Here is a 56,289-nt window from a genome sequence, read left to right on the forward strand (position 1 = left end):
GGTGAAGGTCAGGCGGCGCTGAGGTGCCCGGCGGGGGGGGGGGGCCCCCCCCCCCCCCCGCCCCGGCGCCCCCCCCCCCCCCCCCCCCCCCCCCCCCCCCCCCCCGACGTGCGGTTCTCGAAAGTGCCGGACCGCGCCGCCGCTCAGTGGCTGGGACCGCGCCCGCCACCGCGTCGCCGGTCGTCCTGTCCGGGGGCGTCGTACTCGACCTGCTCCTTGCGGACGTCGGCCGACACCTCCTTCTGCTCGGTGACCTTCTCGGTCTCCAGGTGCACGCGCTCCACCGGCACGGCCTCCTTACGGACGACCGCCTCCTCGGCGTGCAGGATCACCTCGGTCTCGGCGTTGCCCATGGGGGACCGGCCGATCGTCCGGTCGCCCGGCTTGATGGGCTCGCGCACGACGCGGACCTCTTCGTGGGTGATCGGCACGGTGGTCGTGACGTTCTCGGTCACCACGACCTTCCGGAGCCGCGCCCGGCCGGACTCGTGCTCCTCGGTGCCGACCCGGAGCCGCTCCTCCGAACGCACCATTTCCTCGTCGCCGCGACCGGTGGCGGGAGGGGTCGCGGCCTTGGCGGTGTCGGTACGGCCCTGCGCGCCGTTACCGCTCGCGGTGTCCTGGTCCATCGTGGTGTCCTTGTCCTTCGCGGCGTTGCCGGGGGCGGGGCTCATACCCGGTGTCCCGCCGCTGCGCCCGGCGGGGCGGGTGAGGCCGTAGTGGTCGTACAGCTCCTGCTCCTGGGCGACGTCGAGGTGCTCGTCGGCGTCCATCCGGGGGGCTTCCTTGACCAGTTCCTTGGCGTGCGGGAACCGGAGACCGTTCGCGTCGCGGGTCGCGCCCGACAGGGGCACGAAGGACTCCTTCATCCCGAACATGCCGGTCTTGACCGTCACCCACTCGGCGCGGCCTGTCTCGTTGTCCAGGTACGCCTGCTCGACACTGCCTATCTTCTCCCCGGCGGCGTCGTAGGCGGTCAGGCCGGTGAGTTCACCCACGTGGTGGAAGACATCGTCGGCTGCCATCAGTGATCACTCCTTGGCGGCGAGCCGGCGGGGTCCGGTATCCCCGCACGTCGGCTGACTCGCGTATCTCCATGCGGCACCTGCTGACGGCGGGCGGCAACCAGGGGAAACGCCCCTTTGACCCGTCCGGGGGACAAAGGGGCGCCCCACACGCCCCGCTGGGCTCCAGGCAAATCGGTCGGCGGATTCAGCCATTCGGGTGACCCCTCGTACGGAGCGCTGGCCGACGCTCACACGTTGTGCATGTACGAGGACGGAAAGGAGTCACCGATCATGCCCGTCGCGCCCGTCATGCCGATCACATCGTTCAGGCCGTTGACACCGATCGCGACGTTCACGCCGATCGCGCCGATCACGTCGATCGCGCCGACGGATCGATCAGCCGCCGGACACCGCTGTCCACACGGCGGTGTCAGGGGCGAGCATGTCCCCCTCCAGGCTGTCGCTGGCGAGCAGCACGGTGCCGTCCGGCAGCGGCAGGGGTGTCCCGGAGAGATTGATCCGGCATTCGAACCGGCCCTTGCGGAAGGCGAGTTCGCCGTCGCGGGCGGGCAGCCAGCCGAACGACTCGTCGCCCCGGAAGCGGGTGCGTACGGACAGGGCCGTGCGGTACAGCTCCAGGAAGGAGTCCGGCCGGCCGGTCTGGACGTCGACCGCGTACTCGCCCCAGCCGGCCGGCTGCGGGAGCCAGCTGCCGCCCGGTCCGAAGCCGTGGCTGCCGCCGGAGCGGGTCCACGGAAGCGGGATACGGCAGCCGTCGCGGCCCCGGGTGGTGCGTCCGGTCCGCTCCCACATGGGGTCGCGCAGCGCGTCGTCGGGCAGGTCGAAGACCTCGGGGAGGCCGAGCTCCTCGCCCTGGTAGAGGTAGGCGCTGCCGGGCAGGGCGAGGGTCAGGAGCGCGGCGGCCCTGGACCGCCGGTCACCGAGGGCGTCGTCGGGTGCGGGGTCGGTGCCGCCGCCGGACAGCCAGGCGCGGTAGTCGATGCCCTGGGGAAGGGCGTAGCGGGTGCGGTGGCGTACGACGTCGTGGTTGGAGAGCACCCAGGTGGGCAGGGTGCCGACCGCTCGGGCGCCGCTGAGGGAGGTGTCGATGACCTTCCTGAACTCCTCGGCGTCCCAGGGACAGCGCAGATGGAAGAAGTTGAATGCCTGGTGGAGCTCGTCGGGGCGGGTGTAGAGGGGCAGCCGGGCCGCGCTGACGCCCGCTTCGGCGACGGTGATCCGGGGAGGCGCGTAGGAGTCGATGATCTTGCGCCAGGCCCGGTATATCTCGTGGACCTCGTCGCGGTCCCAGAAGGGGTGGTCCTCTCCCTCGGTCGGGGAGTTGAGGGAGGCGGAGTCGCGTCCCCCGGTGTCCCGCAGGGGCTCCACGAGGTCCTTGCGCAGGCCGTGGGCGACGTCGACGCGGAAGCCGTCGGCCCCGAGGTCGAGCCAGAAGCGCAGGATGCCCTCGAAGTCGGCGAGGACGTCCGAGTTCTCCCAGTTCAGGTCGGGCTGCTCGGCGGAGAAGATGTGCATGTACCACTGGCCGTCCGGCACGCGCGTCCAGGCGCCGCCGCCGAATTTCGACTTCCAGTCGGCCGGCGGCAGGCTCCCGTCCGGGCCCCGCCCCTCGCGGAAGATGAAGCGGTCCCTGGCCGGTGAGCCGGGCGGTGAGGCGAGGGCTTCCACGAACCAGGGGTGCTGGTCGGAGCAGTGGTTGGGCACGACGTCGACGATGACCTTGAGGCCGAGGCCGTGGGCGCGCCGTACGAGGTGGCGGAAGTCGTCGAGGGTGCCGTGCCGGGGGTCGACGCCCCGGTAGTCCGAGACGTCGTAGCCGGCGTCGGTCCAGGGCGAGGGGTAGAAGGGGGTGAGCCACAGGGCGTCGACGCCGAGTCCGGCGAGATGGTCGAGCCGGTCCGTGATCCCGCGGAGATCGCCGATCCCGTCGCCGTCCGCGTCGGCGAAGCTCGGGACGTAAACCTGGTAGACGACGGCCTCGCGCCACCAGTCGGGGGCCGGCCCTGACAGATGGCCGCCGGGGGTGTCGAGGGTGTTCGGGATCACGGGTGCCTCTCGTACTGAACTTCGGTCCGGTCATGCGTGTGACGTGGGTGTCTCGCGTGACGCGTGGTGCGTCCTACGGGGACACCCTTTCACCGCCTGGTCCCAGGCTGAAGGTCACCCGTTCGATGTTATGGAAGGGATGTCCGAGACGGCGCCTGTTCCCGGGGTGGCGCTGCTCACCACCCCCGACCGCCCGGTCAGGGGTGGTTCCGGCGCGGACACGGGCACCGGGGCGCCGTACGGCTACTCCATGAGGAAGACCTGCTCCATGGGGGTCCACCAGTCGTCGGGCCCGGCCTCGGGGACCTTCTCCTGGCAGGGGTCGGTCAGCTTCCACCACTCCTGGGTCGCCTCGTCGCCGGCGATCGCCGCGAGATCGGCGGTCAGGTCGTCGCCGTGGTATTCGAAGTAGCCGAAGAGCCGGTCGCCGAGCAGATGGATCGAGTAGTTGGCGATATGGGCGGCCCGCAGCCGGGCCAGTACGGGCTCCGGTACGGCCCGGTGCAGCTCCCGGTACTCGGCCAGCTTCTCCGGCCGCACCCTGATCACCTGCGCGATGCGCCGCATGAGCCCGCCGCCCCTGTCCGTCGCTGATCCATGTGCCGCCCGATCACTCCGATGCCGGGGCCGGAGCCTGGGTGGCGTCGGCGCGCGGCGCGGGCACGGCGGCGCCTCGTCCCGCGTGGGTGTAGAAGACGGACTTGTTCTGCTTGCTGCGATGGGCCTCGGACTTGGCGACGAGCAGTTCCAGCGCGTTGCGCACCACGTTGATGTTGGAGTTGCGCGCCGGATGGTCCGCGGCGAGTTCGGCCGAGATCTCCGCGGCCGAGCGGGGCTCGCCGTGCGCGGCCAGCAGCGTGCCGAGCAACTGGGCGAGGCTGGGCTGCTTCTCGGTGGTTCTGGCCTTCGGCGAGGCCTTCGCGGACGCCTTCTTGGCAGCGGCCTTCCCGCCGGCCCTGTCCGGTGTCTTCGGGGCGCGCTTCGCCGTCCGTGCCCCGGCCGCCTTCGCCGCGCGCGCGGCGCCGGACCCGGCGCCTTCGGCGAACACCCGCTGCACGCCCAGCAGCAGAGCGTGGTCCCGCTCCAGCGTGTCCAACTGGCCCTGAAGGGTGTCGATCTCGGCACGGAGACGTTTCTGCTCCGCTTCGTTGCGCTCCAGATCGCCGGCGATCTGGACCTCGTACTGGGACTGGACGCTTGTGAACTCGGTGACGGCACTGCCGGACATGAATGGCTCGCTTCCTGTGGATGGCCTCAGCATGGCCTCCCCCGTTGCCCGCGATGGTACTTCTGCCGGAGTGGCCGCACGGCGGCGGTCCATCGGGTAACAGCTTGCTGAACCATGCGTGGTTGCTCGGCGGGCCCGGGGGGCAAGTGCACCTTGAGCGGCGATGTCGCCGCGACCGTCGAACAAGAGTGAGGGCCGGGATGGGTGACATGTGGGTATTCGCGGTCGAGTCGGGCCATGTGCCGGGTATGGACCTCACCGGTTACAGCGTCCATGCGACCGACGGGACGGTGGGCAGTGTGGACAGACAGTCCGAGGACTCCCCGTTCGAGCACCTGGTGGTGGACACCGGGATGTGGGTCTTCGGAAAGAGCCTCGTCATTCCCGCCGGGCTGGTGACCTCGATCGATCCGGCCGCGCGGGTGATCCAGGTCGGCTGTACGAAGTCGACCGTCAAGGGCGCTCCGGTGTTCGAGCGCGACCACGACACCAGGGATCCGGGCTACCTGGGCAGCCTGAGCACTTACTACACCTCTTTGGTTACTACTTCCTGATACGTCGTCATACGCACCAGCGCCCCGGCAGGACGCTGCCGGGGCGCTGGTGGACACACGTGGTGGTGTCCCTGGGCGAGGTGCCCTAGGCGGGGACGATGTTCTCCGCCTGGGGGCCCTTCTGACCCTGCGTGACCTCGAAGGTCACCTTCTGGCCCTCCTGGAGCTCACGGAAGCCCTGGGTGGCGATGTTGGAGTAGTGGGCGAAGACGTCGGGGCCTCCACCGTCCTGCTCAATGAAACCGAAGCCTTTTTCCGAGTTGAACCACTTGACGGTACCGCTGGCCATGTGTCCTCCAAAGGACTCATTACGGTCCCCGCACCGTGCGGGAACCGGAGGTGATCGCCCTGGTCCTCAGAGACGTTGAACAGCCGAATCGCCCGCGACTGTGATCACGGGCGACAAAGTACTTCGGAACCACGACAGCTGAAGCTGACGCTACACGTCTCCTCGCTTTCAGACCACAGAAACGATCAAGCGTGACGTCCGACAACACCCGCACAGTGCAGTGACCGCGTGCCGGGCGCCGCGTTATGTCCCCCAGGAGAGGGAAGCGTCCGAGAATGTCCCCTGCCCCCGTCGCGTGTCGGAACTGTCGGTAGGCTGAGGGTGATGTTCACCCCACAGGGCCCGACCCTTCGCGAACTGACCGTGCAGGCGCTCTCGTCGACCGAGCGCGGTTACGACCTGCTCGCCCCGAAGTTCGACCTGACCCCGTTCCGCACTCCGGACAGCGTGCTGGACGGCGTGGCCGACGCACTCGGGGCGCTCGGCCCCTTCCGGGCCGGACTGGACATCTGCTGCGGGACAGGAGCGGGTCTGGACGTCCTGCGGGAGGTGTGTGTCGAGCGGGTCACCGGGGTCGACTTCAGCGCCGGCATGCTCGCCACGGCCAGATCCACCCTGCTGCCCAAAGAGGGGCCGGACAGGGCCGGTTCGAACGGGGACCGTACGGGCGGGCCCGCCGTCGATCTCGTACGGGCCGACGCCCGCGCCCTTCCTTTCGGCGCCGCCTTCGACGTGGCCGTGAGTTTCGGCGCGTTCGGCCACTTCCTGCCGGCGGAGCGGCCCGCGCTCTTCACCCGGGTGCGTGAAGTCCTGCGGCCCGGCGGGGTTTTCGTCTTCCCGGTGCTCGCGCCGCCGCGTGTCGGCTCGGGGCTGTACTGGACGCTCTGGGGGTTCGACGCGGTGATGCGGGCGCGCAACGCCGTGTGGCGCCCGCCGTTCGTCATGTATTACCGCACCTTCCGCCTCGCCGACGTGGTCGACGAGTTGACCCGTACGGGCTTCGAGGTGGATCTCGTCGCGCTCGACGCGCTCGGGCGGCTGCCGGACGGAAGCCCGCGCGGTCGTGTGGTGGTCGCGCGTCGGCCGTGAGGTCTCAGACCGCCGGCCGGGGGCCTTCGCCACGGCGCCAGGCCCAGCCGAGCATGACGACGGAGGCGAGCGCGGCGAAGGCGCACCAGGTCGAGACGAACTCCAGCCGCCAGACCACCGCGCAGATCACCGCCCCCACGGCGACCAGGACACCGAGGAACCGCACCGTCCGGTCGGCGGAGAGCAGCAGTGCCCCGATGGTGGCGAGGAGATAGCCGGCCACGACGATCTCCGGTTGCGGCAGATGGACGGCGTAACCGATGGTGTGGCCCCGGATGTCGGCCGTCACCGCCCGGGTGGCGAGGTAGTAGGAGAGCACGGCGGCGGTGGCGACGCCTGCGGCGAGGGGCACGGCGAGCCGGCGGCGGGAGCCCGGTGGTGAGGCGAGCAGTACGGCCAGCGGGACCCAGAGCGCCAGCAGGGGCATCGCGATGACGGCCCACGCGGTGGTGGCGGGTCCCTCGCCGCCGCCCGAGTCCCATACGACGGCTTCGACGATCTGGTGGGCGCCGAGCAGCAGGGGCAGTGCGGCGAGCGGCAGATCGCGGATCCGGCGTACCCGCGCGACGCAGGCCACTCCGATCGCGCTGATACAGACACCCGCGGTGAGGTCGGCGGTCGCGCTCCAGCACATCGCGTCATCCAGGGACCGAAAGGGACGGTGATGATGTGATCACCGTATAGCGGTCCTGATCGTACGGTTCCGGAGAGCGTCCGGGTGGGTGACACGACTGTGGCGCGGGGCCGGGGTGAGGGGCGGGGTGAGGACGGAATGGAGGGCCGACGGCAGTGCCGTCGGCCCTCCGTGGTGCGGTTTCGCCGTTGTCAGATCCTGCCGCCGGTCAGCCGGGAGAGGGGACCCCGCGGCTTGGCCGTCTGCCGCCCGAGGGCGAAGGCACCGCCGGCCAGGCCGACGACACCCGCGGCGGCTCCCGCCGCCACGATCTTGCGGTGTTTGACGACGGTCCACGCGACGGTGGCCTTGGTGGCCGCCTTGCCCGCCGTCGACGCGACGGCCTGCCGGCCGCTCGCCCAGCCGGCGGTGGCGGCACGTTTGGTCGCCTCGCCGGCCGATCGCACACCCGCTTCGGCGGATTTCTCCGCCGCTCGCGCGGAGGATTTGGCCTTGGAGGCCGCGAGCGCCGAGTTCGTCCTGGCACGGTCCACGGCGTCGCCGGTGCTCTGGCGCCCCTTGGCGGCAGCCGACTCGATGTGCGCGCCGACCTTCGCCGCCGTACCGTTCACGTTCCTGTTCGCTTCGCTGTCCTCATTCATGAGGTTCGTGTTGCCGCTCGATGTGCCCTGAAACACCGGGCCTTGGCCGGGCCCCTGTGTTCACGTCACATCTGCTGCCAGAGCGCGGGGACGTTCGGGGGCTGCCAGCCGGGCTGTGCCTGGTGGGCCTGGAGGCACCGGTAGGTGGCGCCGCCGTAGGTGACCTGCGCGCCCGCCGCGTAGACGGTGCCCGCGGCCCATGTCCCGCCCGGCTCACCGGGGTCGCCGGGGCCGGGTCCCGTGGTGGTCTTGAGCGTCAGGGCGTACGCCTGGAGTAGCGGGTTGATGGGCTGGTAGAAGGTCGTGCCGCCGGACGAGCAGTTGCCGGAGCCGCCGGAGGTGACGCCCTGGGCCTGGCTGCCGGAGATGTAGGAGCCGCCGGAGTCGCCGGGTTCGGCGCAGACGGTGGTGCGGGTCACCCCGGAAATGGTGCCTTCGGGGTAGGTGACGCTGGTGTTGTGCTGCTGGATGACGCCGCAGTGCCAGCCGGTGGTGGAGCCCGACCGGCAGACCGAGGCGCCCACGGGTGACTGGGTGGAGCCGGTGACCTGGACGTCGCCGCCCTGGCCCTTGACGTACGGGGTGGAGGTCCAGTTGCTGTTGGTGGCGACCCAGGCGGTGTCGCGGCCGGGGAAGGTGGAGGCCTGGAAGGAGCCCTGCGCGACCTGGTTGAAGCCGCTGGTGGTGGTGCCGGGGCGACCGCAGTGGCCGGCGGTGGCGAAGCCCTGCTGGGTGCCCTTGGTGATGGCGAAGCCGACGGAGCACCGGCCGCTGCCGTTCATGTAGTACGCGTCGCCGCCCCGGATGTCGTGGAGCGGCCGGGGCCGGTCGGCGGATCTCTCGACGCGGACGAGGGCGCGGTCGATTCCGGCGGCGGCGATGAGGTCGTGTGCGGCGGCGGGCCGGACGGCCTGGACGACCAGGGTGTTGGTGCGGACGTCGACGTACCGGACGGGAGCGTCGACCGCCGTGGGTAGGGCGGCGGTTCGGGAGGCGGCCCGGTCCGCGGCGGTCGACGCGGCTTCGAGTGCGGCGAGTGAGTGCGGTACGACGGTTGCCCGCGCGCCCTGGGCCTCGATGGCGGGGATGTCGGCGGGGTCGGTGGTGGCGACGGTGAGCCCGGCGGATTCGGCGCCCCGTACCCAGGCGCCGGCGTAGGCGTCGCCGAGTGCGAGGCGGAGCCGGCCGGCGGTCGCGCCCGCGCGCGCCTCGTTGGCGAGCCGGTCACGGGCCTGGGCGTGGGTGAGCCCGAGGTCGCGCGCCATCGCGCTCAGCAGCGCGGGCGTGGCGTCGGCGACGGCCACCGTGTCGACGGGGCTCGCGTTGCCGGCGGTGTCGGCGGTGCGGGCCGACGCGGTGCCCGGCAGTCCGGCCAGTACGAGTGCGCCGATGGCGGCGAGCGCGGCGCAGGCGCTCGCGGCGGGTCTGTGTCGGTGGAGCGCGGGCATGGGTGTGCGCATGGGGAGTCTCCTCGGTTTCGGTGCGGGGAGCGGGTGGGGAGGTACCGAAACCGTAGGAGTGGTCAACTGCCGTTCATAAGATGCCAGTTCTCCCTCTGCACGGCGTTATGGAAGGCGGCCCCCACCGGGCGGAGGGTGCCGGGCGGCAGTGAGGCGAGAGGGCCGTGCCCGCCGTCGAGCCAGTCCGCGTAGCTCTCGCTGCGCTCCGCCGCCTGGGCGTGGGCGGCGCGTGCCTCCTCGTAGACGGCGGGCGCGCTGTCGGCGGCCCGCGCCGCCGGGTGCCAGCCGAGCAGATGACGCCAGCTCAGCGGGGTGCCGGCCAGCGGCCGGGTGACCAGTCCGGAGGTGGTGGGGAAAGTGGCGCGGCAGAGTCCGACGGCGCGGCCGACCTGGACGAGATGGACGCAGGAGGCGGTGTCGGTCTCGTACACGCTCGTGGGGGTGAAGCCCGCGCGGGCGCAGGCGGCGGTGAAGCAGTCGCTGAAACAGCCGTCGCCGGGTACGTCGGTCCATGCCTCGTCGGCGAGTTCGGCGAGTCCGATCTCCTGGCGGCCGGCCAGCGGGTGACCGGCGGCGAGCATCACGAAGACGGGGTCGCTGGCGATTTCGCGCCACTCCAGCCGTTCGCCGTCGGGCGGCGCGCTCGCTCCGCAGCAGCCGATCAGCGCGTAGTCGATCCGGCCCTCGGCGACCGAGGTGGCGATCTCCCGTTCGGACCATGTGGTGTACGTGGTGACGGGAACGCCGGGGTGGGCGGAGACGAGCCGGTCGACAAGTCCGCCGAGGAGCGGGCCGTGGGTGCCGCCGAGGCGGAAGCGGCGGCTCTCCTGCGAGGTACGGGCGAACCGGACGGCGTCCTGCTGGAGTTCGGACACGGCGGGCAGCACGATCTTGGCGCGTGCCAGGACGAGTTCGCCGAGCGGTGTCGTACGCACGCCGTGCCGTCCACGGTCGAACAGCCGCCCGCCCAGCGTGCTTTCGATCCGCTTCAGCTGCGCGCTGAGGGCCGGCTGGGCGAGGCCGAGCGCGGATGCGGCCTTGGTGAGGCTGCCCGCGTCGGCTATCGCCCGTATCGTCTTGAGATGCCGCAACTCCAGCTCCATGAGGCGAGCTTGGACTTCGACCGGTTCGAGGGCAATAGCACGGTCCAGACCAATAGCGGCGCCGCTGCATACGCCGGGAGCATGTACGCCGGAGCACGCGCCCGGGTACGCGCCCCGTGTACGCGTCCGATGAGCGGGCCCGTCAGTCCGATACCCGCCTCAGATGGATCGCCGTACTGGCCCAGTCCCCCGCCGGCAGCTCCAGTGGCAGTCCGTGCGCCGTCAGAACGGTCGCGTGGTGCGACACCCCGGTCGCCACGTCCCGGTAGACGGCGGCCGGTTCGAGTCCGGCGAGCGGGACGGGCAGCTCCGGGCGCCCCCGGCGCGGCGCCCGCTGCCAGGCGAGCACCAGGGCCTCCGCCCGGTCGGGCGACGTGTACTGGACGACGGTGGGGCCGTCGTCCACCGGCGCCCGCAGCCGGTGCTGGATCCCGTGCTGCACCAGATGGCGGACCTGCTTGTACGCGGCCACGAACCCGGCCGCCTCGGCGGTCTCCTCCCGCGACCAGCGGGCGAGGTCGCCGCCGACGGCCAGCACCCCGGCCATCGCGACATGGAAGCGGAAGGCCAACGGCACGGTGCGCGCGGTGAGTTCGTTGGGCACATCGGTCACCCACGCGGCCATGGTCGAGGCCGGGTAGAGCTGGCTGTAGCCGTGCTGGATGCCGATCCGGTCGGCCGCGTCGGTGTTGTCGGAGGGCCACGCCTGGTCCGTACGGGACAGGATGCCGAGGTCCACGCGACCGCCGCCGCCGCTGCACGCCTCGATACGCAGCCGGGGGTGGTCGGCGCGCAGCCGGTCGACGACGCGGTAGAGGTTGTGCACGTAACGGCTCCACAGCCGGTCGTCACCGTCGGGGCCACTGTTCGCGGGGCCGACCTCGCTGAAGGACCGGTTCATGTCCCACTTGAGGAAGTCGATGCCGTTGTCGGCGACGAGTGCGGTGAGCCACCCGTAGGCCCAGTCGGCCACGTCGTCCCGGGCGAAGTTGAGCACGAGCTGGTTGCGCAGCTCGGTACGCGTACGGTGCGGGAAGTGCAGGACCCAGTCGGGGTGCGCGCGGTAGAGGTCGCTGTCGGCGTTGACCATCTCCGGTTCGACCCAGAGACCGAAGAGCATGCCGAGCCGGTGCACCTCGTCGGCCAGCGGGGTGAGGCCCTTGGGGAAGCGGTCGGGTGACGGCGTCCAGTCGCCGAGTCCGGCCCGGTCGCTACGCCGGGCGCCGAACCAGCCGTCGTCCATGACATACAGCTCGGCGCCCAGCTCGGCGGCCCGTGCGGCGAGGGCGAGTTGGCGCTTCTCGTCGAAGTCGAAGCCGGTGGCTTCCCAGGAGTTGTAGAGGACGGGACGGATCTCGTCGGGGTGCGGCAGGACATGGGCGCGGATGTACGCGTGCCAGGCGCGGCTCGCCGCGCCGAAGCCGCCGTCGGTGTACAGCCCGGCGAAGCGCGGCGTGGTGTGGGTCCGGCCGGGGCCCAGGCGCAGGGTCGTGGAGTCGTGTCCGGCGCCGCCGGTGAAGCCGGCGCGGCCGTCGGAGGCGGTGCGCTGGGCGGTGATGCGCCAACTGCCGCTCCAGGCCAGGGCGGCGCTCCACACCTGGCCGTGATCCTCGCTCGCGTCGCCGTCGTCCAGCATGACCCAGGGGTTGGCGTGGTGGCTGGATATGCCGCGCCTGCTGGTCAGTACGGTCTCGCCGAACGGCAGTGTCTCGCGCCCGAGTTGGGTCTCGGCGGCCCACTGCCCGGTGACATGGCTGAGCCGGTGGCCGGCGCGCGGCGGCAGGGTCCAGGCCGCCGAGTCGGCGCGCAGCACGACGATGTCGTCGGTGCCGGTGTTGCGCAGGGTGGTCCAGCGTTCGATCACGTCGCTGTCGTCGTACACGCGGTAGTGCAGGCCGATACCGAGCGGATAGTGGCGGTCGCGGAAGTTCAGGTCCAACTCGGCCGCGCCGTCGGGGGTTTCGCGGATCTCGTGGCCCGCGGGCCGCCATTCGACGGCGCGGGTGCCGTCGGCGAACCGGACCTGGAGCGAGGGCACGCCGTAGCGGGCCCCGCCGTCGACCGGCAACTCCTCACCGACGGGCGGGCGGCCCTCGAAGCTGCTGATCTCGCGGTCGGCCGGGGGCTGCCGCGCGGCGATCTCCGCCGCCTCGGCCAGGGTCAGCGAGCCGCCCCAGGCCACATGGCAGGGCGCTCCGCCGCTGTCGATCCGCACCGCGTACGAGGTGTGCGGGGTGTTGATCAACCACAGGGCGGCGTCCGGCGCGCAGGAGATCTGGGGCATGGAGATCCTTACGTTCAGGGGCAGCACTGTGACGGCAGGTAGCCAATCCCGGCCTTTGATCCGCTGTCAAGTGCCCTGCTCCGACAAACTTTTACCTGGGAGGAGGATGATCAACTTCTACTTCGCAGGGTTCCTGCTTTTTTTATTGACAGAGGAAATTAACTCACCTACGTTTCCGGCCATGTCAACGACCGACCAGGTGGAGGCGTTTCCGGCGGCCACCCCCGCCGCCTCCTTGGTCTTCACCACCGTGCTCTCCCAGGGTCCGCTCTCCCGGGTGGAGCTCTCCCGGCGCACCGGCCTCTCGTCGGCCGCCGTGACCAAGGCCGTACGCCCGCTCATGGCGGCGGGCTACTTCGTCGAGGCCGCCGACGACAGCGCGCCGCCGGCTGTCGGACGGCCCGCCAACCCGGTGCGGGTGGACGGCGGCAGGGCCCTGTTCATCGGCGTGAAGGTGACGGCCGACGAGGTGATCGCGGTCCTCGCGGACCTGTGCTGCCGGATCCGGCTGGCCCGCCACGTACCGCTCACCGATCGTGAGCCCGCTGCCGTGATCGCCGTGATCGCCGAGCTGACGGCCGAACTGAGGACGGAGGCCGAGGGGTTCGGCGTCCAGGTGCAGGGTCTCGCGGTCGCGGTGTCCGGCGATGTGGACCGGGCGGCCGGAGCCGTCCGCTACTCGCCCTTCCTCGACTGGCGCGACATCGCGCTGGCCGAACTCACGGCGGCGGCGACCGGTCTGCCGACCACGGTGGACAACGACGTACGGGCGCTGACGGTCGCCGAGCAGTGGTTCGGCGCCGGAGTGGGACTGTCCAACTTCGCCCTGGTCACCGTCGGCGCCGGGATCGGCTGCGGCCTCGTCGTCAACGGGACCGTGGTCTCCGGGGCGCACGGGGTGGCCGGGGAGATCGGCCATCTCTCCATCGACCCGCGAGGGCCGCTGTGTCACTGCGGCAACCGGGGCTGCGTCGAGGCCATCGCCTCCGACTCGGCCATCGTGCGCCGGATCCGGCGTGACACGGGCGAGCCGCTGGCCGGCCCCGCGCAGGCGCTCGAACTGGCGCACGGCGGCAGCCCGGTGGCCCGCGAGGCGTACGCGGACGCGGGCGCGGCGATCGGCCGGGCGATCGGCTCGGTGGTGAATCTGCTCGGACCCGAGCGCGTGATCATCTCGGGCGAAGGACTCGCGGCGTACGACCTGTTCGCCGCCCAGATCAAGGAAGCGTTCTCCGCGACCGCTTTCAGTACCGCCGATCAGTGCGACGTGATCACACGTCCGCTGCCGTTCGAGGAGTGGGCGCGCGGGGCCGCGGCCACCGCGATCCAGACCTTCATCGGGTCCGACACCATCCAGGAGAAGCGATGACGCAGCAGAGCCGCATACCCGCAGCCGGTGGTCCCAGGCGACGCAGCGTCGTCAACGGGCTGATGGGAGCGGGAGCTGTCGCCCTCGCCGGGCCCGCCCTCGCGGCGTGCGGCGGCGGTCCTCCCGCCGCCGACCCGAAGACCGTGACGTTCGGTTCCAACGGCGCCGACGCCACACCCAAGAAGGCCTACGCGGCGCTGACCGCGGCCTTCACCAAGGAATCCGAGCTGAAGGTCAAGACCAACACGGTCGACCACGACACCTTCCAGAAGAGCATCTCCAGCTATCTCCAGGGCACCCCGGACGACACGTTCACCTGGTTCGCCGGCTACCGCATGCAGTACTTCGCACAGAAGAAGCTGGCCAGCCCCATTGACGAGGTGTGGGAGACCATCGGCTCCGGGTTCAGCGAGGCCGCGAAGCAGCTCTCCAAGGGCGCCGACGGCAAGTACTACTTCGTCCCGCTGTACAACTACCCGTGGGCCGTCTTCTACCGCAAGAGCGTCTTCGAGGAGCGCGGCTACACACCGCCGGCCACCTGGGCGCAGTTCGTCGCGCTGGCCAAGAAGATGAAGAGGGACGGGCTCTCGCCCATCGCGTCCGGTTACGGCGGCGGCGACAGCTGGTCCATCCTCGGCGCCTTCGACTATCTGAATCTGCGCGCCAACGGCTACGACTTCCACATGGAGTTGATGCGCGGCGACGTCGCGTGGAGCGACCGGCGGATGAGCACCGTGCTCGACCTGTGGCGCGAACTCGCCCCGTACTACCAGCCCGGCGCCGGCGGGCGCTCGTGGCAGGACGCGGCCCAGTCGCTGCTCGACAAGAAGTCCGGCATGGCCGTCATCGGCCTCTTCCTCGGCCAGCAGATCACCGACACGGCGCTGCGCGAGGACATCGACTTCTTCCCGTTCCCCACGATCGACCCCGCGCACGGCATGGAGACCGTCGAGGCGCCGACCGACGGCTTCATGCTCAGCCGTGAGCCCAAGAACGCGGAAGGCGCCCGGAAGTTCCTCGAATTCCTGGGCAGCCCCGAGGCGGAGGGCATCTACATGGGCGTCGACCCGAGCAATGTCGCCGTCCACAGCAAGGCCGACACCAGCACGTACAACGCCCTCCAGAAGAAGTCGGCCGAGCTGATCGGCGCGGCGAAGCACATCACCCAGTTCGGCGACCGGGACAGCGACCCGGGGTTCATCTCCACCGTCGTCCTGCCCGGACTGACGCAGTGGCTCGGCCATCCGGACGACGGGGCCGCCACGCTGAAGAAGATCGAGTCGCAGCGCTCGCGTTTCTTCTCCGGCTGAGCCGGTCCCGACGCCCGACGTCCAACGTCCCACGCACGCCGCCCGCCGTACGCGCGAGCCCCGCGACACCCCCGAGACACCCGAGCCGCCACCCCGTCGACCCGCCCGAGGGACGCCCACCCCTATGACTTCCACACTCGAAGCACCGGAGGAACCGGTCACGCCGGCCGCGCCCCCCGCAGAGGCCCGCCGGCGCAGGCCGCGCCGGCTCGGTCTGCGCGACCGGCTGTTCCTCGGCGTCATCGTCGGTATACCGCTGCTGGCCCTGCTGATCTTCGTCTGGCTGCCCGCGCTCGCCTCCTTCGCGCTCTCCTTCACCAGCTGGGACGGCCTGTCGCTGTCCGACATCGACTGGATCGGCCTGGCCAACTACCGGGAGATCTTCACCAATTACCCGCCGTTCTGGCCGGCGGTCCAGCACAACGTCATCTGGCTGCTGTTCACCGCGCTGCTGCCGACGCCGTTCGGGATCTTCCTCGCGTACCAGCTCGACCGGAAGATCCGCTTCACCCGGATCTACCAGACCGCGATCTTCCTGCCCATGGTGCTGTCCCTCGCGGTGGTCGGACTGATCTGGGAGATCATCTACAACCCGGACAACGGTCTGCTCAACGGCATCATCGGTGCCGCGTCACCCGGCACCCATATCGACTGGCTCGGCGATCCCGACCTCAATCTGTGGGCCGTACTCGTCGCGTCCGCGTGGCGGCACACCGGCTACATCATGATCCTCTATCTGGCCGGGCTCAAAGGCTTCGACCCCGCGCTCAAGGAGGCCGCCGCACTCGACGGCGCCAACGGCCGGCAGACGTTCCTGCGCGTGGTCTTCCCCGCGCTGAAGCCGGTCAACATCGTCATCCTCGTCGTCACGGCGATGGAGTCGCTGCGCGCCTTCGACATCGTGTACGTCCTCGGCGGCGGCATCGGCAGCAAGCCGGGTATGGAACTGCTCTCGCTCCTGATCACCGACAACATCGTCGGCGAGACCAGCCATATCGGCTACGGCTCGGCCATCGCGGTGATCATGCTGCTGGTCTCGCTGACCGCCATCTGCACCTTCCTCGTACAGAACTTCCGCAAGGACAAGGAGGAGGCGTGACCGCGACAGCCACACCTCCGGCCGCCCGGTCACGGGCCCCGCAGGACACCCCTCCCGGCAAGCGCTCACGTCCGCGCCGCCAGACCGGCCGCCATCTCTTCCTCGCCGGGATCTCCCTGCTGTGGCTGGTCCCGCTGCTCTGGGCGATGTACACCTCGCTGCGGCCGTACGAGGACACCGCGCGGAACGGGTATCTGTCCTGGCCGCGCGGTCTGAGCCTGGACAACTTCACCGACGCCTGGGCGCAGTCGGGTCTCGCGCACTTCTTCTGGAACTCGGTGCTCGTCACCGTGCCCGCCGTGCTCGGCACCCTGTTCTTCTCCGCCGCGGTCGCCTTCTACGTGTCGCGCTTCGACTTCCGCTGGAACATCGCGCTGCTGATGCTCTTCACCGCGGGCAATCTGCTCCCCGCCCAGGTGCTCATCACTCCGCTGTACCGGCTGTATCTCCAGTGGAACCTGCCCGGTTGGATGAGCGACTCGTTCCTGCTCTACAACTCCTACTGGGGCATCATCGTCATCCATATCGCCTACCAGTGCGGCTTCTGCACCTTCGTGCTGAGCAACTACATGAAGACGATCCCCAAGGAGATCACCGAGGCCGCGCTCGTGGACGGGGCGCCCGTGTGGCGGCAGTTCTTCCAGATCGTGCTGCCGCTGTGCCGGCCGGCGTTCGCCGCGCTCGCGACGCTGGAGTCGATCTGGATCTACAACGACTTCTTCTGGCCGCTCGTGCTGATCGAAACCGGTGACAAGCGCCCCGTCACCTCCGCGCTCGCCAGCCTGGAGGGGCAGTACTTCACCAATCCCAATCTCATCGCGGCCGGTGCGCTGATGACCGCGATTCCCACGCTGATCGTGTACTTCGCGCTCCAGCGCCAGTTCATCAGCGGTCTGACGATCGGCGCGGGCAAGTAGCTCCCCCCGTACGCCCCGTACCCCCTTCCCCGCACCTCCCCTTCACAGACAAGCAGGAGGCTCCCTCCCATGCGCCCACCCACTCGCACCGTCGCGAGAACTCTGCGCGCCGCGCTCGTCCTCGCCGTCACCGCCGGACTCGCCGCCGCCGTACCGACGACGGCGCAGGCCCAACTCCCCGACCGGGCACCGATCCAGCCGTCCTCGGCGCGGGGCGGGGCACCTGTCGCCGTCGCCGAGAAGCCGTACATGGGCTGGAGCAGCTGGAGCCTCCAGACCACGTCGTACCCGGGGGTGAACCCGGACGGCGACTACAGCTATCTGACCGAGGCGAACGTCAACAAGCAGACGGACGCGCTGGCCTCCAAGCTCAAGAAGTACGGGTACGAGTACATCAACATCGACGCCGGCTGGTGGCGGGGCTGGGACTGGACGCCCGAATTCGACGAGTACGGACGCCAGAAGACCAACACGGAGCGCTTCCCCAGCGGGATGAAGGCGGTCGCGGACCGTATTCACAGCAAGGGCCTCAAGGCCGGGATCTATCTCCCGGTGGGTCTGGAGAAGGAGGGGTACGGCGACGGCAAGCTGAAGATCTGGAACACGGACGACTGCACCACCGGCGACATCGTCCACAGCGATCTGCGGACGACCAACGGCTGGGACAGCTCGTACAAGATCGACTTCTCCCGGCCGTGCGCGCAGAAGTACATCGACTCGCAGGCCCAGCTGATCGCCGACTGGGGTTACGACTTCCTGAAGCTCGACGGAGTGGGCCCCGGGTCCTTCAAGAGCGGTGACAACTACGACAACCGCACGGACGTCGCCGCGTGGCAGAAGGCCATCAAGTCCACCGGGCGGCCCATCCATCTGGAGATCTCCTGGTCGCTCGACATCAACTACGCCAAGGACTGGCAGGCCACGTCCAACGGCTGGCGGGTCGACACGGACGTCGAGTGCTACTGCAACACCCTGGTGTCGTGGGAGAACTCGGTCGAGGACCGGTGGCGTGACACACCGGGCTGGACGCGGTACGCCGGACCCGGTGGCTGGAACGACCTGGACGCGATCAACGTCGGCAACGCCGACATGAGCGGTCTGACCAAGGCCGAGCGGCAGAGCTACATGACCCTGTGGGCGATCGCCAAGTCGCCCCTGTACAGCGGCGACGACCTCACCAAGCTCGACGACTACGGTCTGTCGCTGATGACCAACCGCGATGTGCTGAAGATCAACCAGCAGCCGGGGAAGCCGGCGAAGCCCGTGACCTCGGTCGGCGACGAGCAGGTGTGGGCGTCGCGGAACCCGGACGGCACCTGGACGGTCGCCCTGTTCAACCAGGGGGACTCCGCCTCGCCGGTGACCGCCGACTGGCAGTCGCTCGGCTTCACCGGCCAGGCGTCGGTACGTGACGTGTGGAACCGGGAGAGCCTCGGCCGCCACAAGGACGGCATCACCCAGGCCGTACCGGCGCACGGCTCGCGGCTGTTCACCGTCACCCCGCAGGGGTCGGACCTGAAGACCACCGCGTACGAGGCCGAGGCCCCCGGCAATGTGCTGACCGGCTCGGCGTCCGTCGCCGACTGCGACGAGTGCTCGGGCTCGAAGAAGGTCGGCAACCTCTACGTCGGCGGCAAGGTCCAGTTCACGGACGTCGTCGTCAAGAAGGCGGGCCGCTATCTGGTCAAGGTCGCCTACACCTCGGGCGACCCGCGGTCGATCGGCGTCTCGGCCAACGGCAAGGCGCCCGTCGCGACGGCCTTCCCGGCCACCGGCGGCTGGCAGGCGGTCGACTCGATCAGCGTGCCGGTCACGCTCAAGGCGGGCAGCAACACGATCACCTTCGACAGCGGCGACGGCTACTCGCCGGACATCGACAGGATCGACGTGCCGCGCGGCTGAGTCCCGTTACCCGTTCGTCCGGCCGTCGCCGAACGAGCACGACCGGGGGCGCGGCCTGATCGGCGCCCCCGGTCCGTACCCCGTATCTCCTGTTCCGCAGGTCCGCAGGAATGGAGTTGTCCCATGAACGATCAGCACCCGCCCACGCAGTCCGGCACCGGCCCCACCCGCCCACGCAGTCCGGCACCGGCCCCACCCGGCGTCGCGCGCTCACGCTCGCCGCCGGCGCCGGCGCCCTCACCGCGCTCGGCGCACTGCCCGCCTTCGCCGCCTCCGCGCCGCCGAAGCGCCCCACCAGCTCCCCCATGCTCGCCGAGGGCGAGGGCTCGACGACCCGGATGTGGTACCGCGCGCCGGCCGGGAGGGCGACGATGCTCGAACGGGCCCTGCCGGTCGGCAACGGGCGGCTCGGCGCGCTCGTCGGCAACGATCCCGGGCAGGAACTGATCTTCGTCTCCGACGCCACGATGTGGACCGGCGGCATCAACGACGTACTGGAGCCCGACGGCCAATTCCCCTACGGGCGGGCCGACTTCGGCAGCTTCACCCAGCTGGCCCATGTCACGATCGACATCCCCGACCACGATCTCGGCGCGGTCAACGACTTCCGCCGCGAACTCGACATCGACCAGGGCCTGGTCACCTCCGGCTATGTCCGGTCGGGCGTCAGCTACGAGCGCCGCGTCTTCGCCAGCCACCCGGACGACGTGATCGTCGTCCACTTCTCGCAGCGCGGCGGCGGCCACTACACCGGCACGATCTCGCTCGACGGCACCCATGACGAGAAGACGTCGGCGGACGGCAAGGACGACAGCCTGTTCCTCGGAGCCGAGTTCGCCAACGGGCTGCGCTACGGCGCCGCCGTCACCGCGCGCAGCAGAAGCGGTTCGGTCACCACGGACGGCTCGCGGATCGTCTTCACCCGGTGCGCCGACCTGACCGTCGTCATCAGCGGCGGATCGAACTACGCCCCCGACCACACCACCGGCTACCGGGACCCGGACCTCGATCCGGCCGCGCTCGCCAGGGCCAAGGCCCAGGACGCCGTACGCCACTCGGCGACCACGCTGCTGCACACCCATGTCGCCGACTACCGCGACCAGTTCGAGGGGATGAGGATCTCGCTGGGCCCCTCCACGGGTGAGCAGCGGGCGCTCGACACCTGGGAGCGGCTGAAGCACCGTACGCAGCAGGACGTGCCCGATCCCGAACTCGAAGCGCTGTACCTCCAGTTCGGCCGCTATCTGATGATCAGCAGCTCCCGGGACGGACTGCCGGTCGCCCTCCAGGGTCCGTGGCTGGACGGCAACGACCCGGACTGGATGGGCGATTACCACACCGACATCAACATCCAGATGAACTACTGGATCGCCGACCGGACCGCGCTCTCACGCAATTTCGACGCGTTCACCGACTACTGCCTCGCGCAGCTGCCGGTCTGGTCCGAGCTGACCCGGGCCCACTTCAACGATCCGCGCAACCGGTTCCGCAACTCCTCGGGGAAGGTCGCCGGGTGGACGGTGGCGTACTCGACGAACATCTACGGCGGACTCGGCTGGTGGTGGCATCCGCCGGGCAACGCGTGGCTGTGCAACACGCTCTGGGAGCACTACCAGTACACGCAGGACCTGGAGTTCGTGAAGAAGATCTACGCGATGCTCAAGGGTGCCTGCGAGTTCTGGGAGACCCGGCTGGTGACGATGACGGTCAAGGACCCTTCGAGCGGCGAGGAGCGCGAAGTCCTCGTCGCGGACAACGACTGGTCGCCGGAGCACGGCCCGCAGGACGCGAAGGGCATCACCTACGCGCAGGAGGTGGTGCGCGACCTGTTCGTCAACTACCGCGAGGCCAGTGAACTCCTCGGCAGGGACGCCGAGTTCGCCAGGACGATAGCCGGGCTCCAGGACCGGCTGTATCTGCCGGAGGTCAGCCCGAAGACCGGCTGGCTCCAGGAGTGGATGTCGCCCGACAACCTCGGCGAGACGACGCACCGTCATCTCTCGCCGCTGATCAGCCTGTTCCCCGGTGACCGTATCCGCCCCGGCGACTCGCCCGCGGAACTGGTCAAGGGCGCCACCGAACTCCTCACCGCCCGTGGGATGGAGAGCTTCGGCTGGGCGAACGCCTGGCGCGCCCTGTGCTGGGCGCGGCTGAAGCACGCGGACCACGCGTACGAACTGGTCGTCAACAATCTGCGGCCGTCGGTCGACGGCACCAACGGCACCGCGATGAACCTCTTCGACATCTACGAGGTCGAGAAGGGTCGGGGGATCTTCCAGATCGAGTCCAACTTCGGTACCCCGGCGGCGATGATCGAGATGCTGCTCTACTCGCGGCCCGGCCATATCGAGCTGCTTCCGGCGCTGCCCGCCGCGTGGGCACGGTCCGGTTCGGTCACCGGCATCGGCGCGCGGGGCGGTTTCGTGGTGGATCTGAGCTGGCGGGACGGGAAGGTCCGGGAGGCGAGGATCCGCAGCGTCGGCGGGCGCAGGACGAAGGTCACGGCCGGTGGCGTCTCGCACGACGTGGCGCTGCGCTCGGGGAGAGCCGTCACGCTGCGGAACTTCGGATGAGTGGGGCCGTACGCCGTCGGCTGACCTCGCTGGTGCTGGCGCTCGCCGCGGTGGTGCTCGTACCCGCGCACGTCCCCTCCGCGAGCGCGTCCACCGCGGCCGTCCCTCCCCCGCCCGCGAGATCCACCGTCACCTGGGCGGCGAGCGCGGACCGGATGGGTGAGGCGGCCGGCGACCGGAGTTACCGGCTGATCGTGCGGACGAGCGTGGGCGGTACGGGACTGCGGATCCGGATCTCCAACGCGTTCGGGGACCGGCCCTTGGTCATCGGCAGCGCCTACGCCGGGCTCTGCGAGAGCGGCGCCCGGCTGCGGCCCGGCAGCAACAGGAAGCTCGTCTTCGACGGGGCCGCGTCCGTGACGCTGGCGCCGGGCGAGATCCGCTACAGCGACCCGCTGCCCGGCAGGGTCGCCGCGATGAGCGATCTGGCCGTCAGCCTGTACGCGCGCGACGCGGGCGGGCCCGCCACCGGGCACGGGATGGCTCTCGCGACGTCGTACGCCGCCGCCGGGAACCACGCGGCGCGGGAGCGGGACGGCGCGTACACGGAGCGGCTGGGGTCGTGGTTCTACCTCGACGCGGTCACCGTGGACGCGGACGCCGGGGCCGGGGCCGTCGTGGCGCTCGGAGACTCCATCACGGACGGCTGGCAGTCCAGCACGGACAAGAACCTGCGCTGGCCCGACTTCCTGGCCCGCCGGCTGCACGACTCCCCCCTCAGCACGGTGAAGGGCGTGGCGAACGCGGGGATCTCGGGCAACCAGGTCCTGGCGGACGGCGCGGCGCAGAGCGCGCTCAAGCGACTGGAGCGCGATGTGCTGTCGCTGCCCGGCGTGCGGACGGTGTTCCTGTTCGAGGGCGTCAACGACATCAAGTCCCACACCGGCGTCACCGCCGCGTCCCTGACGGCGGGTTACCGCGAGATCGTCGACCGGTCGCACGCGGCGGGGCTGTGTGTCGTCGGTGCCACCGTCATGCCGTTCAAGGGCTGGTCGGAGTGGGACCCGGCGGGTGAGGCCGTACGCGTCGAGGTCAACGAGTGGATCCGTACCGCCGGGGTGGTCGACGCGGTGGTCGACTTCGACGAGGTGGTGCGCAGCCCGTACGACGCGGAGCGGCTGCTGCCCACGTTCGACAACGGCGACCATCTGCACCCCAACGACAAGGGCATGCAGGCGATGGCCGACGCGGTCACCCTGAAGTCGCTGGAGTGCGCCCGCGGTTGACTCAGTCGGTGGGGCCGCCGAGTGGATCGGCGTCGGCGGCCTGGAGATCAGTGGGCTGGAGATCGGTGGCGAGGAGGTCCATCAGCAGTCCGTCGTGCCAGGTTCCGTCGGGGCCGCGCTCGTAGTCGCGCATGATCCCGACGGGCCGGAAGCCGGCCTTGGTGTAGCACCTGATCGCCGCGGCGTTGTCGGCGGCCGGATCGATCACGACGCGGTGGTGGCCGAGGTCCGTGACCAGATGCCTGGCCAGGGTGCGTACGGCGTCGGTGCCCACCCCGCGACCGTGCGCGGCGGGATCGACGTAGATGTCGATGTTCGCGTGCCGGTAGTCGGGATCCTCCTCGGCGGCCCACTGGATCGCGCCGACGACGGCGCCGTCCAGCTCGATGACCAGTGAGGTGAGGCCGGGTTCGTCGAGATCCTCGGTCACGGCGGCAAGGAGGTCGTCACCGCCGCGCCACGCCGCGTAGACCTCGGGCGTGGCGCGGATGGTGGCGAGTACGGGGATGTCGTCCGGGACGGCGGGGCGCAGGAGCACGAGGGCGCCCTTCAGGGTCTTCTCCATCCGAGCACGCTAATCGATCAGTGATTCGACCCGGCCGGCCGTTCACGGTCGGCGTACACGGCATACGTTCAGAAGGAGCCGAGGTCCGACGACAGCCAGCGCTGGGGCCGCATCCGGTAGACCACCCGCTCGACGTGGCCGCCGGTGGCCATGGCGACGTAGCCGTCGACCTTGTCGGCGGGCAGATAGCGGGACGCCATCTCCACCAGGTCGTCGCGGGTGCCGGGGACGCGGTCCGTGACCGGGCCCTCGACGGAGACGTACCGCACGGTGGGAGAGATCCGCTCGACCAGCAGCGTGAACCGGCCCGCCGCCCTGATCAGCTTGTCCTTGCGGGAGTCGGCCCCCGTCAGGAGCCAGATGTCGCCGCCCGGCGTGTACTGGTACCAGATGGGGACGGTCGTCGGAGCCCGGTCCGCCGAGCCGGAGTCGACGGAGATGGCGGCGACGTGCGGCTCGGCGAGAAACCGCTGGCGTTCCTCGATGTTCAGGGCCATGGGATGTCTCCTTTGTACGACGTACGCGGGGTCTGTCCCACCATCCCTACCAGCGGTGGTGGATCTCCGCACGGATGCGGCGGTCGTACAGATCGCGTACGGCGTCCAGCGTGGCCTCCGACAGCGGTGCGAGAGAGGCGGCAGCCGCGTTGGCCCGTGCCTGCTCGACCGAGCGGGCGCCCGGGATGACCGTGCTGACGCCGGGCTGCTGGATGATCCAGCGCAGCGCGGTCTGGGCCGGTGTGGCGCCTTCGGGGGCCAGCCCGGAGAATTCGGCGGCTGCCGACAGACCCGTGGCGTAGTCGATGCCGGAGAAGGTCTCGCCCTGGTCGAACGCCTCGCCGTGCCGGTTGAAGCTGCGGTGGTCGTCGGCGGCGAAGACGGTGTCCTTCGTGTACTTGCCGGAGAGCAGTCCCGAGGCGAGCGGGACGCGTGCGACGATGCCGACTCCCGCCTCCCGGGCGGCGGGCAGCACCTCTTCGAGCGGCTTGAGCCGGAAGGGGTTGAGGATGATCTGTACGGAGGCGACTCCCGGCCGGGCGATGGCGGTCAGCGCCTCGGCGCAGGTCTCGACGCTCACCGCGTAGGCCGCCGTCCGCTTCTCGGCGACCAGGGTGTCGAGCGCGTCGAAGACGGCGTCGGAGGAGTAGACGGCCGGCGGCGGGCAGTGCAGCTGGACGAGGTCGAGGGTGTCCACGCCGAAGTTGGCGCGCGAACGGTCGTTCCAGATGCGGAAGTTGTCCAGGCTGTAGTTCTCGGGGCGCTGCTCGGCCCGGCGGCCCATCTTCGTCGCGACGAAGACGTCGGCGTTCGGGCGGTTCTTCAGGAACCGTCCGATGAGCTGTTCGCTGCGGCCGTCGCCGTACACGTCCGCCGTGTCGAAGAAGGTCACGCCCGCTTCGAGCGCCGCGTCGAGGACCGCGAAGGCGTCGGCCTCGACGACGTCACCCCAGTCGGCCCCCAGCTGCCATGTGCCCAGTCCGACGACGGATGCCTCGCGGCCCGTCCTGCCCAGTACGCGCTTCTCCATGCGGACGATGCTACGTCGGGGGCAGGCGGGCCTCGCGGGTGGGCTCAGAGCGTCTGCGTGAGATTGACGGCGTTGCCGTCCGGGTCCTTGATGTGGGCGACCCGCTGGCCCCACGGCATGTCGTTGGCGGGCCCGAGCACCTGCCCGCCCAGCCTCTCGACGTGCCCGATCCGCTCGTTCACGTCGGAGACGGAGACGCTCAGAAGCATCCGCTGCGCCGTACCCAACTCGACGTCGGTGTCCGACACGAGCCCGAGGTCGGAGTCGCCGACCCGCAGATTGATGAAGAAGGGAGGCCCTTCCCCGGCCTCGGGGGTGCGCGAGGTCTCCACGGCGCCGAGCAGACCCTGGTAGAAGGCCAGGAGACGGTCGATCGCGGGGGTGACGACGATGGGCTGGACGGTGGCGGGCATGGGCGTCCTCCTGTCTGATGGCCGCGCCGCCCCCGTGGGGAGCGCCGGGCCGACGAGTGATCTCTCCATGCTGACCCTCGGCGGGCCCGCGACTCATCGGTCGGCGGCGGACACGCCGGGACATGCCGGGGGAACATGCCGGGCCACGGCGGGCCCTGTCCGGCCGCGAGGGCTACGGGGCCGTGCCCACCGAGAACACCCCGCCGGACGGGTCGGTGACGGCGGCCATGCGCGCGTACGGGGTGTCCTCCGGCTCCGTGGACGAGCCGCCGGACTCCTTGGCGCGCGCGGCCACGGCGTCGGTGTCGGCCACGGCGAACAGCGTGCCCCAGGCGGACGTGGGCACGTCGGCACTGCCCACGATCCCGCCGATCTCATGGCCGTCGGGACGGCGCAGGAAGGTGAAGTCCAGCTCCGGCACCTCGTCGTTGCCGTCCAGCGTGAAGCCGAACAGCGCCGTGTAGAAAGCGCGGGCAGGCTCGGGATCGGGGGTGATCAGGTCGTTGCGGACGAGCGAGTCGGGCTCGTTGACGATCTCGCTGCCGAGCCGGGCCAGTCCCTGCCACAGCCCGAACCGGGCGCCGACCGCGTCCACGGCGACGGCGGTACGGGCGTGGTCGGCGAGGTCCGCCGGCGCCTCGATCAGCCGGCCGCCCGCCTCCGTGACGCGCCGGGCCGTGTCGTCGCAGTCCTCGGTGGCGAAGTACATGGTCCATACGGCTTCGGTCCGGTCCGGGTCCGGGACGATCCCCGCGACCGGCCGGCCGCGCAGCAGACAGACGGTGCCGTCCGCGTCGCCGGTCGGATACGGCTCGAACTCCCAGCCGAAGAGCGCCCGGTAGAAGGGGAGCGCTGTCTCGCGGTCGGGGGTCCTGAGTTCGATCCAGGTGGGGGTGCCTTCGGGCTGGTTGCCGCTGAGAACGCTCATGAGGGGCTCCTTCGTGGGGCGTTGACGCGAAGACCCCAACGTAGGCAGCGTCTAGGACAGAAGATGTCCTAGAAACACCTGCGGATGAGCGCCGTCCACACGATCGGGCGCTCCATCATTCGGTCATGACACGCACATCGAGCCGCCGCTCCCTCGGACTGACGGCTGTCGCCGTCGCCGTCGGTGCCGCGTGCACCCTCACCGGCTGTGTGGCGGCGCCGCAGGACGCGGAGTCCGACGACGGGCGGTCCGCCCGAACAGTACGGCCCGCCCGGACCGCCGTACTGCTGGGCGACACCGTCCTCGTGAACCATCCCGACGGTGACGACGAGGCGATGCTCGCCCTGGCGGTGACGGCCGTCGTCGACGAGGCGTCCAGGGTGACGGCCGGCCGGGCCGGCGCCGACGCCGCCGCTTCTTCCTCCGACGCCACCTCCCCCTCTGCTTCTGCTTCTGCCTCCGCCGACGCGAAGAACCGCGGGGACGCGGGCGCACGTGCCGCGAAGGGCCGCAAGTGGGTCGCCGTGCTCGCCGAGGTGAGCAATGCGGGGGCGCGGCCGTACGGGCACGACGTGGCGCACAGCTTCATGGCCGTGGACTCGCTCGGCCGCAGACATGTACCGCTGCCCGCCTCCACCGATCTCACGGTGGGCCCGATGATGAACTGGCCCGTGCCGCTGGCCGCCGGCCGGTCGGCGCGTGGGTGGCTGGTCTTCGACCTGCCGTCGGAGGCGGTCCTGACCACGCTGGAGTTCGGCCGTACGCGGACGTCGGCGGCCTCCGCCGACTGGGCTCTGTGAACGACCGGTGCGCCCGCGCCCGTGACCGCTCGGGCCACTCCCCTCTACTCGGCGGTCAGCTCCTCGAAGTACGCCTTCTGCGCCGGGTAGTAGCTCTCGAACACCGGCTGCGGGGTGCCGTCCAGCGAGGCGCGGAGCTTGTCCAGGTAGTACTCCCACCCCGGGCCGATCTCACCGAGGCCCGCCTCCGTACGCAGGTGCTGGATGAAGCTCAGCTCCGTGCCGCCCGACCCGGCGCCGGCCCCGTCGCCGGGTGTTCCCGACAGCTTCAGTTCCAGTCGCCAGCTGCCCGCCTCGTCGACCGTCGTCACGATCAGACGGTGCGGCGCCTCACATGTCTCGATGCCCAGTTCGATCCACGGCGTCTCATCCTCGAAGAGCATCCGCACGCGCGCGCTGCCGCCGGGGACGCCGTCCCCCTCCCACGGACCGAACCACAGCGCGGTGCGCGCGGACTCGGTGAGGGCCGCCCACACCTCTTCGACCGGGAGGGCGAATCCACGGGTGAGGACGAGGTCGACCCCGTCGGGTGTACGCAGCAGCCTGCCGGTCGGCGTAGGTGTTGGCGTCGGTGTCGGTGTCGGTGTCGGGGCCATGGGGATCTCCTCCTGTGCGGTGCTGCCGGGCGGCCGGGCGGCCGACAGCTCCCGGTCTATCACCCGCCACTGACAGTCGCCGTCCGCCCGCTCCACGACGGGATCGGGCCCACCGGAATCACCCGGGAACATTCCTCGACGGGTAGCCGTTGAGAGCAGTGTGGGTGTGGACGGAACAGTGTCCCCGGGCCCCATCAAGAAATGCCCACAGGGAAGATCGTTCGGCTGAAGCCCTGTGGAGCCAATCGCCGCGAGGCGACCGCCGCCCGCACCCCGCCTCAACGGCCCCGACCGGTCTCCCCCGTCCGGTCGGGGCTCCTTCGCTGTTCAGGGCTCTACTCTTCAGGCATGACTGCTGAGGGGGACGCGGGGCGGCCGGCCGGTTTCGCCGCCGCGACCGGCGACGGCCCGGCCCCTTCCGTACGCGCGGAGGTGCGCGCCGCCGAGGTCCGGGTCGCCTTCGGCGGCCTGACGCAGATCCGCCGCCTCACCAACACCACCGCTCCCGATCCCGCCGCCGTGCCGGCCCTGTGGGAGCGCAACCAGCCCGTCCGCGCTATCGCCCTGGCGCTGGAGGCCGCCGGTCTCCCGCCCTCCGCGCTCGACGGCGAGGGACGGCGTACGGCCACGGGCTTCCGTGTCACCGCGGGCGAACGCCCCGAGACGGTACGCGTGGAGTGGCTCGGCCCGCACGGCGGCGGCGCGGCCCAGGACGAGGAGCGCCAACTCACCGCGTGCGCCGCCGCACTGGCCCCGCTGGGCTGGGAGGCCCTGCTCTACCGGGGCCCCCGCCGCCGACGTTTCCTGGAAGTGGAACCGGCGCTCTGAGCCGGAACTCCGGGCCGCCCACAGAGGTCTGCGCATGGCGCGTTCGCACGGTTACGCGCGGTTCACGCAACGGAAATCCGGCGCACTCCCCACCCCATACGTAATCCGACGGTAAATTGTTCAACGTCGACCCTGTTTTATTCGAAACCGCAGGTCAGACACCGATCCGGAAATCGAATACTGTCATCTGGAAGACGCGCTTAACACCTGCCTCCCGGCTCCTTACCGTGGTCCGCACATTGACTCACAAGGCGACACGGGAGCCGGAATGCCAAGTAATGCTCTTTCCCGTCGTGCAATTCTGCAACGCAGCGCGGCGGCGGGCGGTGTCCTCTCGCTGGGGCCGCTGCTCGGCGGCGCGACCGAGGCTCTGGCGCAGTCCACCGGGGGGACGGCGACAGCGGCCGGCAAGACCAAGGACGTCTACGGACGCATCGGCGTACGGCCGATGATCAACGGGCGCGGCACGTACACCGTCATCAGCGGTTCGCTGATGCTGCCCGAGGTACGGGAAGCGATAGACGCGGCGGCAAGACAGTTCGTACAGCTGGACGAGCTGGCCGAGGCGGTGGGCAAACGGCTGGCGAAGATCACCAAGGCGGAGCACGGGCTGGTCGCCTCCGGTTGTCATGCTGCGCTCACGCACGCCACCACGGCGTGCGTCTCCGGGGGAAACCCCGATCTGCATGTACGGCTGCCCGATCTGACGGGCTTCCAGAAGACCGAGGTCATCATCCCGGCCCACTCGCGCAACGTGTACGAGAACGCGGTCAGCGCGGTCGGCGTGAAGGTCGTCGAGGTCTCGACACCCGACGAGCTGAAGGCGGCCATCGGCCCGCAGACCGCGCTGGTCTACATCATGGCGGGCCCCAGGGTCGACGAGAGCGAACTCCCCACGGATGTCATCGCCTCGATCGCCGGGCCCGAGGGCGTGCCGGTGCTGGTCGACGCCGCCGCCGAGATCCTGACCATCCCCAACGTGCATCTGGAGCGCGGCGCCGACCTCGTCGCGTACAGCGGCGGCAAGGCCATCCGCGGCCCGCAGTCGACCGGTCTGCTGCTCGGCCGGGAGGATCTCGTACGCGCCGCGTGGGTCAGCAGCGCGCCCCACCACGGCATCGGCCGCGGCTACAAGGTCGGCAAGGAAGAGGCCATGGGGATGCTGGCCGCCGTCGAGATGTGGGTCCAACGTGACCACGAAGCCGAGTTCGCGCGGTGGGAGTCCTGGCTCAAGACCATCTCCCGCCGGGTCTCGGCGATCGGCAGTGTGAAGACGGAGGTCATCCAGCCGGACAGCCTGTCGAACCGCACACCGTCGCTCACGATCACCTGGAACGAGAAGAAGCTCGGCGTGTCCGGCCAGACCGTGGCCGACACGCTGTACGAGGCCAAGCAGCGCATCGCGATCAACGCGGCCGGCAGCGACGACCCGGAGCGGTCGGGTGTGTCGGTCACGCCGTACATGCTCCAGCCCGGCGAGGAGAAGATCATCGCCGACGCGCTGGTCCGGATACTCACCGATCCGCCCGCGCCGCCCGCTCCCCCGCGTCCGCCGTCGGTCGACGTGACCGGGAAGTGGAGCCTGGAGATCGAGTATCTGGCGGGCAGTTCGACCGCGCACCGGCTGGAACTCGCCCAGGACGGCGCCGAGATCACCGGCACCCACACCGGTGAGTACGTGTCCAGGAAGGCGACCGGATCCGTCAGCGGCAGGACGGTGACCGTACGCAGCACGCTCAGCGAATCGTCCGGCGACGCCCTCGACTTCACGTTCACCGGGACGCTCACGGGCGACTCGATCCGCGGCGAACTCAACATGGGCGAGTACCTGAAGGCCACCTGGAAGGCCAGGCGCGACGGCTGAGCCCGCGCTCCCGATTCCCTCAACTCTCCCCGGACCAGCAGGAATTCCATTGACGTTCCGTGCCCGCGCCCACGCGTGCGGGCACGGACGAAGGAGGACACGTGACGAACCGCAGGGACTTCATCCGCAAGGCTCCGGTCGTGGCCGCCGTGGCCGCGACCCCGGCGCTGGCCGTCAAGGCGGGCGAGGACCGCAAGCGGCACAAGCCCGAGAAGGAGATCCACTACCCGGGCGGCGGCGAGCCGCCGGAGAATCCGCTGTTCAGCCCGGTCGTCAGCTACGGGGACCTGGTCTTCATCTCGGGCATCGGCGCGCACTTCGAGGGCGACATCACCGCGCACACCGAGCATGTGCTCGACGAGGTGGAGAAGTATCTGGAAGCCGCCGGCTCGTCCATGGACCGGGTGCTCAAGGTCAACGTCTATCTCAACTCCCTCGACGACTACGACGGGATGAACGCGGTCTTCCTGGGCCGCTTCGGTCCCGAGCCTGGCGTACGCACGACGATCGCCGCGCAGGCCGGCATCCCGGGGGACTCGCTCGTCGAGATCGACTGCATCGCCGTGCGATGAGCGGCACCACGGAATCCCTCACCGCCGCAGGGGCCTTGACCGCTCGCACCACCACCGCTCGCACCACCACCGCTCACACCATCACCGCTCGAAACTCGCGTCACCGGACGAAATTGGGGTTGGCATGTCACTGAGAACACGGGCCCCCTGGGTCGTGCTCCCCGCGGTTCTCACCCTCGTGGTGGGCGCATCGGCCGCCAGCAGCGCCACCGACGGGTCCTCGGACGACCCGGCGGGCTCGGACGCCTCGGCGTCCGCGGTCACCTACGACCTTCTGCTGCGGAGGGGCCATGTCATCGACCCCAAGAACAACCGCGACAAGGTCATGGACATCGCCGTGAAGAACGGCAAGATAGCCGCCGTCGGATCGAAGATCGACCCGTCACGCGCCAAGCAGACGGTCGACGTCAAGGGCAAGTATCTGTCCCCCGGCTTCATCGACATGCACACCCATCTGTTCCGGGGTGAGCAGGACGCCTACGCGGACGGTGTGCTCGGTCTGCCGCCGGACGGCTTCACCTTCCGGGCCGGGGTCACCACGGCGCTCGACACCGGCTCGTCCGGAGCCGAGAACTTCGAGCTGTTCAAGAAGAACATCATCGACACGTCCAAGACCCGGGTGCTGGCGCTGCTCAACATCGTCGGCAAGGGCATGGCCGGCGGTGACAAGGAGCAGGACCTCGGCGACATGGACGCCGAGGTGACCGCCAAGGTCGCCAAGGAGTACCCCGAGATCATCAGGGGCATCAAGACGGCGCACTACGAGGGTCCGTCCTGGGCGCCGGTGGAGAGGTCCGTGGAGGCCGGCGAGATCGCCGGGGTCCCGGCGATGATCGACTTCGGGTCGGCCGAGGAGCGGACCATCGAGGAACTGCTCACCAAGAAGCTGCGGCCGGGCGACATCTACTCGCACGTCTACTCCGGTCTGCGCGGCGAGTTGGGCGAGGACGGCAAGCTCAACCCGGCGCTCCGGGCGGGCCGTGACCGCGGCGTCCTCTTCGACGTCGGCCACGGCGGCGGGAGCTTCGACTGGAACGTCGCGATGGAGGGGAAGAAGGAGGGCTTCTGGCCCGACACCATCTCCACGGACCTCCATGTGACCAGCATGAACGCGGGCATGAAGGACATGTCCAACGTCATGTCCAAGTTCCTCGCGATGGGTCAGCCCCTCAAGGACGTCGTCGAGGAGTCGACCTGGAAGCCGGCGCAGGCCCTGGGCCGCAAGGACCTCGGCAATCTGTCCGTCGGATCGCCGGCCGACATCGCGGTGTTCGACCTGGAGAAGGGCAGGTTCGGGTACCCGGACAGCTTCGGCCTCCGGGTCGACGGCAAGGAGAAGCTGGTCACCGAGCTGACGGTGCGCGCGGGCGAGGTCGTGTGGGACCTCAACGGCCTGACGGCCAAGCCCTGGAAGCCGGGCGCGGTCGGCGCCCAGCCCCACGAGGAGCACTCGGCCCCGTAACCGGACCGCCTCCACCCGCACATCCCCCGCCGCTCCCGGCCCGCACGACGCGGGCTGGGAGCGGCTCCGCGTGTGTCCCTCCCCCCCCTGGCTCTCCGGCGGTGGAGCCTCAGCGGTCCGTGAGATCGCCCGCCCAGACCGCGGGGGTCCGGCCCGACCACGGGCTCGCCTGTTCGAGCTGGCCCGCGAGGCGGAAGAGGCGGCCTTCGAGCCCGTAACCGGCGGCGAACTGCATACCGATCGGCAGCCCCGTCCCCGCGTCGGTCGTCACCGGGACGGACATGGCGGGCGTGCCCGCCACATTGAACGGCACGGTGAACGGCGAGCGGTCGAAGACACGGGCGATCCAGCCGAGGCCGTCCAGCGTCTCCGCGCCCTCGCCGTAGGCGCCCAAGGGCGGCGGAAGCTCCGGCAGGGTCGGGGTGAGCAGCACGTCGTACGTGTCGAAGGACCGTGCCAGGCTCCGCGCGACGGTGTTGCGGACCCCGAGGGCGGTGACGAACTGGGCGGCGCCGACGCGCTGTCCGTAGTGGTAGCCGGCGAGAGTGACCGGTTCGAGGGTGGAGTGGTCGACGGGCCGGCCGAGGGCGGCGGCCAGCCCGTCGACGGAGGCCGTGAGATTCGCCGTCCACAGACGGGCGTTCGCCAGCACGAACTCCTCCCAGTCGACACCGAGGCCGACCGTGGCCTCCATGACCTGGTGCCCGAGGGATTCGAGCAGACGCGATGTCCGGGAGAGCGCTTCGGTCACCGGCGCGGTGGTACGGCGCCCGCCCCACGCCTGGGTGAGGACGCCGATCCGCAACGAGCCCGGGGGCCGGGTGACTTCCCGCGCGTACGGCCGGGCCGGCTCCTGGGCGAAGTAGGGGTCACCCGCCTCCGGGCCGCGTATCGCGTCGAGCAGTGCCGCGCTGTCCCGTACGGTCCGGCTGACGCCGCCGTGCACCGCCAGGCCGTTGTACAGCTCGTCGAAGTCGGGGCCCATGGAGACCCGGCCCCGGGTGGGCTTCAGCCCGAACAGGCCGGTGCACGCGGCGGGGACGCGGAGCGAGCCGGCGGCGTCGGTGGCGTGTGCGAGCGGGACCACGCCGGCGCTGACGGCCGCGGCCGAGCCCCCGCTGGATCCGCCCGCGCTCCGCTCCGGGTCCCAGGGATTGCGGGTGGCGCCGTACAGCACCGGTTCGGTGGTGACGCTGTAGGCCATCTCCGGTGTGGCCGTACGGCCGAAGGTCACCAGGCCGGCTCGGCGGAAACGCCGCATCAGGGAGGAGTCGGCGCGCGCCACGTGGCCGGCCGCGAGACGGCTGCCCAGCTCCGTCCGCCTCCCGGCCATGGTGACCCCGATGTCCTTGATCAGGAAGGGGACTCCGGCCAGCGGTGTGCTGCCGGGGACGGGCGCGTCGTCGGCCGGCCAGGACTCCGGGACGGCGTTGATCCGCGGATGGACCGCCCGCGCGGCCTCGCGTGCGGCTGCTTCCAGTTCGGCGGGGGTCACCTCGCCGGCTGCCACCAGTTCCGCGAGCCCGACCGCGTCGTGGCGTACGTACTCGGTCACTCTCACTGTCACTCCCGACGGATGGAACGATACCCTTGAGTCCTTGACGATACCGCACGGTATCGTATGGGACGGACTGGTACCGTAGCGGGGAGAGCGGGAAGTGAGGGGAGCAGTCATGGCAACGACCGCCGGAAGGCCGAGCAGGGTGGCGAAACTGCCGCCCCGTGAGCGCATCCTCGACGCGGCGGAAGAGCTGTTCCTGAGCGAGGGGATCAGACGGGTGGGCGTCCAGGTGATCGCCGACAAGGCCGAGACCACCAAGATGGCGATCTACCGGCACTTCGACACCAAGGACGCGCTGGTCGCGGAGTGGCTGCGGATCGTCGCCGCCGAGTACCAGGCGGCCTTCGACCGGGTCGAGGCCGAACATCCCGGCCGGCCCGGGGAGCAGATCCTGGGGCTGGCCCGCTTCATCGCCGAGGGGCTGCCCGCGATCTCGCACCGGGGCTGCCCGTTCATCAACTCCCTTGCCGAGCTGCCCGATCGCGACCACCCCGCGCGGCAGGTGATCGAGCGGCACAAGGCCCGCCAGACCCGCAGGCTGGTCGGCATGTGCGAGGAGGCCGGGCTGCCCGACCCGGAGCAGGCCGCGGCGGAGATCACCTTCGTACTGGAAGGCGCGCAGGTCAGCACGCAGAACGGCAGCATCGACCGGCCCGGGGCCCGGCTGATGCGGATCGTCGAGGGAATCCTGGACCGGCACCGCTCCCCCGCCGGCGCCTGACCGCCACTCGCCGACACGCCCCTCCCCGACAGACCACTCGCCGACACGCCACTCGCCGGACGGACGAACGCCCGTCCGGCGAGATCGGCAAGACACCCCCTAGGTTCCGAGGGCACCTGCCTGGCGTACGGCGTCGGCCGTCGGGATCGGGGTCACCGCGCCGTGGCCCGTCGTCGTCAGTGCCGCCGCGATCACCGCGTAGCGCGCCGCCTCCAGCGGGGAGTCCCCGTCGAGGAGGCGGGCCGCGAAGGCGCCGTCGAAGGTGTCGCCCGCGCCGGTCGCGTCCGTGGGGACGACCCGGTGGGCGGGCACATGGGTGGTACGTCCCTCCGTACCGAGCAGCACCCCGTCGGCGCCCATCTTCAGCGCGACGATCGTGGGGCCGCGCGCCGCGAACTCCGCGAGTACGTCGGCCGGTTCGTGTCGGCCCGTCAGCAGCCGGCCCTCGTCCAGGTTGGGCAGGACGATGTCGGCCAGTTCGGTGCTGCGCATGACGATCGCGCGGGCGCGGGCCACCGGCCACAGGGCGGGCCGGTGGTTGGGGTCGTACGAGACGAACGTGGAGTGCGCGCGGGCGGTCTCCATCGCGTGGAAGGCCGCGTCGCAGGCGGAGGCGCTGATGGCCTGGGTGATGCCGCTGATGTGCAGCAGCCGGGCGGCGGCGACCGCCCGCTCCGGGACGTCGTCCGGAGTCAGGCGGCTCGCCGGTGACCCGGCGCGGCGGTAGGTGAAGGCGTGCTTCCCGTCGCCGTGCCGGGTGATGAAGTAGATGCCGGTCGCGCCGCCGGGTTCGGTGACGACATGGGTGGTGTCGACTCCCTCCCGGTGCCACAGCTCGACCAGCGCCTGGCCGAAGGCGTCGTCCCCGACGCGGGTCAGGTAGCCGGTGCTCGCGCCCGAACGGCGGGCGGCGACGGCCATGTTGGAGGTGTCGCCGCCGAAGCCGATGTGGAAGGCGGTGGAACTCTCCAGCGTTCCCTCGGCGGCGGCGTTGAATTCGAGCAGGGGCTCCCCCATGGCGAGCACGGAGGGCGCCGATGGGACCGGGGCGTGCATGTCCGGCATCGCGTCAGATCCGGTTGTACTTGGCGAGTCCGTCCCGCAGCGACCCCGACGACAGGATCAGCGCGGTCTGTTCCTTCTCCCGGTTCTCGATGTCCGTCGCGGTGGCGAGGACTTCGGCGACGAGCCCCTGCGGTACGCGGACGACGCCGTCGCGGTCGGCGACGATCAGGTCCCCCGGACGTACGGTCACACCGCCGAGGACGACGGGCTCGTTGAGCGAGACGGTGCGGTAGCGCCCCAGGGTGGTGGCGGGTACGGCGTGCCGCGCGTACACCGGGAAGTCGGGGAAGTCCCGGCGGATCTCGGTGACATCGCGTACCCCGCCGTCCAGGACGCAGCCGGCCAGTTTCCTGGCCACCGCGCCCGCCGTCATCAGCCCGCCCCACACGGCCACGTCGGCGGCGCCCGCGTCGATGCACACGACACTGCCGGCCGGGGACTCGTCTATCGCGGCCAGCGCGTGCACCGGCGGCTCCAGTTCCGGGTCAGGCACCTCGCGGACGGTCACCGCGGGTCCGGCCAGTGTCCGCGCGCCCGGTACGACCTGGTGGACAGCTCCTTCGAGATAGCCGCGGACGCCGTGCTGTTCGACGGCGTCCGCGACCGACGCGGTGGCAAGGGACCGGTAGGCCTCAAGGGTCGCCTCGGAGTAGCTGGTCATATGGGTTCTCCAGTCTTTGTCCCGGGTGCCGGGATACGGCTTCCGGGGGAACAGGTGCGGGGCTTGGGGGTCTTGGCGGTCAGGCCGGGCTCTTCGGCGCCGTGGGCGCGCCCTTGACCGTCTTGCGCGGCTCGGTGCCGAGCGGCACCACGTGCTTCATGACGACGCCGTACACGAGGGCGCCGAGGAGGGACACTCCGGCGGCGACGGCGAGGGGCACGAAGTACGAGCCGCCGAAGGCGTCGAGGAGGACGCCCACCACGACGGGGCTGAGCGCGCCGGCGGCGTTGGAGGCGAAGCCCTGGATACCGGCGAGCGAACCGACGTTGGCCGGGGTCGGCGCGACGTCGGCGGGCAGCGCCCACAGGCTCGACGCGGCGAAGCAGAGCGAGGCCTGGGAGACGGCGAGCAGCGCGAGTGCGACGTAGGCGCTCTCGACGACGCCTGCGAGCACGATCACCGAGGAGAGGATCAGCCCGACGACGATGGGGAATTTACGGGCGTAGGTGACGGTGTGGCCCTGGTTGATCAGCCGGGTCTGCACCCAGCCGCCGGCCCACTGCGCGGGCATCGACACCAGCGCCGGGATCATGCCGAAGAAGCCGAGCTTCAGCAGGTCGAAGTCCCGCTCGTCGACCAGGTACGACGGGAACCAGGTGATGAAGAAGTACAGCACGAAGGACAGACAGAAGAAGCCCAGGACCATGCCCCACACCGTGCGGTAGCGGAACAGCTCCTTCCAGGGCATGGCGGGCACCGTCGAGCCGGCCTCGTTGGCACCACCGTCCCGGATGTAGGCGCGCTCCTCGGCGCCCAGCTTCGGGTGTTCGTCGGGGTCGCGGTAGAACTTCAGCCAGAAGGCGGTGAACAGCAGGCCGACGACTCCGGCGGCGACGAACGAGCCGCGCCAGCCGAGCCAGGCGATCACCACGGTGGTGATGGGCAGCGCGAAGGCGGTGCCCGCCCGGCCGCCGCTGTCGAAGATCGAGGCGGCCATGCCGCGCTCACGCACCGGGAACCAGCGCGAGACGATCTGTGAACTGGACGGGTACGCGGGCGACTCGACGGCTCCGAGCACCAGACGTACGAGCAGCAGGACCAGGAATCCGGTGACCGCGCCGACCAGCATGGTCGCGATCGACCAGGCGGCGACGGCGAAGGCCATCATCCGGCGGGGGCCGTAGCGGTCGACCAGCCAGCCGGCGCCGGGCAGGAACGCCGCGTAGGTCCAGAAGAACGCGCCGAGCAGCAGTCCGGTCGCGGTCTTGGAGAGGTCCAGGTCCTTGGTGATGTAGGGCAGGGCCACACCGAGATTGGCGCGGTCCATGTAGTTGATGGTGACGGCCCCGAAGGCCAGCCAGATCATGGTCCATCTGACACGTCCCGCCGGGGTCGGCGGGACTGGTGGGGTTGCGGTCATGAATGCTCCTCGAACGTGCGTCGTCCTTGCACGTGAGCAGTGGCAGGAGTCATCGGTCGCCGGGTGCGGAGGTGGGGGCTCCTTTTGGATCCCGGTAGTGGCGTGAGCGTATGAGCCCGTTGTCCCCGGCGTGAAGGGCGAGTTGCACATACGGGTATTCGGAAAACGGATTGCGGCTCATTCGCTTCGCGGGACGGGCCTTGTTGCCCGCTCCCGGCTCGCGTACAGCAAGGGGCATGCTGCGACCAGAAGTTCGTCTCGAATGGTTTGTCTCATTCCTCGGAGTCATCGACACGGGGAGTTTCAGTGCCGCCGCCGAGGCCGTTCACCGCTCCCAGCCGCGAGTGAGCATGCATGTGGCGGCGCTGGAGCGGGAGGCCGGTGTGCCGCTCTTCGACCGGAGCAAGCGGCCGGTACGGCTGACGGAGGCGGGCGAGGTGCTCGCCGGTCACGCCCGCGCGATCCTGTACCGGCTGGGGACCGCCGAGGAGGCCATGGCCACCCGTCGTGATTCGGCCAGGGGTGTGGTGACACTGGGGAGTTACCCGAGCGCGAGCGCCGCGTTCGTGCCCGGTCTGCTGGAGCATCTCGCGGCGAGCCGGCCGGCGATCAAGGTGGTGCTCGTCGAACGCTCCACGCTGGAGCTGGACTCGGCGCTGTCGCACGGTGAAATAGACATCTACCTGCGGCCGATGGCCCCACCTGTCGGTGACACGGTGCGGCTGCGGGCGCTGTGGCAGGAGTCCCTGGCAGTCGTCCTGCCGCTCGGGCACCCGCTGGACGAGCTGCCCGACCCCCTTCCGGTGGCGGCCGTGGCGGCGTATCCACTGATCACCATCGGGCGGCTCGGCTCGCCGGACGTGCCCGGTTTCGAGACGTACAAGGTCTTCCGCGAGCATGGTTTCGAGCCACAGGCCGTACAGGCGACGAACCAGCCGCAGACGCTCGTCTCACTCGTCCGCAGCCGGCTCGGGGTGGGGGTGACCAACCATCTCGCGGTGTCGACGGCGGACACACGGGACGTGACGGTACGGCGTCTGGACGCCCCGTGCGGGCGCCGGGTGGCGGTGCACTGGGATGCGAACAGGCCGCTGATTCCGGCGGCGCGTACGCTGTTGCGGGAAATCCTCGAAGCGCCCAATCCGCCCGGAACTCAGCGGCTTTCGTAATCCGCCGGAGGCAGTGGGGGTAATTCGGATTCCGGAGGTGAGGCATTCGGAAAACGAATGGCGGGCGCCCGGCGGCAGGTTCGGCGGACGGTCGGGGATTTCATCGGCCGGCCTTTTCGGTCCGTACGCTGCCGGCGTCCTCGCCCCATGGCCACTGCGGCATCGGCAGCTTCCCGACGACCTCGCGCACGGCCTCGACGGCGGGTGAGACGACCGGGCCGGCGCGCCACCACGCGGCGACGGCGCGCTCGCACTGCGGATCGGAGATGGGGACGAGGGCCACGCCCTCGGTGTTGGCGGTGGTCATGGCGAGGCTGTTGGTGACGCCGACGCCAAGTCCGTGGCGGACCAGGGAGATCAGGGTCTGGGGCTGGTTGGTCTGGGCCGCGATGACCGGGTTGAGACCGGCGTTGGCGAAGGCGAGGTTGGTCTCGTACTGGCGGGCCTGGCCCTCGCCGCTCTCACCGATGCTGATCACGGGGAGCATCGCGGTCTGCGCGAGGCGTACGGAGCCGGTGTGCGCGAGTGGATGGTCGGCGCGGAAGACGGCGACGAGGGGTTCGCGCCAGAGCACCTGACTGGCGACCAGGTCGGAGTTGATGAGCGGGTGCAGGGGTCGTATCGCGAGGTCGAGGTCGCCGCTCACGAGATCGGCGCCGAGCGCGACGCTCGGCCCCTCGCGCAGCACGAGGCTCACCTGTGGGTGGGTGATCCGCAGGGCGCGTACGGCCAGCGGGTAGAGGTAGGAGGCCGCGCTGGGGTACGCCCCGAGTCTGACCTGTCCGGAAATCGTTCCTCCGGTGAGATCGGCCAGGACGTTGAGCCTGCGCAGGATCTCCTCCGCGTGCGGCAGCAGCCCGCGGCCCTCGGGAGTGAGGACCGCGGGCTGCACGGAGCGGTCGAGCAGTCGGGTGCCGAGCAGCCGTTCCAGCTCGGCGACATGACTGCTGACTCTTGGTTGTGAGCGGTAGAGGGCCTTCGCCGCGGCGGAGAATCCGCCGTGGTGGGCCACGGCCACGAAGCTGGCTATCCAGTCGATCCGGTAGTGGTACACGCTCCCGATGTCCATATGTCCCCGTCCCTTTTCCTAGGTCTTCACCTAGGTCAGGGAGCCTACCTCGCAGGTCACGGGGGGTATGGAGGGTTTCTCAGCGAATGAACCGATTCACGTAGTCGGCGCCGAGGCCATTTTCCGTGTAGTGGGCACGACACATGTCGATCTTTGTGAAGGTGTCCTCGTAGCCGGTCTGGACGCCGTTGTCGTCGACGTAGGCCATCGCTCCGGTGATGTTGAAGAACGTGATCATCTCGTCGCAGTCCTCCGGCACGGCGAGGGTGTGGATCTCGCCCGGGGGCTCGTAGACGAAGTGTCCGGCCTCGGCGACCCAGTCGTGCTCGTGGTAGTGCCACTTGCCCTTGATGACATAGCCGAAGACGACTCCGGGGTGGCGGTGGCGTGAAACGATCCCCGCCGACGTGACCTTGAGCAGATTGCACCACTGGCCGGTGACGGTGTTGAACATCAGTGGTCGGAACCAGACGTCGGGCGCCTGGGGCACCCAGACGCGGTCGTCGTCGGGGAGGGCCGCGACGGCGATCTCCTCCGGGACCATCGTGGACAGCGGGATGACGGGGCCTTGCCGCTCGGTCATGGTGCTCCTCCTGGGCTTCGGGGTTGAGGAGTGCGGGAGTTGAGGAGTGCGGGAGTTGAAGGAGGGGGGCTCAGGCCGCGAGATAGCCGCCGTCCACCGGGAGTACGGCTCCGGTGACGAAGCGCGCGTCCTGGCCGCAGAGGAATGTCACGGCGCCGGCCACGTCCGCCGGCTCGCCCCAACGCCCCATCGGGGTGCGCTCGATGATCCGCCGGGCCGCCGCGTCGTCGGTCTGGAGATCGGCCGTCAGGGCCGTACGGATCCAGCCCGGCGCGACCGCGTTGACCCGGATGCCGTCCGGCGCCCAGGCCACGGCGAGCGCCTTGGTGAGCTGGGTGATGCCGCCCTTGCTGGCCGTGTAGGCGGGCACCTTGGGGCCGCCGAAGAAGCTCAGCATGGAGGCGACGTTGACGACGCACCCGCCCGAGCGCCGCAGCAACTCGTGCGAGGCGACGCAGGCGCGCATGGTGCCGGTCAGATTGACATCGACGACACGGGCGAAGACGTCGGGCTCGTACTCGTGGCCCCGGGCGATCACGCCGGCGGCGTTGACCAGGACGTCGAGCCGTTCGACACCGCCGAGGAAGTCTTCGAGGTCCCGCGCGTGGGTCAGGTCGATCTCGACGCGGCTGACCGAGCCGGGCAGCCGCCCGGCGGCGCCGGCGGCGTCGAGCCCGGCGGCGATCACCCGGGCGCCGGCGGCGGCGAACCGCTCGGCGACGGCCGCGCCGATACCGCTGGTGCCACCGGTGACGACGACGGTGCGCCGGTCCTCACCGACCGCGCCGTGCCCCCCGTCGTCGACGGGCTCCGCAAGGTGCTCCTCGCTCACTGCCATCTCCTCCGCACGGAATCACGACGCTGCGGACCCGATTCCAACAGCCTTCAGGGCGCGGGGCCTTCGATCATGCGGGAGGAGGATGACCCCCATTCGAATACGCCGCCCTGCCGGGCCGGTGCACGCGAACCGCCCCGGACACCGTCGGGAGGAACGGGTGTCCGGGGCGGCAGCCGGTACGAGCCGGTGGCGGCCTGCGCGAGGGGAGAGCCTGCGCGAGGAGAGAGGGTCAGCCGCGGTACTGAGCCAGTACGCGGGTGAAGTCCCAGTTCGCCTGGCCCACGCCGGAGCAGGTGTCGGCCCCGCCGCCGGTGCAGGGCCGGTCGCGGTTGACCGACCAGAAGGTCAGCCGGGCGAGATGGCGCTGCTGCGCGTAGGCGAGGATCGTGCGGAAGTCGGCGACGGTGATGGTCTCGCCGACGTCCGTGACACCGTTCATCGAGGAGATACCGGTCTTGCGGTACGCCTCGTCGTCGCCGTAGCCGTAGGCGTTCTTGACAGCTGTCTTCAGACCCTCGGCCGCGCGGACGGACAGCGTGCCCATGTTCTGGCCGTTGCCGCCGAAGTTGAACGGCATGATCGTCCAGCTGTCGACGGTGAGCCCGGACGAGGCCGCGCGGTTGATCAGGCTGGTGTCGGGGCCGTTCTGGCCGGTGCCGAAGGTGATGTAGATCTTGATGCCGGGGTTGTTGGCCCGGATCGTCTTGAGCGCGTCCACGGTGCGCTGCTGGACGGTGGGGCTGTCGTAGGCGGCGGCCTCGATGTCGATGTCGATGGCCTTGAGGCCGTACGCGTTGATCACCTTCTGGTACGCGGCGGCCAGTTCACCCGCGCTGCCGCAGGAGCTCTCCAGCTTGTTGCCGCTCCAGCCGCCGAAGGACGGGATGACGTCACCGCCGCCCGCGCGGACGGTGTTGATGGTCTGCTGGTCCACTCCGCCGGTGAGCGGCCGGCCGCCGTCCCACTGCGGGTTGCAGTACCCGTTGCTGAGAACGAAGGCGAGAGTGAACCACTTGACGCCGGTGGCGTTCTGGACGGTGGCGGGGTTGGGCGGGCTGCCCCAGCCGTTGTAGATGTACGGCGCGACGGCCATGGGTGCGCCGCCGGGGTCGGGGTCACCGCCGCCGGTGGGCGCGGTCCACTTCTGGTTCGCGGCGCCGGTGCAGGTCCACAGCTGGAGCCTGGTGCCGTTGGCGGAGCTGTTGCCGGTGGCGTCCAGGCACTTGTTCGCCTGGGTGTTGACGATGTCGCGGGCCGCCGAGACGGTCCACTTCTGGTTGGCGGCTCCCGTGCACGACCAGAGCTGGAGGACGGAGCCGTTGGCCGTACCGCCGTCCTTGACGTCCAAACACTTGCCGAGCGCGCGGATCGTGCCGTCGGAGGCCACGTCCCACTGCTGCGCGGCGCTGCCGTTGCAGTCGTACAACTGCACGGCGGCGCCGTTGGCGGTGCTCCCGCTCGCCACGTCCACGCACTTGCCGCCGATGCCGGTGACGGTGCCGACGGCCGCGACGGCGGCGGTCGCGGGCGTCACGCTCATGGTCGAGGCGACGGCCACCAGGGGCATGGCCAGCAGGGCCAGCGGTCTGAGGTGCTTCAAGGGCCGGTAGGAGGCGGTCATGCGAGGTCACCGTCCACTTCTGGGAGGGCCCGCCGGGGGGCGCCCCGGTGGGCGGATCGTCCGCGGGTGCCGGACGGCGCCGGAGGCGGTCCGTCCGGCACCCGCGGAGCGGAAACGATTCCTAGTCGCTGACGCGTACGTAGTCGACGACCAGTTGCTGCGGGAAGACAGTGCTGCCGTCGGGGTCGCCGGGCCAGTAGCCGCCGACCGCGAGGTTGAGGATCAGGAAGAACGGCTTGTTGAACACCCACTGCCGGCCGCCGAGATCGGCGGGCGTGCGGGTCTGGAAGACGTTGCCGTCCACCGACCACTTGATGGAGTCGGGCGCCCAGTCCACCGCGAAGGTGTGGAAGTCGTCCGCGAACGCCTCGCCGTTCGGCAGGCTGTAGGCGGCGCCGATGCCGCCCGAGCCGGAGTAGCCGGGGCCGTGCAGCGTGCCGTGGACGGTGTTCGGCTCGAAGCCGACGTTCTCCATCACGTCGATCTCACCGCTGTTGGGCCAGCCGACCTGACCGATGTCGCTGCCGAGCGCCCAGAACGCGGGCCAGATGCCCTGCCCGCGCGGGACCTTGATACGGGCCTCGACACGGCCGTACGCGGAGTCGAACTTGCCCGAGGTGTTGAGACGGGCGGAGGTGTACTCACATGTGCCGTACCAGCACTGGTAGTTGCCGGGATTCTCCTTGCGGGCGGTGATGACGAGATTGCCCTGCCCGTCGAGCTGGGCGTTGTTGTTCCCGGACGTGTAGTACTGCCGCTCGTGGTTGTTGACGTTGTCGCCGGTCTCGATCTGCCACTTGCTTCCGTCGACGCCCGATCCGGCGGGGCCGTCGAAGTTGTCCTCGAACTTGATGGCTGCGGGTGCCGCGGCGGAGTGGGGGTCCGGTGCGGCGGAGGCTCCGGCGGGCACGGCGGCCACGGCTCCGGAGGCGCACAGAAGTGCGAGGGAGTACAGCGCCGTACGGCGCCGCCAGGACATGTGCACGGTCATGGTCATCACATCGCTTTGCGTGGGGGGCATGCGCATGACAGGTAGAGCTGAGAGACGAAGCGCCGACGGCGCTTATTTCACTGCTTGATTTAAGGCAGCCAGGGGATGCCCGTCAAGGAGTTGGTATGGACCAAAAAACTTCAGCACCGTGTTTTCGGCCCATCCATGTGAACACGCGGCGCACATCTCACCCCCCACCCAACTCCCGTCGTGGCCCCGCTTCTTGACCTGCACATGATGGACGCGGAGCATTCACCCCAGCGTCACAGCCGCTGTGGAAGGCTCCTGCGGAAACGTCACATCGCCATGACCGCCGTGCGCGCCGACCCACCCATCGGTTCTACGCGCGGTGATCCCCCGATCGAGAGGGCACCCCCATATGTCCCGTCGTCACCTTTCCGCCGTGCGGCCGGTGCTGGCCCTGTGCGCCGCCGCCGCGGTGCTGGCCGGCAGCGCCGCCGCCGCTCCCGCCGCCACACCCCCGGCCACGGCCACCGCCACGAGCGGAACCGCAGCCCTGGACGACACGTACTACCAGGGCGCGATCGGCAAGACCGGGCCCGCGCTCAAGAGCGCGCTGCACGGCATCATCAGCGACCAGACGAAGCTCTCGTACAGCGGCGTCTGGGAAGCGCTCAAGGTCACGGACCAGGACCCGGCCAACTCGGCCAACGTGGTCCTCCTCTACAGCGGCCTCTCCCGCGCGAAGTCGAAGAACGGCGGCAACGTCGGCGACTGGAACCGTGAGCACGTCTGGGCCCAGTCCCACGGCGACTTCGGTACGTCGCAGGGCCCCGGCACCGACATCCACCATCTGCGCCCGGAGGATGTCCAGGTCAACGGCATCCGCGGCAACAAGGACTTCGACAACGGCGGCAGCCCGGTCAGCGGCGCCCCCGGGAACCTCACCGACAGCGACTCCTACGAGCCGCGCGACGCGGTCAAGGGCGATGTCGCCCGCATGATCCTCTACATGGCGGTCCGTTACGAGGGGGGCGACTCCTTCGCCGACCTCGAACCGAACGACCGCGTCAGCAACGGCTCGGCCCCCCTGATGGGACGGCTGTCCGTACTGAAGCAGTGGAACGACGAGGACCCGCCGGACTCCTTCGAGAAGCGCCGCAACGAGCTGATATACAGCCAGTTCCAGCACAACCGGAACCCGTTCATCGATCACCCCGAATGGGTCGAGTCCATCTGGTGACACCCCTGAACGCGGCGGCGCGGCCTCCCCGTAGGTGATCGCCGCGGCTGCCAGGGTGAGGAGTGCCAACTCCGAGCGCCCTCACGCGAACGCCGGCCGGAGCCCCCGGGCGCGGATGATCGAGTCCGCACCCGGGGGCTTCGGCCTTCCCGCGCACGGCGCACCCAGCCACCCTGGAGGTCGTCCATGACACCCGTCCTGGCCACCGATGTCGTCACCGACGCGCTCGTGGAACTCCAGCGCCGGCTCGCCACCATGGACGAGGGTGAAGTCGCCTCGTACATCCCGCAGTTGGCCACGGCCGACCCGGCCACCTTCGGTATCGCCCTGACCAGCATGGGCGGCAACCACTACTGGTCGGGCGGCGTCGACACGCCCTTCACGCTCCAGTCGGTGTCGAAGCCGTTCGTGTACGCGCTGGTCCTGGCCGAGCTGGGACTCGACGAGGTGACCCGGTGGGTCGGCGCGGAACCCAGCGGTGAGGCGTACAACGCGATCAGTCTGGAGCCGGGCACCGGGCGGCCCGCGAACGCGATGATCAACGCGGGGGCGATCGTCACCACCGCGCTGGTGCCGGGAGCGAACGAGGAGGAGCGGTTCGACCGGATCCTCGACTGTCTCGGCCGGTTCGCCGGACGGCGGCTGGACGTGGACGAGCGGGTCCACGCGTCGGAGTCCGAGACCGGCGACCGCAACCGCGCCCTGTCGTATCTGATGCGCGGCGCCGGATCGCTGCCCGGCGACCCGAAGGGCGTGGAGACGTACTTCCGCCAGTGCTCGGTACGCGTGACGACGGCCGATCTGTCGCTGATGGCCGCGACGCTGGCCAACGGCGGCGTCAACCCCTCCACCGGCGAGACGGTGGTGCCCGAGCCGGTGGCCGTGCAGGTGCTCGCGGTCATGGCCTCCTGCGGGATGTACAACGCGTCGGGCGACTGGCTGCTGCGGGTCGGACTCCCGGCGAAGAGCGGGGTGTCGGGCGGGCTGATCGCCGCGAGTCCGGCGCGGTTCGGGATGGCGGTGCACAGCCCGCCGCTGGACGCCACGGGCAATCCGGTACGCGGTGTGGCCGTGCTGCGCGAGTTGTCGGCGCGGTTCGGTCTGCATCTGATGCGCAGGTCCGCGCGGACGGCACCGACGGTGATGCTCGCGGAGACCGCGCGGACCGCGCCGTCGGACCGGCCGCGCAGCGAGGCCGAACGCGAGATCATCGAGCGCGCGGGCGACGACGTGGCGATCGTCGCCGCGCAGGGAATCCTCGATTTCACCGAGGTGGAACGGCTGTTGCACGACATCGGCACCGTCGTGCCCGAGGAGCCCGGCTGGGTGGTGCTCGATCTTCAGGAGGTGTCGGAGGTCCGGCCCTTCGCCGAGGTCATGCTGCGGGAGGCGCTGACCCGGCTGGCGGCGCGCGGCCATCAGGTGACGGTGGTCGGCGATCTGGCGCCGCACGCCGACGAGGGCTCGGGGGCGGGCGGCGAGGGCGCGTGGCGGCAGGTGCCGTCGCGTGACACGGCGGTGGCCCGGTGCGAGGACGCGCTGCTCTCGGCGGGCATCAACCGGCAGAAGGGGCACGGCCGTTCGGACACCGAGTAGGCCCCCGGGGACCGAGTGACCTCCGGGGGTGGCCGAATTCCTGGACAGGTGTCTATAGTTCACAGACACCTGTCCATGATGCTGCCCCGAGGATGCCCCCGTGAGTACCGCCGCACAGATCCTGGTCGCCCTCGTGGCCGCCTTCCACGTCTACTTCATGGTGCTGGAGATGTTCCTCTGGGAGCGCGGCCCCGGCCGGAGCCTGTCCGGCTTCGACGCCGAGACGGCCCGCGTCACCGCGTCCCTCGCCGCCAACCAGGGCCTCTACAACGGGTTCCTGGCGGCCGGCCTGGTCTGGGGCCTGCTCGCGGGCGACCCGACCGGGTACCGCGCCCAGATCTTCTTCCTCAGCTGCGTGATCGTCGCCGGGGTGTACGGCGCGGCCACGGCGAACCGCCGCATCCTCTTCGCCCAGGCGCTGCCCGGCGCGATCGCGCTCGCCGTCGTACTGGCGGCGGGATGACCGGCGGACCGCCCGACGGGCCGACCGCCGCACCTCCCCCGGCCGACCCCAGGGCGGCCAGGACCCGGGCCGCCCTGCGACAGGCGCTCCTCGACGAGTGCGCGGAACGCCCGCTCGAACAGGTGGGCGTGGCCGCGCTGACGCGCCGGGCGGGGGTCGGCCGGGCCACGTTCTATCTGCACTACGCGGACCTCCGGGCGCTCGCCGTCGACGCGTGCGCCACGGTCGTCCGGGACGCGGTGGACGCGCTCCACGCCTGGCGCGGTGTGCCGGACCCCGCGTCGCCGCCGCCCGCCCTGACGGACTTCTTCACCGGGCTCGTGCCGCACGCCGACCTGTACCGCGCCCTGCTGCGGCCGGGCGGCGGCGGCCCGCTGGGCGAATTGCTCCACCGGGAGCTGCGGGAGCGCAGCCGTACGGAACGCGCGCTGGCGGGCGGGCCCGAGCCGGAGTTGATCGCCTCGGCGGTCGCGGCGTCCTTCGCCGGCGTACTGGCGGACTGGCTGCACGGCCTCATCGACGCGCCCCCGGCCAAGATCGCCGGGCAGGTGTGGCGCCTGCTGATGGCGCTGCACCGCACGCCCACCGGCTGAGCGCGCGACCGGGCGGCCACGGGGGTGAGGCCGACGGGCCGTCAACTCGCCCTGCCCGAGCCCGTCGTGACGGTAGGTCACTTGCCCAGCCGGTGGCATATGCCACAAGCACCACCGGATCGAGTGTTGCCGAATGCCTTACGGCCCATAGCAGCCTGTGCAACAGTCGTAACGGTCCACCCTTCAGACCTGGCAACGCCACGCCTGTATCGGAGTTCGAGATGCCGTCCCATCTGTTCGCGGACCGTCCCGCCCCGCAGCCACCGGATCGGGGCGTGGTGGAGTCCCTCATCACGCGCACCCGCAGGCTGCGCGGTGACGTGGAGGCCGTGCGCAGGGACGCGGGCTCCGACGAGCACGACACACAACGGCGCTGGCAGCGCGCGCTCTGTGAGCTGGCGGTCCATCAACTGGACGATCTCGGCGCCCACTTGGGCCAGCTGAAGAACGGACTGCCCGGCGACGGGCCCGGGTCGGCGGCCGTCATGGCGGCGGAGGCCGACGACGAGAGCGGTTCGCTGCTGAGCCGGGTCGGCAGCGCCGAGTGGAATCTCCTCACCGACCAGGTCACCTGGTCGCCCGAGCTGTACGAGATCTTCGGCCGCCCGCCCGAGAAGGGCCCGATGACCCTGGACGAACTGCCGTCCGTGATGGTCCCCGAGGACCAGAGTCTGCTCCAGACACTGGTCACCGAATGTCTCGTCGACGGCAAGCCCATCGACAGCGAGTTCCGTATCGTCCGGAGCGACCGGCGCGTCCGCACGCTGCACATGATGGGCGAGCCCGTGCTCGACTCCGACGGCGGCACCGCCTCGATGTGGGCGGTGCTGCGCGACGTCAGCGAGTTACGCCGCAGCCAGCGCGCCGTCATGGAGTCCGGTGACACGCTCCGGCGCCGCGAGCGGAGCGCCAGGACCGAACAGCGCATGGTGGCGGAGTTGCAGGAGGCCGTACTGCCGTCGTGGCGCGGGTCCCTCCACTCCCCCCAGAGCCAACCGGGCACGCTGGATCTGGCCGGCCACTATCTGCCGCCCACGGGCGGCGGACTCGTCGGCGGCGACTGGTTCGACGCGCTGAGACTCCCCGACGGGAACACCCTGCTGACGGTCGGCGACCTCACCGGCCACGGCGTGACGGCCGCCTCCACGATGGCCATGCTCCTCGGCGCGCTGCGCGGCATGGCCGTGGCGGGCGTCCGGCCCGGGGCGTTGATGGGACATCTCAACCAGCTGCTGGAGACGGCCGACCAGCCCGCGCTCGGCAGCGCCGTCTGCTGCCGCTATCGCGCCGAGACCCGCACCCTCGTCTGGGCACAGGCGGGTCACCCCGCCCCGCTGCTGTTCCGCGACGGGACGGGGCGCGCGCTGACACCGCTGGACGGGGTGCTGCTCGGGGCGACATCGGGTGCCGCGTACGAACAGGCCGAGATCCAGCTGCTGCCCGGTGATCTGCTGGTGCTGCACACCGGCAGGCTGACCGACCGGACCGGGGTGGACCGGCTTCTGGCGCTCGGGCCCCGCCTGACCGGGGCACGCGACGCGCAGGACTGTGTCAGGACGGTCGTCGAGGAGTTCGGCGAGACCGGACGCGAGGACGACGCCTGTGTACTGGTGGCCAGGATCGGCCCGGCGGAGCAGACACCTCTGTGAGCCCCTGACGGCTCATTCGCGGTGACCACCGGGGATGTACGGGATTCCGGGCTGGGTGCTGGGTACTGGACCTCCGGCTAGATCTCCGAACTCCTCGGCTTCTTGGTGGGGTTGGGCAGGACGGCGTCGATCTCCCGGCGCAGCTCCGAGATCGTGGCGTGCGCCGCGTACTGGCCGGTCAGCCGGTACATCTCCCGCAGCCGGTCCCAGGTGCGGTGCGACGAGGTCTCCCCCATCGACACCAGCGCCAACCGCGCGTAACGGTCGGCCTGTTCGGGATCGTCCGCGATGAAGCAGGCCGAGGCCAGGGAGAGGTAGTCGAAGATCATCGACCGCTGACGGCCGTTCTGCCGCAGCTCGATCGCCCGCTTGGCATGCCGTTGCGCTATGGCCGCCGCCGAGGGGTCGTGGTCGGCGAGCGTACGGTAGGCCAGCGCCTCCATGCCGTGCAGATCCGCCTCGTCGAACATCTGCATCCAACTCGGCGGCGGCACATCGCCCTTGTCGGAGACGAACAGATTCTCCGCCTCGCCCAGGGTCCGGCGCATGGCCTGGCCGCGCCCCATCGACGCCTGTGCCCAGGCCTCGATCGTGCAGAGCATCGCCCGGGTACGGGGCAGCACCTCGTCCCCGGAGCCCGACTTGGCCAGCTTCATCAGGTCCAGCGCCTCGTCCGGCCGCCCCAGATGAACCATCTGGCGGGCCGCCCTGGAGAGCGCCTCGCCCGCGCGCGGACGGTCGCCGCCCTCGCGCGCCGCGTGGGTGGCGATGACGAAGTACTTCTGGGCGGTGGGTTCGAGGCCGACGTCGTGCGACATCCAGCCGGCGAGCACCGCCAGGTTGGCGGCGACGCCCCACAGGCGCCGCTGGAGATGGGGAGGGTGGCGGTACGCGAGCATCCCGCCCACCTCGTTGAGCTGGCCCACCACCGCCTTGCGCTGGAGGCCGCCGCCCCGGGAGGCGTCCCAGGCCCGGAACACGTCCACGGAGTGTTCCAGTGCGTCGATCTCCTGTGACCCGATGGGAGCGGCCTCGTAACGGTCGTACGAGGCGGGGTCGGCGTGCAGCGGCTCGTTGCTCCGGGGAGCGTCGGCGGTCATTGCGGGGTCGGAGTGCAGCCAGTCGTACATGGAACTGCTGAGTGCGGTGCCTGCGGTGAGCACGGCGCCCGCGCCCACCAATCCGCGTCGGTTGAGCATGAGGTCCATTCCCGTGAATTCGGTGAGGACCGCAGCCGTCCGGTCGGGCGCCCAAGGCAGGCCGTCGGGGTTCGATACGTTCCCGGCGTCCCGTCGTCTCCCCGCGCGTCCGTGTCGTACGAACCCGAGGTCCTCGATGGTCACGACACGGCCGAGCCGCTCGGTGAACAGGGAAGCCATCACCCTCGGTACCGGATCGCGTGGGATCTCCCCCATGTCGATCCAGCGTCTGACCCGCGAGGTGTCGGTGGCCAGCTGCGGATGGCCCATGGCCGCCGCCTGTCTGTTCACCAGCCGCGCGAGTTCGCCCTTGGACCAGCCGGCGAGGCCGAACAGGTCCGACAGGCGGGCGTTGGGTTCTCCGGTCACGTCAAGCCCCCAGGTTCTCGGCTGAGTTGACAGTAACCCTGTGTCAGATGCCTGGCGACTATTCGCCAGGCTTCGCCAGGGTGCGCCACATGGTGTGCCACCCGTGGCGGGGTGTGGTGTAGGAACGCGCCACCCCGCCCCGGCAGTCGGTCACATTCCCCAGGGTGCGGAACGACCGCCGGGACGGGTGGCGCGGGTAATTCGTCGGTACACGAAGGGATCCGTTCGCCCATGTACACAGCGTCGTCGTACACAGCATCGACCTCCGTGACCGCCCCTCCCCGCCAGCAGCGGCCACCGGCGGCCGGTGGTGGACCGTATCTCGACCCCACCCACGCCGGCCGGACCAGGCGCTGGCCGGGGCCGACGGGCGGTCCGCTCGGCGGGCGGCTCGACCTGTCGGGCCCCCAGGGCGCGCAGTTGAGGATGGCCATCGCCTCCGTGCACCGCATCTGTCCGGAGTTCAACCCCGTACAGGTGCTGCGGCGCAGTGGCCGCTCGGTGCTGCTGGTCGGGACGACCGGGCGGACGACCGCGGTGGCGAAATGTTTAATCGACCAGTCCCCCGCGTGGGCCGAGAGCTTCCGGCACGAGATAGCCACCTATCGCTCGTTCGTGCGCCATCGCCCGCCCGTGCGGGTGCCCCGGCTGATCGCCGCCGATCCCGACAACTGCACGCTGGTCGTCGAGCGGATGCCCGGCCGCGCCGCCGCCCTGTCGCGCCACCCCGTCGAGGCTCCGCCGCGCGCCGACGTACGGACCGTGCTGGGCGCCGTGACGCGGCTCAACACCTGGCGTCCGCCGGGCGACATGTTCGGTGCCGGACTCGACTACGCGCGGCGGATCACCCGCTATCACGAGCTGGGTCTGTTCACCGACCGGGACCTGGGGGATCTCCAGAAGCTCATGCGCGGTCTCGGACGGCCGGGCATGCGGCAGTTCTGCCACGGTGACGCGCTGCTCTCCAACATGCTGCTGTCGCCGGCCGGGGCGGTGCTGCTGGACTGGGAGCACGCGGGCTGGTATCTGCCCGGGTACGACCTGGCGACGCTGTGGATGGTGCTCGGCAACAACGCCCTGGCGCGCCAGCAGATCAGCAAACTGGCGCAGGTCACGGGCACGGCGGACCGGGACGCCTTCCTGGTCAATCTGATGCTGGTGCTGACGGCGGAGATCCGTAAGTACGAGACCCAGGTGCAGCGCACGATGCGCGAGGCACCGCCCGTCGGCGGGGCGAACCAGCCTCAGCCGGGGGCGCCGAGCGGCGAGGAGCAGCGGCTGCTGCTGCGGCGGCTGCACGAGGACTGCGCCATGGCCCGCCGGGCCGTGCGCGCGGCGGTCGGGACGCGCTGATCGGCGGGTTCGGCCATGAGGAACGGCGCGGGGGGGGGGGGGGGGGGGGGGGGGGGGGGGGGGGGGGGGGGGGGGGGGGCGGCCCCCCCCCGCCCCGCGGGCCCGGCCCCCCCCCCCCCCCCCCCCCCCCCCCCCCCGACGCGTTGTCGTCCGTCCGCAAGGCTCACGGCCCTACGGCTTTACGGTCCGCTGAACTCGACCGTGTCCACGTCGAACGAGTTGTCCTGCGGTGACGTGAAGACGAGATAGAGGTCGTGCGTACCGGGGTGGGCCTTGACCGGTACCGGATCGGTCGGCCGGTAGACGTCCCAGTCCCCGGTGTTGGGGATCGGGGTGGTGGCGAGCAGTTCGCCGTCCGGTGCGCCGGCGCGCAGTTCGATCGCGCCGACTCCGTACGGCGAGGAGACCTGGTAGGTGACCGAGTCGATGCCCTCCACGCTCATCGGTTTGAACGCCACCCAGTCGCCGTCGCTGATGTCGCCGATGCGTTTGCCGTTCGCGGCGCCCGCCTGGTCGACGACGCGGGTGCCCGACTGGCTGTCGTAGTACTCGGCCTGTTTGAGCTTCGGTTGCAGGACGGCACGGCCGTAGCCGGTCAGCGCCGGTGCGCCGGAGCCGCCGCCGTCGGTGTACTTGGCGTTGAGTACGTAGGTGAGGTCGGCGCCCTCGGGATGGCCGCCGAGATCACCGGTGTCGACGGTGCCCTCGCAGCCGGGGATGTCGTTGGTCGGGTGCTCGTGGTCGTCGTGCCCGAGCGCCGGGTTGATGGTGACCTTGGCGCAGTCGACGGTCCCGTCCTCCGGGTCGGTGACCGTGATCCTGTACGGGATCTGGTCGCCGAACTCGATGAGTTTGCCGTTGACGGGGAAGTCGATGGTCACCTTCGGTGTGGTGTTGCCCGCGGTGATGGGCACGTTGGCGAAGCCGGACTTCCCGGTGGAGTCCGTGACCTTCAACTGGGCGCTGAACTCGCCTCCCTCGGTGTAGGTGTGGGTGGCGTTCGCGTCGGTGGAGTCGTACGTGCCGTCACCGTCGAAGTCCCACTCGTAGGTCAGCGGCCCGCCGTCCGGGTCGGCGCTGCCCTCGCTGGAGAAGTCCACCTTCAGCGGGAGCGGTCCGTCGGTGACGGAGGCGGCGGCCTTGGCGACCGGGCTGCGCTGTCCCTGGGCGTAGTCGATGCGGTAGAGGCCCGAGTCGTTGTTGCCGCCGCCGAACTCGCTGCCCCACTCCAGGACGTACAGCGAGCCGTCGGGCCCGAAGGTCATGTCCATGGGGCTCTTGAAGGCCACCGAGTCCATGAAGTCGTTGACCTTGAGGAGTTTCTCGTCCTTGTCGAAGCGGACTTCCTTGATGTAGTTGCGTGACCATTCGTAGAGGAAGCTCGCGCCGTCGAAGTACTCGGGGAACTTCGTCTCGGAGGGGTTGTCCGCGTCGTACCGGTATACGGGTCCGCCCATGGGCGCCGAGCCGCCTTCGCCCATCTCCGGGAACTTCTCGGACTCGCCGTAGCCGTACCAGAGTTCGGGCTGCTGGATCGGGGGCAGCTCGGTCAGCCCGGTGTTGTTCGGCGAGGGGTTGGCCGGCTTCGCGCAGTCGAACTTCGCGCCGATCACCTCGGTGTCCGGGTTGTACGGCGCGTACGCCTGGTTGTCGCCGTGGCAGAACGGCCAGCCGAAGTTCGCGGGCTTCTTGATGACGTTGTACTCGACCAGGCCTTCGGGGCCCCGGTCGGTGGTGGGCAGTCCGCGGTCGGGGCCGTAGTCGGCGAGGTGGATGTAGCCGGTCTTCTGGTCGACGGTGAAGCGGAACGGGTTGCGGAAGCCCATCGCGTAGATCTCGGGCCGGGTCTTGGCGGTGCCTTCCGCGAAGAGGTTGCCCTCCGGGATGGTGTAGCCGCCCTCGTCGGTGGGCTTGATACGCAGCAGTTTGCCACGCAGGTCGTTGGTGTTGCCCGCGGTGCGCGCGGCGTCGAGCATCTCCTTGCCCGGTCGCCAGTCGATGGGCGCGTAGCCCTGCCAGTCGGGGTCGAGGTTGGGCGGTACGTCGTCGCCGACGCCGAGGTACAGGGTGCCGTCGGGGCCGAACTCGACGGCACCGCCGGTGTGTCCGGGCTCGGTGAAGGTGCGGGAGCGGTAGGCGGGGACGTCGAGGAGTTTCTTCTCGCTCGTCAGGTCGAGGGTGTTGCCGTTGAGGGTGAAGCGGGAGAGCCGGTTGATGTCCTTGGTCTCGGCGGCGGGCGCGTAGTAGAGGTAGACCCAGTTGTTCTCGGCGAAGTCCGGGTCGAGTTCCATCCCGACGAGCCCGTCCTCGCCGCCGGTGTAGACGTCGAGCTTGCCCGCGGTGACGGTGGAGTGGGACGCGGGGTCGAAGATCTTCAGCTCGCCGTTGCGCTGGGCGTAGATCGCGCGGCCGTCGTCGGCGACGTCGAGTTCCATCGGGTCGGCGGTGTTGTCGTCGAGGGTGACCTTCTCGTAGGCGCCCCAGTCGGTGCCGCCGCAGTCGCCGGGCTTGTCGCCGGCCGCCCACTGGAGTCCGCCGACGACATGGTCACGGAAGGCCTCCTCGTCGTAGGCGGGGGTGTCATGTCCCATGGCGGTGGCCCAGACCTTGCCGCCGCCGGTGTCGCGGCACCAGGAGATGGGGTGGTCGGCGCCCATGGCGTCGGGGCCGGGGTTGTACGTCGTCTCGTCGGCGGTGACCAGGACATGGACGTCACCGCGCGGGTTCTCGTCGAAGTTGTACCACTCCTCGGGGCGCTCCCAGCGTTCGGGAAGTCCCTTGGTGGAGGGGTGGACCTGGTCGGCGACCTTGGCCGTGCCCTGGAGCACGCCGGGCGAGTGGGTGGGCATGTGGGCGCCGCCGTTGATGGTCTCGTCCCACCACGGGAAGGCCTCCTCGACGCCCATGTCGAGGGTGTTGTGGATGGCGACGATGCCCTTGCCGCTCTCCACGTACGTCTTCATGGCCTGGCGCTGGGCCTCGGTGTCCCAGACCATGCCGGAGTTCTGGAGCATGACGATCGCGTCGTACTGGGCGAGGTTGTCGTCGCTGAAGACGGTGGGATCGTCGCTCTGGACGATCTCGAAGCCGTTCTCGGCGGCCTCCTCCTCGAACATCTTGATGCCGTTCGGGATGGATCCGTGGACGTAGCCGACGGCCCGGGTGAAGAGGAGGGCCTTGAAGGCGGGTGCTTCCTTCTCGGCGGCTCCGGCGCCGGTGGGCAGGGCGGTCAGGGCGAGCAGCAGGGCGCCGACGGCGGCGACGAGCGCTCTTCGGATCGCTCTCCCACGACGCTTTCGGTCATGCACATGCCATTTCATCTGCCGGTCCTCTCTGGGGGATGGGATCGGGCGGGTGGTGCCGGCTCTCGTCGGGCGGTTCCGGGGGGGGGCCGGGGGGGGCCGGGGATCTCCGGTGGGTTATCGGATGTCGGCGAGGGCCCGGCGCAGGAACGCCAGACCGTCGGTGGCCAGGGCGTCCTGACTGGGTGCCAGCGGGCGCCAGACGGAGGCGGCGACCGCGATCGCGTCGTTGTGCGCGGTGAAGGACTCGATGCACAGGGGCCCCCGGTAGTCGCTGTCCGCGAGCGCGGTCAGGAAGCCGGGCCAGTCGAGGTGGTCGGCGCCGGGTGCGCCCCGGTCGTTGGCGCACACCTGGACATGGACGATACGGCCGCCCGCCTCACGTACGGCGGCAGGCAGGCCGCGTTCCTCGATGTTCTGGTGGTAGACGTCGAGCGCGATTCCGATGCCCGCCGGGTCCAGGCCGTCCATGGCCGTCAGGCACTGGGCGACGGTGTTGAGCAGACTCGTCTCGTACCGGTTCAGCGGCTCGACGGCGATCGTCACCCCGGCGTC

Annotated in this window: 51 protein-coding genes (1 of these 51 only partly in view); 22 read left to right on the forward strand and 29 right to left on the reverse strand. The window is 70.3% G+C overall.

Translation table 11 applies throughout. The annotated features are described in order from the left end of the window. Positions 1–143 precede the first annotated feature (143 nt). The 5 genes from ACFYNU_RS06800 to ACFYNU_RS06820 form a co-directional block, all read right to left on the reverse strand. Complete coding sequence (locus ACFYNU_RS06800) at positions 144–1,025, reverse strand: PRC and DUF2382 domain-containing protein (RefSeq protein ID WP_356584910.1); 882 nt, start codon at positions 1,023–1,025, stop codon at positions 144–146. Between the two features lie 230 nt (positions 1,026–1,255). Next, a complete protein-coding gene (locus tag ACFYNU_RS06805) occupies positions 1,256–1,381 on the reverse strand; it encodes a hypothetical protein (RefSeq protein ID WP_356584911.1) in 126 nt (41 codons plus the stop codon). Between the two features lie 22 nt (positions 1,382–1,403). After that, positions 1,404–3,074, reverse strand: a complete 1,671-nt coding sequence (locus tag ACFYNU_RS06810; protein WP_356584912.1) for a glycoside hydrolase family 13 protein — start codon at positions 3,072–3,074, stop codon at positions 1,404–1,406. A gap of 243 nt (positions 3,075–3,317) precedes the next feature. After that, on the reverse strand, positions 3,318–3,641 hold the full coding sequence (locus ACFYNU_RS06815) for an L-rhamnose mutarotase (protein ID WP_356584913.1): 324 nt from the start codon (positions 3,639–3,641) through the stop codon (positions 3,318–3,320). A 43-nt stretch (positions 3,642–3,684) separates the two neighbouring features. Continuing rightward, positions 3,685–4,302 carry a hypothetical protein gene (locus ACFYNU_RS06820; RefSeq protein ID WP_356584914.1) on the reverse strand — a complete coding sequence of 206 codons (618 nt, stop codon included), beginning with the start codon at positions 4,300–4,302 and terminating at the stop codon, positions 3,685–3,687. Between the two features lie 209 nt (positions 4,303–4,511). Between ACFYNU_RS06820 and ACFYNU_RS06825 the strand changes: the two genes are divergently transcribed. After that, positions 4,512–4,856 carry a PRC-barrel domain containing protein gene (locus ACFYNU_RS06825; RefSeq protein WP_356584915.1) on the forward strand — a complete coding sequence of 115 codons (345 nt, stop codon included), beginning with the start codon at positions 4,512–4,514 and terminating at the stop codon, positions 4,854–4,856. 85 nt (positions 4,857–4,941) lie between these two features. On the opposite strand, the gene ACFYNU_RS06830 is transcribed toward ACFYNU_RS06825, so the two are convergent. Beyond that, positions 4,942–5,145: a cold-shock protein gene (locus ACFYNU_RS06830; RefSeq protein ID WP_023543681.1), complete on the reverse strand. Its 204-nt coding sequence runs from the start codon at positions 5,143–5,145 to the stop codon at positions 4,942–4,944. Positions 5,146–5,469: 324 nt separating this feature from the next. Between ACFYNU_RS06830 and ACFYNU_RS06835 the strand changes: the two genes are divergently transcribed. Beyond that, positions 5,470–6,234, forward strand: a complete 765-nt coding sequence (locus tag ACFYNU_RS06835) for a class I SAM-dependent methyltransferase (RefSeq protein ID WP_356584916.1) — start codon at positions 5,470–5,472, stop codon at positions 6,232–6,234. 4 nt (positions 6,235–6,238) lie between these two features. On the opposite strand, the gene ACFYNU_RS06840 is transcribed toward ACFYNU_RS06835, so the two are convergent. The 5 genes from ACFYNU_RS06840 to ACFYNU_RS06860 form a co-directional block, all read right to left on the reverse strand. Further along, positions 6,239–6,868: a DUF6629 family protein gene (locus tag ACFYNU_RS06840; protein WP_356584917.1), complete on the reverse strand. Its 630-nt coding sequence runs from the start codon at positions 6,866–6,868 to the stop codon at positions 6,239–6,241. Between the two features lie 191 nt (positions 6,869–7,059). Further along, entirely contained in the window at positions 7,060–7,509 is a 450-nt protein-coding gene (locus tag ACFYNU_RS06845; protein ID WP_356584918.1) for a hypothetical protein, read from the reverse strand. 65 nt (positions 7,510–7,574) lie between these two features. Continuing rightward, a complete protein-coding gene (locus ACFYNU_RS06850) occupies positions 7,575–8,969 on the reverse strand; it encodes a carbohydrate-binding protein (RefSeq protein ID WP_388765374.1) in 1,395 nt (464 codons plus the stop codon). 62 nt (positions 8,970–9,031) lie between these two features. Then, positions 9,032–10,072 carry a LysR family transcriptional regulator gene (locus tag ACFYNU_RS06855; RefSeq protein ID WP_356584919.1) on the reverse strand — a complete coding sequence of 347 codons (1,041 nt, stop codon included), beginning with the start codon at positions 10,070–10,072 and terminating at the stop codon, positions 9,032–9,034. Between the two features lie 142 nt (positions 10,073–10,214). Beyond that, positions 10,215–12,356 (reverse strand): alpha-galactosidase, encoded by a 2,142-nt coding sequence (locus tag ACFYNU_RS06860; RefSeq protein WP_356584920.1) that lies wholly within the window; start codon positions 12,354–12,356, stop codon positions 10,215–10,217. 181 nt (positions 12,357–12,537) lie between these two features. Here ACFYNU_RS06860 and ACFYNU_RS06865 point away from each other — a divergent pair, with 181 nt between their 5' ends. From ACFYNU_RS06865 to ACFYNU_RS06895, 7 genes are all read left to right on the forward strand, one after another. After that, complete coding sequence (locus ACFYNU_RS06865) at positions 12,538–13,725, forward strand: ROK family transcriptional regulator (RefSeq protein ID WP_356584921.1); 1,188 nt, start codon at positions 12,538–12,540, stop codon at positions 13,723–13,725. Next, positions 13,722–15,035, forward strand: a complete 1,314-nt coding sequence (locus tag ACFYNU_RS06870) for an ABC transporter substrate-binding protein (RefSeq protein ID WP_356584922.1) — start codon at positions 13,722–13,724, stop codon at positions 15,033–15,035. Before ACFYNU_RS06865 ends, ACFYNU_RS06870 begins: the two co-directional genes overlap by 4 nt. Positions 15,036–15,159: 124 nt before the next feature. Next, positions 15,160–16,134 (forward strand): sugar ABC transporter permease, encoded by a 975-nt coding sequence (locus ACFYNU_RS06875; protein WP_356584923.1) that lies wholly within the window; start codon positions 15,160–15,162, stop codon positions 16,132–16,134. After that, positions 16,131–17,051, forward strand: a complete 921-nt coding sequence (locus ACFYNU_RS06880) for a carbohydrate ABC transporter permease (RefSeq protein WP_388765381.1) — start codon at positions 16,131–16,133, stop codon at positions 17,049–17,051. Before ACFYNU_RS06875 ends, ACFYNU_RS06880 begins: the two co-directional genes overlap by 4 nt. Positions 17,052–17,120: 69 nt before the next feature. Next, positions 17,121–18,953, forward strand: a complete 1,833-nt coding sequence (locus tag ACFYNU_RS06885; RefSeq protein ID WP_356584924.1) for a carbohydrate-binding protein — start codon at positions 17,121–17,123, stop codon at positions 18,951–18,953. Positions 18,954–19,063: 110 nt separating this feature from the next. Continuing rightward, entirely contained in the window at positions 19,064–21,526 is a 2,463-nt protein-coding gene (locus ACFYNU_RS06890) for a glycoside hydrolase N-terminal domain-containing protein (protein ID WP_356584925.1), read from the forward strand. Then, on the forward strand, positions 21,523–22,752 hold the full coding sequence (locus tag ACFYNU_RS06895) for an SGNH/GDSL hydrolase family protein (RefSeq protein ID WP_356584926.1): 1,230 nt from the start codon (positions 21,523–21,525) through the stop codon (positions 22,750–22,752). Before ACFYNU_RS06890 ends, ACFYNU_RS06895 begins: the two co-directional genes overlap by 4 nt. 1 nt (position 22,753) lies before the next feature. On the opposite strand, the gene ACFYNU_RS06900 is transcribed toward ACFYNU_RS06895, so the two are convergent. The 5 genes from ACFYNU_RS06900 to ACFYNU_RS06920 form a co-directional block, all read right to left on the reverse strand. Next, a complete protein-coding gene (locus ACFYNU_RS06900) occupies positions 22,754–23,317 on the reverse strand; it encodes a GNAT family protein (RefSeq protein WP_356584927.1) in 564 nt (187 codons plus the stop codon). Between the two features lie 68 nt (positions 23,318–23,385). Then, the gene (locus ACFYNU_RS06905; protein WP_356584928.1) at positions 23,386–23,814 is read right to left on the reverse strand and encodes a pyridoxamine 5'-phosphate oxidase family protein; all 429 of its coding nucleotides are present in this window, start codon (positions 23,812–23,814) and stop codon (positions 23,386–23,388) included. A 46-nt stretch (positions 23,815–23,860) separates the two neighbouring features. After that, complete coding sequence (locus ACFYNU_RS06910) at positions 23,861–24,844, reverse strand: aldo/keto reductase (RefSeq protein WP_356584929.1); 984 nt, start codon at positions 24,842–24,844, stop codon at positions 23,861–23,863. A 44-nt stretch (positions 24,845–24,888) separates the two neighbouring features. Continuing rightward, positions 24,889–25,257, reverse strand: coding sequence for a VOC family protein (locus tag ACFYNU_RS06915; protein WP_356584930.1), 369 nt, complete (start codon positions 25,255–25,257; stop codon positions 24,889–24,891). A 172-nt stretch (positions 25,258–25,429) separates the two neighbouring features. After that, on the reverse strand, positions 25,430–26,185 hold the full coding sequence (locus tag ACFYNU_RS06920) for a VOC family protein (protein WP_356584931.1): 756 nt from the start codon (positions 26,183–26,185) through the stop codon (positions 25,430–25,432). A 125-nt stretch (positions 26,186–26,310) separates the two neighbouring features. On the opposite strand from ACFYNU_RS06920, the gene ACFYNU_RS06925 reads away from it, so the two are divergent. Next, positions 26,311–26,985: a hypothetical protein gene (locus tag ACFYNU_RS06925; RefSeq protein WP_356584932.1), complete on the forward strand. Its 675-nt coding sequence runs from the start codon at positions 26,311–26,313 to the stop codon at positions 26,983–26,985. Positions 26,986–27,029: 44 nt separating this feature from the next. On the opposite strand, the gene ACFYNU_RS06930 is transcribed toward ACFYNU_RS06925, so the two are convergent. Beyond that, positions 27,030–27,713: an SRPBCC domain-containing protein gene (locus ACFYNU_RS06930; RefSeq protein ID WP_356584933.1), complete on the reverse strand. Its 684-nt coding sequence runs from the start codon at positions 27,711–27,713 to the stop codon at positions 27,030–27,032. A gap of 216 nt (positions 27,714–27,929) precedes the next feature. Between ACFYNU_RS06930 and ACFYNU_RS06935 the strand changes: the two genes are divergently transcribed. From ACFYNU_RS06935 to ACFYNU_RS06950, 4 genes are all read left to right on the forward strand, one after another. Next, the gene (locus tag ACFYNU_RS06935) at positions 27,930–28,409 is read left to right on the forward strand and encodes a hypothetical protein (RefSeq protein ID WP_356584934.1); all 480 of its coding nucleotides are present in this window, start codon (positions 27,930–27,932) and stop codon (positions 28,407–28,409) included. A 268-nt stretch (positions 28,410–28,677) separates the two neighbouring features. Continuing rightward, positions 28,678–30,273, forward strand: coding sequence for an aminotransferase class V-fold PLP-dependent enzyme (locus ACFYNU_RS06940; RefSeq protein ID WP_356584935.1), 1,596 nt, complete (start codon positions 28,678–28,680; stop codon positions 30,271–30,273). A gap of 101 nt (positions 30,274–30,374) precedes the next feature. Beyond that, on the forward strand, positions 30,375–30,845 hold the full coding sequence (locus ACFYNU_RS06945) for a RidA family protein (protein WP_356584936.1): 471 nt from the start codon (positions 30,375–30,377) through the stop codon (positions 30,843–30,845). 124 nt (positions 30,846–30,969) lie between these two features. After that, the gene (locus tag ACFYNU_RS06950; RefSeq protein ID WP_356584937.1) at positions 30,970–32,307 is read left to right on the forward strand and encodes an amidohydrolase/deacetylase family metallohydrolase; all 1,338 of its coding nucleotides are present in this window, start codon (positions 30,970–30,972) and stop codon (positions 32,305–32,307) included. A gap of 109 nt (positions 32,308–32,416) precedes the next feature. Here the strand turns inward: ACFYNU_RS06950 and ACFYNU_RS06955 are convergent, their stop codons facing one another. Continuing rightward, positions 32,417–33,868: an amidase gene (locus tag ACFYNU_RS06955; RefSeq protein WP_356584938.1), complete on the reverse strand. Its 1,452-nt coding sequence runs from the start codon at positions 33,866–33,868 to the stop codon at positions 32,417–32,419. Positions 33,869–33,980: 112 nt separating this feature from the next. Here ACFYNU_RS06955 and ACFYNU_RS06960 point away from each other — a divergent pair, with 112 nt between their 5' ends. Further along, positions 33,981–34,589 (forward strand): TetR/AcrR family transcriptional regulator, encoded by a 609-nt coding sequence (locus tag ACFYNU_RS06960; RefSeq protein WP_356584939.1) that lies wholly within the window; start codon positions 33,981–33,983, stop codon positions 34,587–34,589. A gap of 99 nt (positions 34,590–34,688) precedes the next feature. Here the strand turns inward: ACFYNU_RS06960 and ACFYNU_RS06965 are convergent, their stop codons facing one another. From ACFYNU_RS06965 to ACFYNU_RS06975, 3 genes are all read right to left on the reverse strand, one after another. Continuing rightward, complete coding sequence (locus ACFYNU_RS06965; protein ID WP_356584940.1) at positions 34,689–35,606, reverse strand: sugar kinase; 918 nt, start codon at positions 35,604–35,606, stop codon at positions 34,689–34,691. A gap of 52 nt (positions 35,607–35,658) precedes the next feature. Continuing rightward, positions 35,659–36,315, reverse strand: coding sequence for an RraA family protein (locus tag ACFYNU_RS06970; RefSeq protein WP_356584941.1), 657 nt, complete (start codon positions 36,313–36,315; stop codon positions 35,659–35,661). Between the two features lie 79 nt (positions 36,316–36,394). Then, complete coding sequence (locus ACFYNU_RS06975) at positions 36,395–37,735, reverse strand: MFS transporter (RefSeq protein ID WP_356584942.1); 1,341 nt, start codon at positions 37,733–37,735, stop codon at positions 36,395–36,397. A gap of 236 nt (positions 37,736–37,971) precedes the next feature. Here ACFYNU_RS06975 and ACFYNU_RS06980 point away from each other — a divergent pair, with 236 nt between their 5' ends. Beyond that, positions 37,972–38,904, forward strand: a complete 933-nt coding sequence (locus ACFYNU_RS06980; protein ID WP_356584943.1) for a LysR family transcriptional regulator — start codon at positions 37,972–37,974, stop codon at positions 38,902–38,904. A gap of 100 nt (positions 38,905–39,004) precedes the next feature. On the opposite strand, the gene ACFYNU_RS06985 is transcribed toward ACFYNU_RS06980, so the two are convergent. The 5 genes from ACFYNU_RS06985 to ACFYNU_RS07005 form a co-directional block, all read right to left on the reverse strand. Further along, positions 39,005–39,973, reverse strand: coding sequence for a LysR family transcriptional regulator (locus tag ACFYNU_RS06985; RefSeq protein ID WP_356584944.1), 969 nt, complete (start codon positions 39,971–39,973; stop codon positions 39,005–39,007). Positions 39,974–40,052: 79 nt separating this feature from the next. Continuing rightward, entirely contained in the window at positions 40,053–40,556 is a 504-nt protein-coding gene (locus ACFYNU_RS06990) for a 2,4'-dihydroxyacetophenone dioxygenase family protein (protein ID WP_356584945.1), read from the reverse strand. A 70-nt stretch (positions 40,557–40,626) separates the two neighbouring features. Further along, entirely contained in the window at positions 40,627–41,388 is a 762-nt protein-coding gene (locus tag ACFYNU_RS06995) for an SDR family oxidoreductase (protein WP_356584946.1), read from the reverse strand. Positions 41,389–41,623: 235 nt separating this feature from the next. Further along, positions 41,624–42,961 carry a ricin-type beta-trefoil lectin domain protein gene (locus ACFYNU_RS07000; protein WP_388765533.1) on the reverse strand — a complete coding sequence of 446 codons (1,338 nt, stop codon included), beginning with the start codon at positions 42,959–42,961 and terminating at the stop codon, positions 41,624–41,626. Between the two features lie 175 nt (positions 42,962–43,136). Further along, a complete protein-coding gene (locus ACFYNU_RS07005) occupies positions 43,137–44,042 on the reverse strand; it encodes a glycoside hydrolase family 16 protein (protein ID WP_356584948.1) in 906 nt (301 codons plus the stop codon). A gap of 343 nt (positions 44,043–44,385) precedes the next feature. On the opposite strand from ACFYNU_RS07005, the gene ACFYNU_RS07010 reads away from it, so the two are divergent. From ACFYNU_RS07010 to ACFYNU_RS07030, 5 genes are all read left to right on the forward strand, one after another. After that, entirely contained in the window at positions 44,386–45,210 is an 825-nt protein-coding gene (locus tag ACFYNU_RS07010) for an endonuclease (RefSeq protein ID WP_356584949.1), read from the forward strand. A gap of 186 nt (positions 45,211–45,396) precedes the next feature. Beyond that, positions 45,397–46,806 (forward strand): glutaminase A, encoded by a 1,410-nt coding sequence (glsA, locus tag ACFYNU_RS07015; RefSeq protein WP_356584950.1) that lies wholly within the window; start codon positions 45,397–45,399, stop codon positions 46,804–46,806. Positions 46,807–46,906: 100 nt separating this feature from the next. Beyond that, positions 46,907–47,269: a DUF1304 domain-containing protein gene (locus ACFYNU_RS07020; protein ID WP_356584951.1), complete on the forward strand. Its 363-nt coding sequence runs from the start codon at positions 46,907–46,909 to the stop codon at positions 47,267–47,269. Then, on the forward strand, positions 47,266–47,862 hold the full coding sequence (locus tag ACFYNU_RS07025; RefSeq protein WP_356584952.1) for a TetR/AcrR family transcriptional regulator: 597 nt from the start codon (positions 47,266–47,268) through the stop codon (positions 47,860–47,862). Before ACFYNU_RS07020 ends, ACFYNU_RS07025 begins: the two co-directional genes overlap by 4 nt. A 221-nt stretch (positions 47,863–48,083) precedes the next feature. Then, positions 48,084–49,511: a SpoIIE family protein phosphatase gene (locus ACFYNU_RS07030; RefSeq protein WP_356584953.1), complete on the forward strand. Its 1,428-nt coding sequence runs from the start codon at positions 48,084–48,086 to the stop codon at positions 49,509–49,511. A 77-nt stretch (positions 49,512–49,588) separates the two neighbouring features. On the opposite strand, the gene ACFYNU_RS07035 is transcribed toward ACFYNU_RS07030, so the two are convergent. After that, positions 49,589–51,079, reverse strand: a complete 1,491-nt coding sequence (locus ACFYNU_RS07035) for a hypothetical protein (RefSeq protein WP_356584954.1) — start codon at positions 51,077–51,079, stop codon at positions 49,589–49,591. Positions 51,080–51,310: 231 nt separating this feature from the next. Between ACFYNU_RS07035 and ACFYNU_RS07040 the strand changes: the two genes are divergently transcribed. Continuing rightward, positions 51,311–52,432 (forward strand): aminoglycoside phosphotransferase family protein, encoded by a 1,122-nt coding sequence (locus ACFYNU_RS07040; protein ID WP_356584955.1) that lies wholly within the window; start codon positions 51,311–51,313, stop codon positions 52,430–52,432. Between the two features lie 179 nt (positions 52,433–52,611). Here the strand turns inward: ACFYNU_RS07040 and ACFYNU_RS07045 are convergent, their stop codons facing one another. Together ACFYNU_RS07045 and ACFYNU_RS07050 are read right to left on the reverse strand one after the other, a co-directional pair. Further along, the gene (locus tag ACFYNU_RS07045) at positions 52,612–55,740 is read right to left on the reverse strand and encodes a ThuA domain-containing protein (protein ID WP_388765401.1); all 3,129 of its coding nucleotides are present in this window, start codon (positions 55,738–55,740) and stop codon (positions 52,612–52,614) included. Positions 55,741–55,851: 111 nt separating this feature from the next. After that, positions 55,852–56,289, reverse strand: partial view of a sugar phosphate isomerase/epimerase gene (locus ACFYNU_RS07050; RefSeq protein ID WP_356584957.1) — the end only. It continues 471 nt past the right edge of the window; 438 of the gene's 909 nt are visible here — the last part of the coding sequence; its start codon lies off the right edge, out of view; it ends in the stop codon at positions 55,852–55,854.

The organism is Streptomyces sp. NPDC006643, from assembly GCF_042870175.1.
Taxonomy (GTDB): Bacteria; Actinomycetota; Actinomycetes; order Streptomycetales; family Streptomycetaceae; genus Streptomyces.

What these genes read in the sequence shown, in the direction of transcription:
- ACFYNU_RS06800 (WP_356584910.1), bottom strand. Translation starts at nt 1,025, where the DNA reads ATGGCAGCCGACGATGTCTTCCACCACGTGGGTGAACTCACCGGCCTG.
- ACFYNU_RS06815 (WP_356584913.1), bottom strand. Translation starts at nt 3,641, where the DNA reads ATGCGGCGCATCGCGCAGGTGATCAGGGTGCGGCCGGAGAAGCTGGCC.
- ACFYNU_RS06820 (WP_356584914.1), bottom strand. Translation starts at nt 4,302, where the DNA reads ATGTCCGGCAGTGCCGTCACCGAGTTCACAAGCGTCCAGTCCCAGTAC.
- ACFYNU_RS06825 (WP_356584915.1), top strand. Translation starts at nt 4,512, where the DNA reads ATGTGGGTATTCGCGGTCGAGTCGGGCCATGTGCCGGGTATGGACCTC.
- ACFYNU_RS06830 (WP_023543681.1), bottom strand. Translation starts at nt 5,145, where the DNA reads ATGGCCAGCGGTACCGTCAAGTGGTTCAACTCGGAAAAAGGCTTCGGT.
- ACFYNU_RS06835 (WP_356584916.1), top strand. Translation starts at nt 5,470, where the DNA reads ATGTTCACCCCACAGGGCCCGACCCTTCGCGAACTGACCGTGCAGGCG.
- ACFYNU_RS06840 (WP_356584917.1), bottom strand. Translation starts at nt 6,868, where the DNA reads ATGTGCTGGAGCGCGACCGCCGACCTCACCGCGGGTGTCTGTATCAGC.
- ACFYNU_RS06845 (WP_356584918.1), bottom strand. Translation starts at nt 7,509, where the DNA reads ATGAATGAGGACAGCGAAGCGAACAGGAACGTGAACGGTACGGCGGCG.
- ACFYNU_RS06850 (WP_388765374.1), bottom strand. Translation starts at nt 8,969, where the DNA reads ATGCGCACACCCATGCCCGCGCTCCACCGACACAGACCCGCCGCGAGC.
- ACFYNU_RS06855 (WP_356584919.1), bottom strand. Translation starts at nt 10,072, where the DNA reads ATGGAGCTGGAGTTGCGGCATCTCAAGACGATACGGGCGATAGCCGAC.
- ACFYNU_RS06860 (WP_356584920.1), bottom strand. Translation starts at nt 12,356, where the DNA reads ATGCCCCAGATCTCCTGCGCGCCGGACGCCGCCCTGTGGTTGATCAAC.
- ACFYNU_RS06865 (WP_356584921.1), top strand. Translation starts at nt 12,538, where the DNA reads ATGTCAACGACCGACCAGGTGGAGGCGTTTCCGGCGGCCACCCCCGCC.
- ACFYNU_RS06870 (WP_356584922.1), top strand. Translation starts at nt 13,722, where the DNA reads ATGACGCAGCAGAGCCGCATACCCGCAGCCGGTGGTCCCAGGCGACGC.
- ACFYNU_RS06875 (WP_356584923.1), top strand. Translation starts at nt 15,160, where the DNA reads ATGACTTCCACACTCGAAGCACCGGAGGAACCGGTCACGCCGGCCGCG.
- ACFYNU_RS06885 (WP_356584924.1), top strand. Translation starts at nt 17,121, where the DNA reads ATGCGCCCACCCACTCGCACCGTCGCGAGAACTCTGCGCGCCGCGCTC.
- ACFYNU_RS06890 (WP_356584925.1), top strand. Translation starts at nt 19,064, where the DNA reads ATGGAGTTGTCCCATGAACGATCAGCACCCGCCCACGCAGTCCGGCAC.
- ACFYNU_RS06895 (WP_356584926.1), top strand. Translation starts at nt 21,523, where the DNA reads ATGAGTGGGGCCGTACGCCGTCGGCTGACCTCGCTGGTGCTGGCGCTC.
- ACFYNU_RS06900 (WP_356584927.1), bottom strand. Translation starts at nt 23,317, where the DNA reads ATGGAGAAGACCCTGAAGGGCGCCCTCGTGCTCCTGCGCCCCGCCGTC.
- ACFYNU_RS06905 (WP_356584928.1), bottom strand. Translation starts at nt 23,814, where the DNA reads ATGGCCCTGAACATCGAGGAACGCCAGCGGTTTCTCGCCGAGCCGCAC.
- ACFYNU_RS06910 (WP_356584929.1), bottom strand. Translation starts at nt 24,844, where the DNA reads ATGGAGAAGCGCGTACTGGGCAGGACGGGCCGCGAGGCATCCGTCGTC.
- ACFYNU_RS06915 (WP_356584930.1), bottom strand. Translation starts at nt 25,257, where the DNA reads ATGCCCGCCACCGTCCAGCCCATCGTCGTCACCCCCGCGATCGACCGT.
- ACFYNU_RS06920 (WP_356584931.1), bottom strand. Translation starts at nt 26,185, where the DNA reads ATGAGCGTTCTCAGCGGCAACCAGCCCGAAGGCACCCCCACCTGGATC.
- ACFYNU_RS06925 (WP_356584932.1), top strand. Translation starts at nt 26,311, where the DNA reads ATGACACGCACATCGAGCCGCCGCTCCCTCGGACTGACGGCTGTCGCC.
- ACFYNU_RS06930 (WP_356584933.1), bottom strand. Translation starts at nt 27,713, where the DNA reads ATGTTCCCGGGTGATTCCGGTGGGCCCGATCCCGTCGTGGAGCGGGCG.
- ACFYNU_RS06935 (WP_356584934.1), top strand. Translation starts at nt 27,930, where the DNA reads ATGACTGCTGAGGGGGACGCGGGGCGGCCGGCCGGTTTCGCCGCCGCG.
- ACFYNU_RS06940 (WP_356584935.1), top strand. Translation starts at nt 28,678, where the DNA reads ATGCCAAGTAATGCTCTTTCCCGTCGTGCAATTCTGCAACGCAGCGCG.
- ACFYNU_RS06950 (WP_356584937.1), top strand. Translation starts at nt 30,970, where the DNA reads ATGTCACTGAGAACACGGGCCCCCTGGGTCGTGCTCCCCGCGGTTCTC.
- ACFYNU_RS06960 (WP_356584939.1), top strand. Translation starts at nt 33,981, where the DNA reads ATGGCAACGACCGCCGGAAGGCCGAGCAGGGTGGCGAAACTGCCGCCC.
- ACFYNU_RS06965 (WP_356584940.1), bottom strand. Translation starts at nt 35,606, where the DNA reads ATGGGGGAGCCCCTGCTCGAATTCAACGCCGCCGCCGAGGGAACGCTG.
- ACFYNU_RS06970 (WP_356584941.1), bottom strand. Translation starts at nt 36,315, where the DNA reads ATGACCAGCTACTCCGAGGCGACCCTTGAGGCCTACCGGTCCCTTGCC.
- ACFYNU_RS06975 (WP_356584942.1), bottom strand. Translation starts at nt 37,735, where the DNA reads ATGACCGCAACCCCACCAGTCCCGCCGACCCCGGCGGGACGTGTCAGA.
- ACFYNU_RS06980 (WP_356584943.1), top strand. Translation starts at nt 37,972, where the DNA reads ATGCTGCGACCAGAAGTTCGTCTCGAATGGTTTGTCTCATTCCTCGGA.
- ACFYNU_RS06985 (WP_356584944.1), bottom strand. Translation starts at nt 39,973, where the DNA reads ATGGACATCGGGAGCGTGTACCACTACCGGATCGACTGGATAGCCAGC.
- ACFYNU_RS06990 (WP_356584945.1), bottom strand. Translation starts at nt 40,556, where the DNA reads ATGACCGAGCGGCAAGGCCCCGTCATCCCGCTGTCCACGATGGTCCCG.
- ACFYNU_RS07000 (WP_388765533.1), bottom strand. Translation starts at nt 42,961, where the DNA reads ATGCCCCTGGTGGCCGTCGCCTCGACCATGAGCGTGACGCCCGCGACC.
- ACFYNU_RS07005 (WP_356584948.1), bottom strand. Translation starts at nt 44,042, where the DNA reads ATGCGCATGCCCCCCACGCAAAGCGATGTGATGACCATGACCGTGCAC.
- ACFYNU_RS07010 (WP_356584949.1), top strand. Translation starts at nt 44,386, where the DNA reads ATGTCCCGTCGTCACCTTTCCGCCGTGCGGCCGGTGCTGGCCCTGTGC.
- glsA (WP_356584950.1), top strand. Translation starts at nt 45,397, where the DNA reads ATGACACCCGTCCTGGCCACCGATGTCGTCACCGACGCGCTCGTGGAA.
- ACFYNU_RS07025 (WP_356584952.1), top strand. Translation starts at nt 47,266, where the DNA reads ATGACCGGCGGACCGCCCGACGGGCCGACCGCCGCACCTCCCCCGGCC.
- ACFYNU_RS07030 (WP_356584953.1), top strand. Translation starts at nt 48,084, where the DNA reads ATGCCGTCCCATCTGTTCGCGGACCGTCCCGCCCCGCAGCCACCGGAT.
- ACFYNU_RS07040 (WP_356584955.1), top strand. Translation starts at nt 51,311, where the DNA reads ATGTACACAGCGTCGTCGTACACAGCATCGACCTCCGTGACCGCCCCT.